The organism is Streptomyces sp. NPDC059788 (assembly GCF_042732265.1).
Taxonomy (GTDB): Bacteria; Actinomycetota; Actinomycetes; order Streptomycetales; family Streptomycetaceae; genus Streptomyces.
On record NZ_JBHWHY010000005.1, the window covers coordinates 57,672 to 115,342 of the forward strand.

Here is a 57,671-nt window from a genome sequence, read left to right on the forward strand (position 1 = left end):
CTTCGCGTAGACACTGTCCGGATCGCCCTCGTCGCCGAGCAGTTCCCGCTGCCACAGCGTGTAGTCGGCGTACTGCACCGGCAGCTCCGCCCACTGCGGGGCATCGCCCTGGACGCGGGCGCCGTACGACGCCATGACGTCGCGCGCCAGGGGGCCCATGGACCAGCCGTCGCCCGCGATGTGGTGCAGCAGGAGCAGCAGGACGCCGGTGCCGCCGTCGATGTCGTGCAGCCAGGCCCGCAGCGGAACCTCGGAGGCCAGGTCGAAGCCGTACCGCGCCTCTTCCTCCAGAACCGCGGGCAGGTCCGCTTCGGTGACCGTGCGGCGCTCCCAGCCGAAGCCCGCGTCGGCGGCGTCCAGCACCAGCTGGTACGGCTCGCCGTCGTGGTCCTCGCGGAAGACGGTGCGCAGCGGCTCGTGCCGCGCCACCACGTCGCCCAGCGCCGCCCGCAGGACATCCGCGTTGACGCCGCCCGTCAGGCGCAGCACCAGCGGCATGTTGTACGTGGCGGACGGGCCCTCCAGCTTGTGCAGGAACCACAGGCGGCGCTGCGCGAAGGACAGCGGCACCCGCTCGGGGCGCGGCATCCGCACCAGCGCCGTACGGGCCTGCCCCTCGGCCGCCGCCAGCCGTCCGGCCAGCGCGGCCACCGTCGGCGCGCCGAACACGTCCTTGATGGGAATCTCGATGTCGAGGGCGCTGCGGATGCGGCTGACGAGACGGGTGGCGAGCAGGGAGTGCCCGCCCAGGTCGAAGAAACTGTCGTCGATACCGACCCGGTCCACGCCCAGCACCTCGGCGAACAGACCGCAGAGGGCGGCTTCCCGGTCGTTGCGGGGCTTGCGGCCGCTCGTGGTGACGGCGTACTCCGGCACGGGCAGAGCCTTGCGGTCCACCTTGCCGTTCGGCGTCAGCGGAAGCCGGTCCAGAACCATGACGGCGGAGGGGACCATGTACTCCGGAAGCCGCTCGGCGAGCCGCGCACGGGCCGCCTTCACGACCGCGCCGATGCCACGGGCGGCAACCGGGTTGTTGGTCCAGGGGCCGCCGGTGGCGGCGGGCACGTACACGCCCGACAGGGCGGCGCCCTCGGCATCCGCCGGAAGGATCACCGCGTCGAACAGCGCCACCGACCGCGCCGACCAGGTCGGCACCACGTGCAGACCGCACTCCCGGCCCTGCGCGGTCAGGTCCTGCGGATCGACGGGAGCGGCCCCGCCGAAGTCCTCGGCGTCCAGCCCGTCCAGCCTCCGTTCGGCCGCCACCTCGGCGACCAGCCGCGCACTGGGAATCCCGGTGATACGCAGCGGCGCGCCCTCGAAGCGGGTCAGCACCGCGGTCAGATCCAGCTCGGGTGTCCATGCCAGCTGACGTACTGAAGCCACGTCCACGACCCGCGCGGGCGCCTTGTGCAGCACGACCTCATAGCGGTGCCGGGTCAGCTCGTTGTGGTACGCGCCGGGCTTGAGCCGGATGTCCAGGGCGCCCACCCGCTCGTCGCGCGCCGCCAGTTCGGCAAAGAACTCCGGAGCCGTCACCAGTTCCTTCTCCAGCAGCACCGCCCGGTCGGCCACCGCCCGTGCGGACGCGCCGCGACCGGCGTGGACGGCCGCGTGCAGCGTGCGCAGCGACCCGGCGTGCCGGACGTCGCCGATGACCAGACGGCCACCGGGGGCGACGAGGGTGAGGAGCTGGTCGACGACCTGCGCCAGGTAGGCGCCGTCGGGGAAGTACTGGATCACCGAGTTGATCAGGACCGTGTCGAAGTGACCCGCCGGAAGGCCGTCCACATCGTCGGCCGCCTGAGCGCGCAGCCGGACGCGGCCGTCCAACCCCGCCTGCGCCACCTGCGCCGACAAGCGCTCGATCACCGCGGCCGACAGGTCCGTACCCCAGTACTCGTCCACGTCCGGCGCCAGGTGCGCCATCAGCAGACCGGCACCCAAACCGACCTCCAGCACCCGCGAGCCGCCGAACTCCCGCACCCGGTCCACGACCGCATCCCGCCACGCGCGCATCTCGCTCAGCGGAATCGGCTCACCCGTGTACGAGCTGTCCCAGCCGGAGAAATCCTCACCGAAACCCACGCCCCTGGTGCCGGTCTCGGCATAGACCCCGTCGTAGATCTCCCGCCACTCCTCGACCTGCGCATCCGCGTCGGCCTCCGTACCGGCTCGCAGCGCCGTGTCGGGATCTGCCACCACGTACGCGGCCAGCCGCTGGTCACCCGGGGTGTCCTCGCGGGCCACCACCACGGCCTGGCGTACGCCCTCGGAAGCGGTCAGCGCGGATTCGATCTCACCGGGCTCGACACGGAAACCACGGACCTTGACCTGCTCGTCCGCCCGCCCCAGATACTCCAACTGCCCATCGGCACGCCACCGCGCCAGATCCCCGGTGCGATACATCCGCACACCCGGCTCGAACGGCGACGCCACAAACCGCTCCGCCGTCAGCCCGGCCCGGTTCGCATACCCCCGCGCCAACCCCGCACCCGACACATACAGCTCACCAGCCACACCCACCGGCACCGGCCGCAACACCGCATCCAGCACATACGCACGCGTATTGCTGACGGGGTGGCCGATCGGCGCCACCGTGACGTCCGTGGTCCCGCTCATCGAGACACAGACCGTCGACTCCGTCGGCCCGTACGCGTTGACGACCTCCCGGCCCCCGACCGCCCAGCGAGCTATCAGCTCCGGCGGCACCGCCTCCCCCGCCAACGCGATCGCCCGCAACTCCGGCAACCCCGCCTCCGCACCCGACGGCAACGCCCCCAACACCGACGGCGGCAACGTCACATGCGACACACGCTGCTCAGCCAACACCGCCAGCAACGCCTCACCCACCAGGCGACCTTCCTCCGGCACCACCAGCGTGGCACCAGACGAAAACGCCATCACCAACTCCCACCACGCCGCATCGAAACTCGGCGACGCGAACTGCAACACCCGGCTGCCCGCCGACACCCCGAACCGCCCGACCTGCGCGTGCGCCAGGCTCGCCACACCCCGAAGGGAGACCACCACACCCTTGGGCAGGCCGGTGGAGCCGGACGTGTAGATCACGTACGCGGGATGGTCCAGCTCCACGCGCACACCCGGGTCGGTGTCCGGGAACCCGTCCGTCGCGTCCCGGCGCAGCGCCGCCGCGTCCAGCACCAGCACCGGCGCCGCGTCGCCGAGGATGAACTCCCGGCGTTCGCGGGGGTACTCCGGGTCCACCGGCACATACGCGCCACCGGCCTTGAGGATGCCGAGGACGGCGACCACCATCTCCACCGAGCGCGGCAGCATCACCCCCACCAGCTGCTCCGGACCCACACCCTGACCGATCAGCCAGTGCGCCAGCCGGTTCGCCCGCGCGTCCAGCTCCCCGTATGTCAGGGTCGCGTCACCGCATACGACCGCAAGGGCGTCGGCGTCCCGGCGGGCGTGGTGCGAGACGGAGGCGGCCAGGGTCGTGCCGGGCACCTCGGCGGCCGTCCGGTTCCAGCCGGACACCACCTGGTCGCGCTCGGCGCCGGACAGCAGTTCCAGCTCGCCGATCCGCAGCGACGGGTCGGCCGTCACCTGCTCCAGTACGCGTACCCAGCGGGCCAGCAGGCCTTCGACCGTGGCGCGGTCGAACAGCTCGGTGGCGTACTCGACGACGGTCTCGATGCCGGCCGGGCCGTGGGTCGCGTCGTGGCCCTCGGTCAGGGAGATGAGCATGTCGAAGCGCGAGGTGCCGGCGCTCACCACCTCGGCCTGGACCTGGAGGCCCGGCAGCTGGAAGTCCTCGCTCGGGGCGTTCTGGAGGACCAGGGCGACCTGGAAGAGGGGGTGGTGGGCGGTGGAGCGCCGCGGGTTGAGGCGTTCCACCAGGTGCTCGAACGGTACGTCCTGGTGCTCGTACGCGGCGAGGCTCGTGCGCCGTACGCGGCCGAGCAGTTCCTCGAAGGCGGGGTCGCCCGAGGTGTCCGTACGCAGGACGAAGGTGTTGACGAAGAAGCCGATGAGGTCGTCCAGGCCCTCGTCGGTGCGGCCGGCGACGCCGCTGCCCAGGGGGATGTCGTGGCCGCCGCCGAGGCGGGTGAGCAGCGCGGCCATCGCGGCCTGCAGCACCATGAAGACGGTCGTGTTCGACTGCCGGGCCAGCTCCACCAGCCGCCGGTGCAGCGCGGGGTCCAGGTCGAAGGTGAGGTGCTCGCCCGCGTAGGAGGCCACGGCGGGGCGCGGGCGGTCGGTGGGGAAGCTCACCAGGTCGGGCAGGCCGTCCAGCTGGTCCCGCCAGTAGGCGACCTGCTGGGTGAAGACGCTGTCCGGGTCGTTCTCGTCGCCGAGCAGTTCGCGCTGCCACAGGGTGTAGTCGACGTACTGCACCGGGAGTTCGGGCCAGTCGGGGTCGCGTCGCTCGGCGCGCGCGGTGTACGCCTCGACGACGTCGCGGGCCAGCGGGCCCATGGACCAGCCGTCGCCCGCGATGTGATGGAGCAACAGCAGCAGCACGTGGTCCTCGGGGCCGGTCTCGTACAGCCACACGCGGACCGGGACCTCGGTGCCCAGATCGAAGTGGTGCCGGGCCGCCCTTTCCAGCGCGGCCTGCAGCTCCGCCTCCCGGACCGCGCGGTGTTCCCACCCGAAGTCGGCTTCGGCGGCGTCCAGCACGACTTGGCGCGGCTCGCCGTCCACCTCGGGGAAGACGGTGCGCAGCGTCTCGTGCCGGGTCATCACGTCCCGCAGGGCCGTCCGCAGTGCCCTCGCGTCCACCTTGCCCTTCAGACGCAGCGTCAGCGGCATGTTGTACGTCGCCGACGGGCCCTCCAGCTTGTGCAGGAACCACAGCCGGCGCTGCGCAAAGGACAACGGGATCATGAGCTGTTTCCTTCTTCCTGCCCCGCACAGGGCAATGCGGCACTGGTCGGTCGTCTGCGGGATCGGGTGGGCGGCGTCGGGGGACGGCGGCGGTCGGCGGCGTGCCGGGCACACCGCCGCGCACGGCGGCCCGACGGCAGGGCGGTGACGTCCTGCGGGAATGGCAGCGCCGGAGAGTGCGGCGGTAAGGGGCTTACGGCGTTCGGCGGTGACGCCGGGCCCGCTCCACGGGAGGGGTCCGGTGATTTCGTCCGGCGGTCGGTCCGGACGGGCAAACGGCAAGGGAAACAAGGGAAAAGGAACGGAGAACGGAGAATCCGGCGGGCCGGTCTCCGAAGCCGTGTTCTCACACACCCGGGACCAAGGTCAAGGGTGAACAGATTTTCCCCTGGGCACCCTGTCGGTGACCCGTTCGGCGAACTGCCGGGGCGGGCCTGGTCGTTACCGTAAACGCAGGGAAATACCGAGGTTCACACGCGGCGGCGCGTCAGGTGTCGGTGGACCGGCGCCGCGGTGGAGCCGTACGGGAAATCAGGGTGATCGCAGTGGGTGCGGCCGGACGGAAACCGCGCGACACGATGTCGCGACCCCGTGGGCGTGGCTGGGCCACGGCCTCGGTCGTACGCCTTGTGGCATGGATACACAACCCCCGAAAGTGCACACCATCCGGACCCGCTCCGGGCCCTTCGATCAAGCCATCGCGAGTTAATCAGCAGTCCTGTGAAGGCGTCAAGAAGACGGCCACGCCGCCGCCGTGGCCGTCGGGCGCCACCGCGCGAACACGGATACACGCTGGTCAGGAAGGGTTCCCCGGGATGGGACAGGCACCGGGGCGCACCGCCGCCGCGGGCGTCCGGCCGGCCGGGGCGGCGGCCGGGACGGCCGAATCCCGCCCAACCGGAATGGCCACTTCGCTTTTCGGGCGCCGGCGCCCGCGCGGCGGAATCCGCCCGCGCGCGGCGGGCGCGACCTCCGCCGATACGCGCCGAGTTGCTACTGTGAAAATGCGGAGCGGCCGCATGGGCGACTCCGGCCACCGGGCCACGGGGGACCATGGCCGGCCGCCGGCGGACAACGCCGGGGCCACAGACCGAAAGCGGCGACCACGGCGATCTCGCCGGCGCGTGCCAAGGAGCCTAAGGAGCAGGTGAATCCATGCCCAGCCGCATCATGCTGAGTCCGGGTGACATAGCCACACTCGACCTGACCGACCCGCGCACCCACGCCGAGTACGACCTGTACGAGGTCTGGCGCCGGCTGCGCAAAACACAGCCGTTCTACTGGCACCCCTCCGTCGGCGGTGCCCCGGGCTTCTGGGTCGTTTCCCGGCACGCGGATGTCTCCGAAATCTACCGGGACAACAAACGGTTCACGTCGGAGAAGGGAAATGTCCTCACCACGCTGCTGATGGGCGGGGATTCCGCCGCGGGCATGATGGCCGCGGTGACGGACGGGCCCCGGCACTCCGACATCCGCAAGATCCTGCTCAAGGCCTTCTCGCCGCGCGCGCTGGAAGGCGTGGTGGAGAACATCCGGCAGTCCACCCGCGCGCTGCTCGTCGAGGCCGTCGCCCGCGAGGAGTGCGACTTCGCCCGGGACGTGGCGGCGGACATCCCGCTCACCGCGATCTGCGACCTGATGGGCGTGCCCGAGGCGGACCGCGCGAAGGTGCTGGAGCTGACCGCGACCGCCCTCGGCAACGACGGCGCCGCCCAGTCGCCCGCCGCCGCGTGGCAGGCGCGCAACGACATCCTCGCGTACTTCGGCACGCTGGCCGAGGAGCGCCGGAAGAACCCGGGCACCGACGCGGTCAGCGTGCTGGCCACCGGCCTGATCGAGGGCCGGCCGCTGACCATGGACGAGATCGTGGTCAACTGCTACAGCCTGATCATCGGCGGTGACGAGACCAGCCGGATGTCGATGACCGGCGGGGTGCTCGCCCTGGTCGAACACCCGGAGCAGTGGCGGGCGCTGAAGAGCGGCGAGGCGGACATCCCCGCCGCCGTCGACGAGATCCTGCGGTGGACGACGCCCGCGCTGCACTTCGGCCGTACGGCGCTGGAGGACGTCCCGGTCGGCGGGCAGGGCCAGGTGATCAAGGCCGGGGACATCGTCACGCTGTGGAACGACTCGGCGAACATGGACGAGGACGTCTTCGAGGCCCCGGAGCGGTTCCTGCTCGGCCGCACCCCCAACAAGCACCTGTCCTTCGGCTACGGCCCGCACTTCTGCCTCGGCGCCTACCTGGGCCGGGCGGAGATCGCCGCCATGCTGACCGGGCTGCGCGAGGTCGTCGCCTCGGTGGAACTGCGCGGGGACACCCGCCGCAACTACTCCAACCTGCTCAGCGGCGTCACCAGCCTGCCGGTCGCGCTGCGCCCGGAGTAGCGGCGGTGCCGGGTCCGGCCGCGCCCGGCGTACGGCGGCGTGCGTCGCCGTACGCCGGTGTGCGTCAGTGGCGAGTCCGGCGGATCTCCTCGCGGCGCAGCGTCATCCCGCGCAGCGCCGCGTCCCACGCGTACACCGAACGGTTCTCGTAGCCGGGCAGTTCGGCGGGCTCGCGCACGATCAGTTCACGGCCCGCCACCTCGACGGACAGCGGGCGCACGTGCGTGGACAGGATGCGGACGAGAACGCCGTGGTCGAGGGTGTACACGCGCAGCCCCAGCGACCCGTCGTCCCCGGAGCCACCGGTGGTCCCGCCGCCGGAACCGCCGTCCCCGGGGGTGTCCTCGAAGCCGATGACCAGGTCGTCCCTGCCGTTGCCGGTCAGGTCGTGGAAGCAGGGCTCGCGCAGCGGGCAGCCCGGCGCGCCGATCCCGGTGCACGCCGCGATCCGGCGGGCGGTGGCCGCGTACATCCCGTCGCCTCCCGTGACCACACCCGGGTGCGCGGCGACCTCGGCCTGCACGACGGCGAGCGGGGAGAGCGCGCGGATGTCGCCGCCGGGCGCCCGGGGGATGCCGGGCACCCGGTCCGGGGCCGCCGGCTCCGGCCTGCCCGCGGGGTGTTCGGGCTTCGGCCGGTCCGGCCACAGCCGGACCGGGGCGGAGGCGGTGGCCGCCGGGCGCGCGACCAGGGCCTGGCCCGAGGCGCCGCAGCCGCAGAGCAGCAGCGCGAGGCCGGCCGCGGGCGCGGCGGCGGGCAGCAGGTGCCGCGGGCGGTACCGGCGCGGGGGTGCGGACGGGCGTGCTTCGCGGGTCACTTCACCAGGTCCGCGTAGAAGACGATGTTGTCCGAGCGGTGGCCGCCCACGATCGGGCCGCCGCAGGTGAGCAGGCGCAGCTCGGGGCGGTCGGTGTCGCCGTACACCTTGTCCGTCGGGAAGTCCTTCTTGTCGACCTGCTGGACCTCGCGGACTCTGAAGGTGGCGGTGGAGCCGTCGGCGCGGCCGACCTCGATGACGTCGCCGGTCTTCATCTTGCGGACGTTCTTCATCAGCGCGGGGCCCTTGGCCGTGTCGTAGTGGGCGACGAGGACGGCCGGGCCCTTCTCGCCGGGGGTGACCCCCTTGGTGAACCAGCCCGCCTTGTCCGCCTTGTCCACCGGCGGCACGTCCAGTTCGCCGTCGCCGGTGAGCCCGAGCGGGAGGACCGGGCGGCTGTCGACCCCGGCCGACGGGATCTGTACGCGGACGGGCTCGGACCGTTTCATCGGCGCGGCGGCCTGTCCGGCCGGGCGGGCGGCGTCGTCCATCCGCACGTCCGGGCCGGGGCCGCCGCCGCAGGCGGTCAGGACACCGCTGACGGCGAGCGCGAGGACACTCAGCGCGGCGGTGCGTCCGATGCGGCCGTGGCGGGGCGTGGTGGGCGGGGTCACGGTGGCTCCTGATGCGTACGGGAGGGAGAAGCGGTGGGGAGTCGACGGAGGCGGCGTCGGGGCGGCGGCGGGGCGGGCCGCTGCGGTGAGGGAGCGGCGGCCCGCCCCGGGCCGATCCGGCGGCTCAGGCGTCCTCGCCGGCCTTGCGGCGGTGCAGCAGCGCGAAGCCGAGGCCCGCGGCGGCAGCGGCGGCACCGCCGCCGGCCAGCAGTACGGCCGGGGTGTCCGGCGTCTCGCCGACGCCCTCGGCACCGGCCTTGACGCCGCCCTTCGGAGTGACCCGGGTCTGCCGGCCGTCGCCGTGCTGCGACTGCCGCCGGTCCTTCGTGGCGTCCTTCTGCTGCTCCTTGTGCCTGTCGTCCTTCTTCTTGTCGCCGCCCTCGGCCCACGAGGTCATGGAACCGTCGGGCCGCAGGACGAAGTGCGCGCCATTGTGCTGGCCGTAGGCGGGCTTGCCGCCCTTGGACTCCAGCGTGTCCATCTTGGTGAGCTTGCCGGTGGCCGGCTCCTTGGCGTACATGTCGGCCTGGAAATGGTCCGGGCCCAGCCGGTAAATCTTGGCGGTGAATCCGCCGGACAGGCTCTGCGTACGGATCAGCTTGCGCTCGCTCTTCTGCTGATCATTGTGCTGGTCCTTCTGCTGGTCCTTCTTCTGCTCCTCGCCCTTGTTCCCCGGCGTCCCGGAGTTCTCCGAGGGCTTCGCCGACGGTGCGCCGGCCGGCTGCGGGCTGTCGGCGAAGGCGGCAGCGGCGGGCAGCAGCAGCACGGAACCGGCGACGGCCGCTGCGGCGGTGGTACGGACAAGGGTGCGGCGACGGGTGCTGGCCATCAGGATTTCCTTTGCGGTTTTCCGGAGTGGGGGTCGCGGTCCGCTCGGTGCGTCGGCGACACCGATGAAGCTATTCACCCCGCATCACGGGAAATCTCCGGACACGTAACAGACCGCCCAAGATGAGGACACGGCCACGCAACTCCCGGCCTTTCCGGGACCTTGGTCCCGGCGGAATTATGCGCCGCTCGGCCGTAAGGACGAAACGGAACGACCGGGCGCTCGGCCTTTCGGCCGGGCACCCGGTCGTCGAGAAAGCGACCGCTTTCCGGATTCCGCGCGGCGGACCGCCGAATTTCACCCCGCCCGCGCCGGGGAAGGGGAAATCCGGCTCAGCCGTCCAGGCGGACCGGCAGCGACTCGATACCGTAGACGATCGACAGCTTGCGGAACGCCAGGTCCGCCGGCTCCACCGCGAGCCGCATGTTCGGAAAGCGCCGTACCAGCGCGGGGTAGGCGGCGCGCAGCTCCATCTTGGCCAGCTCGGCCCCGACGCAGCGGTGTATGCCGTAGCCGAAGGCGAGGTGCGAGGGGACGTTGCGGGACGGGTCGAAGCGCTCCATGTCGGGCCCCAGCTTGCCGTCCCGGTCGGCGCCGCTGAGCGAGCACAGCACCACGTCGCCCTTGGTGATCGGCACCCCCGCGATCTCCAGGTCCTCCCGCGCGAAGCGGGGGAAGGCCACCTGGACGACGGTGAGGTAGCGCAGCAGCTCCTCCACGTAGCGGTCGGCCGCCTCGTCGCCGTCCTTGAGGGCCGCGAAGTGCGAGGAGTCCTGGAGGAGGACCAGGGCGCCCAGCGCCAGCATGCTCGCGGTCGTCTCGAAGCCGCCGGTCAGCACGCCGTCCGCGAGGCCCGCCAGCTCCTCGTCGCTGACCGAGTCGCCGTGCTCCTTCACGATCATGCCGAGCAGACCGTCACCCGGGTTCTCGCGCTGCTTCTTGACCACCTCGCGGAAATAGGAGAGCGATTCCGATATGGCGCCGAAGGACGCGTTGGCGCCGCTGAAAAGGTCGAAACGCGCGGCGCTCAGCCGCTCGAAGTCCGCGCGGTCCTCGTACGGCACGCCGAGGAGTTCGCAAATGACCAGCGACGGAATCGGCAGCGCGAAGTGTTCCACGATGTCGACCGGCTCACCGGAGCGGCCGGCCTTCTCCATGGCGTCCAGCCGCTCCTCCACGATCTCGTGGATACGGGGCGTGAGCCGGCCGAGGCGGCGCATGGTGAATTCGGGCGTCAGCAGGCGGCGCAGCCGGGTGTGCACCGGCGGGTCGGCGAATCCGAGGCCGCCGGGGTTCTGGTCGGTACTGGCACCGGCCTGGCCGATGAGGTTGGTGAAGTCGGAGCTGAAGGCGTTGCCCTTGCCCAGGACGGCCTTGACCTCGTCGTAACCGGTGACCAGCCACACATTGGCGGCGATCGGCACCGGCAGCTTGCTGATGGGCTCCTTCTCACGCACCGTAGCCAGCTCGCCTACCGGGTCCAGCCCGTCCCGCCGCAGCGGCATCAACACAGACTCGGGCAAGAAAGACATCCGAGACAGGTCGAAGCCCTTCTTCCGCGTCCTTGCCATATACAGGCGGCCGGCCCAGGCGATGATCCGGGAACGGAGAGTCGTCATGACGCTAATACTGCCTTTCGTCGAGGGGGACGGTCACCCGCCCTCGGCGGTCCCCGGTAAGGGCTGCCGAACGCCGGGACATCCGCTCGGCGTTCGCGGATGTGACGTGCGCCATGGACCGGTCGGCCGCATCCAGCGTGACGAGCTCAGCCTTGTACATATGTGTGCGCGTGGTCTGAGGGCGAGTTTACAAACTGCCATTGCACGCAATCACGGAACAACCCCTGTCCTCCCCTTAGGGGCTCTCCCTGAGACGACCTCGAAGCCCCGGGGCCCGCGCGAACTGGCCCCGCCCACGGGCCAGTAGGCCGCCGCCGCTTCGCGAGGCGGCCGGGCTGTGCGGGTACCGGTCGTCATGGGCGAAAGCCAACCGTACGCGGGGGTATGCGGCCCGCCGTTTCCGTCATGGGCGAACGAGGCAACCCGTACGCCGTTTCCGACGTCCACCCCCGGCGCGCCACCCGGCCCCGCCCGCCCGGGACACCACCGGACCCTCGCCGGCCCCCGGCACGCCCCCGCCCCGCGCGCGAACCATGCCCACCCGACCCCGCAATCATGCCCACCCGGCCCCCGGGGCCGGAGCGACGCCACCCCGTCCGCCGGCCCATCGTGCCCGTACGCCCCTTTCGCGCCCCTCCCCCGCGCCCCCTGCCCCTCTCCTCTGCCGACCACCCCGCCCGACCGTCAACCGCCACCTCGCACCACGCGCCCCGCCCGTCCCGACATAAAGGACATATATCCCCACGCTTGCTACGTTGCCTGGCATGACCGCATCCACGGCGGACGCTCCCCCACCGGGCCTGAGAACACCCGGACGCCGGGGCACCGAACTCGCCCTCCTCGTCGGCGCCGTCCTCATCAGCGTCTGCGGGTACATCGACGTCGGGCTCGCCCGGCAGAACGCCGTCCCGGGCGACGCGGCGAGCTACGGAGCGGGCCTGGGCGCCCTGGCCCTCCTCGGTCACTTCGCCGTGCGCATGCGGGCGCCCTGCGCCGACCCCCTGCTGCTCCCGATCGCCATCCTCCTGAACGGGCTCGGACTGGTACTGATCTTCCGGCTCGACCTGGAGACGCCCGGGAACCGGGCGGCGCCCACGCAGCTGGTCTGGTCCGCCCTCGGCGTCGGCCTGTTCGCCGCCGTCGTCCTGCTGCTGCGCGACCACCGCACCCTCCAGCGCTACGCCTACCTGTCGGTCGCCGCCGGCCTCGCCGTGATGATCCTGCCGATCCTCTTCCCCGCCGTGAACGGGGCCAGGATCTGGATCAGAGTGGCGGGCTTCTCCTTCCAGCCCGGAGAGTTCGCGAAGATCCTCCTCACCGTCTTCTTCGCCGCCTATCTGGCGGCCAACCGCGACGCCCTCGCCCATACAGGGAAACGGATGTGGAAGTTCCAGTTCCCCACCGCCCGGGTGATCGGCCCGGTCGCCGCCGTCTGGCTGGTCAGCGTCGGCGTCCTGGTCCTCGAACGCGATCTGGGCACCTCGCTGCTCTTCTTCGGCGTCTTCGTCGTCCTGCTGTACGTGGCCACCGGCCGCACCGGCTGGATCGCGGTGGGCCTGCTGCTCGCCGCCGTCGGCGCGGTCGTCGTCGGCTCCCTCGAACCGCATGTGCACAGCCGGGTCGCGGACTGGCTGCACCCGTTCGCGAGCAGCGCGGCGGGCCGCGGCGCCAGCCAGCTCGCCCAGTCGCTGTTCGCCTTCGCCGCCGGCGGCCTGCTCGGCACCGGTCTGGGCGAGGGGCACTCCGTCCTCATCGGCTTCGCCATGAAGTCGGACTTCATCCTGGCCACCTACGGCGAGGAACTGGGCCTGGTCGGCCTGACCGCGCTCTTCCTCCTGTACGCGCTCCTGGTCGCCCGCGGCTACCGGGCGGGCCTGGCACTGCGCGACCCGTTCGGGCGGCTGCTGGCCGTGGGGCTCGCGTCGCTGCTCGCCGTGCAGGTCTTCGTCATCGCGGGCGGGGTGATGGGCCTGATCCCGCTGACCGGGATGGTGATGCCGTTCCTCGCCCAGGGCGGCTCGTCCGTCGTCACCAACTGGATCATCATCGCGCTGCTCATCCGGCTCAGCGACAGCGCCCGCAGGCCGCCCCCGGCCCCCGCCGAGACCGGCCTGATCGCGGTGGCGGGCCCCGGCACCGACCACGCCGACCAGGGCAGGGACCAGTGAACCGCTACATCCTCCGGGCCAGCGCCTTCGCCCTCGTCCTGCTCGTCGCGCTGCTCCTGAACGCCGCCCGCGTCCAGGTCTTCGAGGCCGACGACTACACCGGCAACCCCGCCAACCGGCGCCCCGTCATGGCCCGTTACAGCCAGCCCCGCGGCGACATCCTCGTCGGCGGCCGGCCCGTCACCGGCTCCCGCGACAGCGGCGAGCGGCTGCGGTACGAGCGGACGTACACCCAGGGGCCGCTGTACGCGCCCGTCACCGGCTACGCCTCCCAGACGTACGGCACCACCTTGCTGGAGAACGCCGGGGACGACGTGCTGTCCGGCACCGACCCCCGGCTCGCCCCGCTCCCGCTGTGGACCGACATCACCCGCGAGCAGCAGCCGGGCGGCGACGTGGTCACCACGATCGACGCGGCGGCGCAGCAGGCCGCGTTCGAGGGGCTGGGCGGCAAGAAGGGCGCGGTGGCCGCCGTCGAGCCGCGGACCGGAAAGATCCTCGCGCTGGCCAGCACACCGTCGTACGACCCGAACGAGCTGGCCGGCACCGGGCCGTCGGTCACCGGGGCCTGGAGCCGGCTCACCGGCGGCGGCGATCAGCCGATGGTCAACCGCGCCCTGCGGCAAACGTACCCGCCGGGCTCCACCTTCAAGGTCGTCACGGCCGCGGCCGCGCTGGACCACCGCAAGGTCACCGGCCTCGACGCGGCCACCGACACCCCCGACCCGTACCCCCTTCCGGGGACGTCCACCCAGCTCACCAACGAGGCGGACGGCTGCGAGAACGCGTCCCTGCGGCACGCCTTCGAGGGCTCCTGCAACACCGTCTTCGCGCACCTGGGCGTGGACGTCGGCCTGCGCGACCTGGCCGCGACCGCGGAGAACTTCGGCTTCAACGACGAGGACCTGAAGATCCCCTCACGCGCGGCCCGCAGCAACTTCGACACCGACATGGACCAGGCGCAGGTCGCGCTGTCGGCCATCGGCCAGTACAACACCTCGGCCACCCCGCTCCAGATGGCGATGGTCGCCGCCGCGGTGGCCGACGACGGCGAGGTACGTTCCCCCTATCTGGTGGACCGGATGACCGACGCGCACGGCGGAACCGTCTCCGCCACCCGCCAGAAGACCCTGCACCGGGCGATGAGCCGCGGCACCGCGCGGCACCTCCGGGAGCTGATGACCGGCGTGGTCACCCGGGGCACCGGCACCGGCGCCGCGATCGACGGCGCCACCGTCGGCGGCAAGACCGGCACCGCGCAGCACGGGGTGGACAACAAGGGCACGCCGTACGCCTGGTTCATCTCCTGGGCGCAGCAGGACGGGGCGGACGACCCGGCGGTGGCCGTGGCGGTGGTCGTCGAGGACGCGGCCGCCAACCGCGCGGACATCAGCGGCGGCGGCAGCGCCGCGCCCATCGCCCGCGCGGTGATGCGGGCCGCGCTACGGTGACGTACGGCGGACAGGGGCCGTGGACGGGCGGGGGACGCATGAGACAGCGGGGGCACGGGCGCCGGGCCGGTGAGCGGGCACTGCTGACCCTCGACGAGGTCGAGGCGCTGGCGCGCCGGGCCCACGAGGGGCAGACGGACAAGGCCGGCCGGCCCTACGCGGAGCACCTGGCCGCGGTCGCCGAGGGCGTACGGGCGCGCGGCGGCAGCGACGAGCAGATCGCCGCCGCCTGGCTGCACGACGCCGTCGAGGACGACGCGCTCACGCCCGCGTGGCTGGCGGACGCCGCGCTCACCGCGCGCACCAAGGCGATGGTCCGCGCGGTGACCAGGATTCCGGGCGAGCCGGTCGAGGCGTATGCGGCCCGCATCCTGGCGACGCCCGGCGCGCTGCTGATCAAGGAAGCGGATCTGGCGCACAACGCGGACCCGGCGCGGCTCGCGGTGCTGGACGCGGCGACGCGGGAGCGGCTGACCGTGAAGTACTCGCGGGTGCGGGGCCTGCTCGGGCTGGCATAGCGCCACCGGCGGGCCCCTTTCCGGTCCACACCGCGGACACCCGCCACACAAAGCTGCCCCATACAGCTAACCTGCCCGCCATGACGACCTCGGAGCCCTCGGACCCCACCGCCCCCTCGGCCCCTGGAAACCGTGTGATCGCGGCCCTCCACGACGCGAGCGTCCGCCGCTTCACCACCGGGCAGGTCATCCTCGACGGCATCGACTGGACCGTACGCACCGGTGAGCACTGGGCGCTGCTCGGCGCCAACGGCGCGGGCAAGACCACCGTGCTGCGGCTGATCGGCGCGCTGATGTTCCCCACGACCGGCACGGTCGAGGTGCTCGGCCACCGCCTCGGCACCGTGGACGTACGCGAACTGCGTGCCGCGATCGGCCTAGTCTCCAGTGCGCAGAAGGTGCCCCAGGACGCGACCGGCCACACGGTGGTGCTGACCGGTGCGACCGGCACCGTGCAGCCGCTGTGGGGGAAGTACGACGACGCCACCCGTGAGCGCGCGCACGAACTGCTCGCCGAGCTGGACTGCAAGGACCTGGCGGACCGGCCGATCGGTGTGTGCTCCGGCGGTCAGCGGGCCCGCCTCCTGATCGCCCGCGCGCTGATGGCCGACCCGTCGCTGCTCCTCCTGGACGAGCCGTTCAACGCGCTCGACCTGCCGTCCAGGGAGGACCTGATCGACACCATGCACCGCCTGGCCGAAGGCCGCCCCGGCCTGGCGACCATCACGGTCACCCACCACCTGGAAGAGCTGTCCCCCGCCATCGGCCACGCGCTGCTCCTGCGCGAGGGCCGTGTGCAGGCGCTGGGCCCGGTGGCGGACGTCCTCACCGGCGACCGCATGACGGCCTGCTTCGGCCGTCCCATCGAGGTGACGCGCCACGACGGCCGATGGCTCGCGCGCTCGGGGCGCCGCTGACGGCCGGCCGCGTGCGGGCCGGGGCACGGTGTCAGTCCGTGTCCCCGGCCCCCCGCGCGATCGTCTCGGCCACCTCAGCCGTCCGTTCGCGCTCCTCCTTCGCGAAGCGTTCCGCGTCGAGCTGTTCGGCCAGTTCCTCGTCCTGGGCCATCAGCCGGTCCAGGTTGGAGTCGCCGAGGTCGAAGACGCCCATGTCCACGTACGCGCGCTGGAGGCGTTCGCCCCACAGGCCGATGTCCTTCACGCACGGCACGATGCGGCTGAAGAGCAGTTTGCGGAAGAGGTGGAGGAACTCCGACTGCTCGGTGATCTCGGCGGCCTCCTGGTGGGGGACGCCGAAGTTCTCCAGGACCTCAAGACCGCGCAGGCGGTCGCGCATCAGGTAGCAGCCCTCGATGACGAAGTCCTCGCGTTCGCGCAGTTCGGCGTCGGTGAGCTGCTGGTAGTAGTCGCGCAGCGCCAGCCGCCCGAAGGCGACGTGCCGGGCCTCGTCCTGCATGACGTAGGCGAGGATCTGCTTGGGCAGCGGCATGGTGGTGGTGTCGCGGATCATGCCGAAGGCGGCCAGCGCCAGGCCTTCGATGAGTACCTGCATTCCCAGGTAGGGCATGTCCCAGCGGGAGTCCCTGAGGGTGTCCTCCAGGAGTGCCCGGAGGTTGTCGTTGACCGGGTAGAGCATCCCGATCTTGTCCTTGAGGAAGCGGCTGTAGATCTCGGCGTGCCGGGCCTCGTCCATGGTCTGGGTCGCGGAGTAGAACTTCGCGTCGAGGTCGGGGACGGTCTCCACGATCCGCGCCGCGCACACCATCGCGCCCTGTTCGCCGTGCAGGAACTGGCTGAACTGCCAGGACGCGTAGTGCTGCCGCAGTTCGCCGCGCTCCTTGTCCGACATCCGGTCCCAGTGCGGTGTGCCGTACAGGGAGACCGACTCGTCCGGGGTGCCGAGCGGGTTGTACGGGTCCACCTCCTGCGCCCAGTCGATGCGCAGATCGGCGTCCCACTGCTTGTCCTTGCCCTTTCGGTAGAGGGCGAGGAGCCGCTCCCGTCCGTCGTCGTACTCCCAGCTGAAACGGGCCGGACTGCCCGCCGGCACGGTCCACAGATAGCCGCCCGGGTCCTGTGCGTACAGCTCGCGGCTCGACACGTGTGCCTCCTCGCTCCCGCCCGACCCCCGTACCGGAGCCGGTCGTTGGCAGGCTCACACGGGACTTACCGGCGGGTCAATAAGTCGTGCGCAGGGGATTGACTGGCTTGCTGACACGCAGTCTCATAAGACGTGACCGCGGGTAACCCACGAGCGAGGTAACCACAGCCATGACGACCGTGACGACAGCGACCACCGTGACGGAGCCGGAAGTCCTCCGGGACGCCCTCGGGCTGCTCAAGGACCGCGAGCAGGTGGCGGAACGACTGCTCGACTCCTCCGCCAAGCACTCCTTCGACCCGGACACCGAACTCGACTGGGACGCGCCCCTGGAAGAGGGCAAGTGGTTCTGGCCGCCGGAGCTGGTGTCCCTCTACGACACCCCGATGTGGAAGAAGATGTCCGAGGAGCAACGGATGGAGCTGTCCCGCCACGAGGCCGCGTCGCTGGCCTCGCTGGGCATCTGGTTCGAGATCATCCTGATGCAGCTGCTGGTGCGGCACATCTACGACAAGTCCGTCACCAGCGCGCACGTCCGCTACGCACTCACCGAGATAGCCGACGAGTGCCGGCACTCCAAGATGTTCGCACGCATGATCCAGAAGGGCGGGGCGCCCACGTATCCCGTCTCGCGCCTCAACCACAACCTGGCGCGCGTCCTCAAGACGGTCTCCACGACACCCGGTTCGTTCGCCTGCACGCTGCTCGGCGAGGAGATCCTGGACTGGATGCAGCGACTGACCTTCCCGGACGAGCGGGTCCAGGCGATCGTGCGCGGCGTGACCCGCATCCACGTCGTCGAGGAGGCCCGGCACGTCCGCTACGCCCGCGAGGAGCTGCGCCGCCAGATGGTCACGGCGCCGCGCTGGGAGCAGGAGCTGACCCGGGTCAGCAGCGGGGAGGCGGCCCGCGTCTTCTCCGTCGCCTTCGTCAACCCGCAGGTCTACACCAACGTCGGGCTGGACCGGCGGGAGGCGGTCGCCCAGGTCAAGGCCAGCGGCCACCGCCGCGAGGTGATGCAGTCCGGCGCGGGCCGGCTGACGGAGTTCCTGGACGACATCGGCGTCCTGCGCGGTGTGGGCCGCAAGCTCTGGAAGAGCTCGGGCCTGCTGGCGTAACGGCGAACGCGGGTGCGATACGGGCCCGGGGCCACCGGCGCGGCGCCGGACCGCCCCGGGCCCCGGACGCACCGGCGCTGCGCGGCCCCGTGCGCGCGAACGCGCCCCGCGCTCCCGAACCCGCCCCGGCGCCCACGGGGCAGGCCGGTTACGCTGCTGGGATGAACGGCAGCGGCACCGCCCCAGCAGTACCCCGACCCGCCTACCGCAGGCTCAGTGTCGAGCAGCGCCGCTCCCAACTCCTGTCCGCCGCCCTGGGCCTGTTCGCCCAGCGCGCCCCCGAGGACGTCTCGCTGGACGACGTAGCGAACGCGGCCCAGGTGTCCCGGCCCCTGGTCTACCGCTACTTCCCCGGCGGCAAGCAGCAGTTGTACGAGGCCGCCCTGCGCAGCGCGGCCGACATACTGGAGGGCTGCTTCGACGAGCCGGAGGACGGCCCGCTGACGCAGCGCCTCGGCCGGGCCCTCGACCGCTATCTGGCGTTCGTCGACGAGCACGACGCGGGGTTCAGCGCCCTGCTCCAGGGCGGCAGCGTCGTCGAGACGACCCGTACGTCCGCGATAGTCGACGAGGTGCGCCGCACCGCCGCCGAGCAGATCCTGCACCACCTCGGCGCCGCGAACCCCTCCCCCCGGCTGCGGATGGCGGTCCGTACGTGGATCACGGCCGTCGAGGCCGCGTCGCTGATCTGGCTGGACGAGGACAAGCGGCCGCCGCTGGACGAACTGCGCGACTGGCTGGTCGACCACTTCGTCGCGCTGCTGACCGCGACGGCGGCGTCCGACGAGCAGGCCGCGCAGGCGGCGCGGGCGGCGCTGGCCATGGAGACCGCGCAGGGGCCGGTCGGCGAGCTGGCCCGGCGCATCCTGCCGATCGTGGCCGACGCGGCCCATCTCCTGTGACCGCGCACCCTCCGCACAGCGCACCGCCGCACGTGTCCTGACCTGCACTTTCACCGGCCCGTCAATCGATGTGAGACTGGTGGGGTGAGAAGCGAGAACACCCCGTTCATCGGCGGCCCGCTGGATGGGCGGATTCTGCCGGTCCTCGTCGGCGCGACCGGCCAGCCGCCGAGGACGTACGAGATCCCGGTGCCGAACGACGACGGCAGCCCGCCGACGGTGTACCTGTACCGGCGGGCGCCGGGCCGGGTGGGGCGGCTGGGGCTGCCCCGGGGGTGGAAGTACGAGTACGACCCGGCGGGCAGGCCGGCCGGCGGGCCGAAGTGGCCCTGGACGAAGCGGCGTTGACCGGCCGGGCCGCCCGGCCCGGCACCCGCCGAACACCCGTCCGGCACCCGGCGGCCGCCCGGCGGCAACTCCCCGGCCCCGCAACCGGTCTTGGTCCGGACCATTGACAGTACTGGTCTAGTCCTGTTTGCTGCCTGCCCAGGGGGGAGCCGCACTTGTGCCTCCCTGGCAAGGCCCCATCCCCGCAGGAGCGGCCCCCTCCCACCTTCGGCACCCACGTACGCCCCCTCCGTACCGCCGTCGACAAGGAGCACCCCCCATGCGCCGCAGCCACCGTCACAGCCGCAGACGCGGCCCCTCCAAGAGACCCCTGGCCTCCGCCCTGACCGCCGGCCTCCTCGGCGCCACGGCCCTGTTCGCCTCCCCAGCCCAGGCCGGCCCGCCGCCCACCGCGGCACCCTCCCCCGGGCCGGCCTCCCGCACCCAGGCACTCCCCGAACACGCCCTCGTCGGCTATCTGCACGCCAGCTTCGCCAACGGCTCCGGCTACACCCGCCTGGCCGACGTCCCGGACAGCTGGGACATCATCGACCTGGCCTTCGGCGAGCCGACCTCCGTCACCTCCGGCGACATCCGCTTCTCGCTCTGCCCCAAGGCGGAGTGTCCCGGCGTGGAGACGGAGGCCGAGTTCAAGGCCGCGGTCAAGGCCAAGCAGGCCGCGGGCAAGAAGGTGCTGATCTCCATCGGCGGGCAGAACGGGCAGGTGCAGCTGACCACCACCGCCGCCCGCGACCGGTTCGTGCAGTCGGTCGGCGCGATCATCGACCGGTACGGGCTGGACGGCCTGGACATCGACTTCGAGGGCCACTCCCTCTCGCTGGCCACCGGCGACACCGACTTCAAGAACCCGAAGACGCCCTCGATCGTCAATCTGATCTCCGCGGTGAAGACCCTCAAGGCCAAGTACGGCGCCGGGTTCACGCTGACGATGGCGCCCGAGACGTTCTTCGTCCAGCTCGGCTACCAGTTCTACGGCTCGGGGCCCTGGGGCGGCCAGGACCCGCGCGCCGGCGCCTACCTGCCCGTCATCCACGCGCTGCGCGACGACCTGACCCTGCTGCACGTCCAGGACTACAACTCCGGCCCGATCATGGGCCTGGACAACCAGTACCACTCCATGGGCGGCGCCGACTTCCACATCGCGATGACCGACATGCTGCTCACCGGCTTCCCGGTCGCCGGCAACCAGAACAACGTCTTCCCTGCGCTCAAGCCGTCCCAGGTCGCCATCGGCCTGCCCGCCTCCCCGTACGCGGGCAACGGGCACACGTCGACCGGCGAGGTCACCAAGGCGCTCAACTGCCTCACCCGGGGCACCGACTGCGGCAGCTACCGCACCCACGGCCGCTGGCCCGCCCTGCGCGGCCTGATGACCTGGTCCGTCAACTGGGACCGCTTCGGCAGCTGGGAGTTCCAGAAGAACTTCGACCGCTACTACGGAAGCTGACAGCGCCTCAGCAGCACGCCCGGGCCGCCTCCGGGCGCCGTGACACGCCACCGGCCGCCGATCGGGTGACCGTACCGCTCCGGTGGCCCCACCCCCACGGCGAAGATACGACCACCGTGGCACGATCCGAACGAATCGGGCGGCGGACGGCGGGTCCGCCGGGCCGCGGCTGTCCGTCGGAGGTGGGTTCGTGTCGCAGCGGTGCACGCCGGGTCGGTACCGGCCGGGGCGGATCGTACGGTCGGTCTGCGCGACGGCGCTGGTGGGCGCGGTCACCCTGACGCTGCCCGCCACGCCCGTACACGCCGTACCGGAGCCGGACCCGGCCGCGACCGGCGCGTTCCCGGTGCCGGACGCGCCGGACCTGCCGGAGGTACCTGGCGGGCCGGAGGTACCGGACGCGCCCGGTACGGACGGCACCGGCGAGGCCGGCGAAGGCCCGGCGGTCTCCGGTGACACCGACGTCCCCGAAGGCCCCGCGGTCTCCGGGGACGTCTCCCTCCGTCGGCTGCTCACCCGTCTCCAGGACCTCTACCGGCGGACCGAGCAGGCCACCGAGGCGTACAACGCCACCGAGGAGGGCCTGAAGGCGCAGCGCGAGAAGACGCGGGACCTCAACGTCCGGCTGGCCCGCGCCCGTACGCGGCTCGCCGACGGGCAGGCCGACGCGGGGCGGCTGGCCCGCCAGCAGTACCAGGGCGGCGGCGCCGCCGGACTGTCCACCTACGTGCGCATGCTGCTCTCGGCCCACCCGGAGGAGGTCCTCGAACAGGGCCACCTGCTCAAGGAGGCGGCCGGCAGCCAGGCCGCCGTCGTCGCCCGCCTCACCGGCAGCGAGAAGCGGGCGAACGAGCTGGCCAGGGCTTCCCGGGCCGCGCTGGACAAGCAGCAGGTGCTCACCGAGCGGCGCCGGAAGCAGCGGGACACGGTGCAGGGCCGGCTCAAGGAGGTCGAGGAGCTGCTGTCCACCCTGTCCGAGGACCAGCTCGCCGAACTGGGCCGGCTGGAGCGGCGGGGCACGGACGACGCGCAGCGCGGCCTGCTGTCGTCCGGCGAGCTGAGCGGGTCCCGGGCGCCTTCGGTGAGCGGTGACCGGGCCGTCCGGTACGGGCTGCGGCAGGTCGGCAAGCCGTACGTCTGGGGCGCGCAGGGGCCCGGCTCCTTCGACTGCTCCGGCCTCACCTCGCAGGCCTGGTCGCACGCGGGCCGGGCCATCCCGCGCACCAGCCAGGAACAGTGGCGGCGGCTGCCGCACGTACCGCTGCGGGAGCTGCGCCCCGGCGACCTGGTGATCTACTTCCCGGGCGCCACGCACGTCGCGATGTACCTCGGGGACGGCATGGTGGTCCAGGCGCCCCGCCCCGGCGCCCGGATCAAGGTCTCCCCCGTCGCCGCGAACCCGCTCCTGGGCGCCGTCCGCCCGGACCGGGACGCGGCGGCCCTGCGCACCTACGTACCGCCGCCGCTGCCGGACGACGCGGCCTCGGGCGCCGATACGGGCTACAGCCCGGCGACGGGCGGCGGGTGACTCCCGGCCGCCCGGACTTCGGCACCGGCCAGCCCCCGGCGCGGCCGGAGACTTCTCCCCGCCCGCTAAGCGAGCGAAGCCAGGTACGCCTGCGTCTTCTCCGGCTCGAAGAAGAAGTTCTCGTAGTCCGACGGATCGTTGAACCCGTTCGCGAACCGGTCGGCCGCCGGCTGGAGCTGTCCCGCCGCCCCGATCAGGCCGAGGACGTGCTCGGGCGGCGGCGCCAGCATCGCGTTCGTCCACTTCGTGACGTGCCGGGCGGTCTGCCAGTAGCGGTCGAACGCGGACTGCATCCACTCCGCGTCGAAGGGCCGGTCGCCGTGCTCGACGATCGAGGCGAGGTAGGCGGCGGCGCACTTGGCCGCCGAGTTGGAGCCCTGGCCGGTGACCGGGTCGTTGGCGACGACGACGTCCCCGACGCCGAGGACCAGCCCGCCGGAGGGCAGGCGGCCGATGGGGTGGCGCACGGTCGGCGCGTACCGCCCGGCCAGGGTGCCGTTGGCGTCGGTCAGCTCGACCTTCGTGGCGCGCGCGTACTCCCAGGGGGTGAAGCGCTCCATCAGCTCCAGGGTCGTCGCCAGGTGCTCGTTGGGGTCCCGGACGCCCGCGAAGACGTCCAGCGGACCGCCGGGGATGCCCTCCCAGAAGAGGATGTCGGCGCGGCCGGAGTTCGTCAGCGTCGGCATGATGAACAGTTCGCCGACGCCCGGTACGAGGTTGCAGCGCACCGCGTCGAAGTCGGGGTGCTCGGGGCGGGGGCCCAGACCGTGCACGTACGCGACGGACAGCGCGCGCTGCGGGGCGTCGTACGGGGAACGGGAGGCGTCCCGGCCGAACATCGACACCAGTTCGCCCTTGCCCGCACAGACCAGCGTCAGGTCGTAGCGGCTCGCGAAGAAGTCCAGGTCGGAGACGGCGGCGCCGTGGATGACGAGCTGCCCGCCACGCTGTGCGAAGGTCTCCATCCAGCCCGCCATCTTCAGGCGCTGGTCGACGGACTGGGCGTAGCCGTCCAGCTTGCCCACCCAGTCGATGGCGCGCTGCGTCCCGCCGGGCTCCGCGTGGCTGCCGGGGGCGGCCACGGAGACGCCCAGGCCCTCGATGCGCGGCGCCTGGCTCTCCCAGAAGTTCAGCGCCAGGTCGCGTTCGTGCTGGAGCGCGGTGTGGAACATGCACTGCGTGGACATGACCCGGCCGGAGCGGATCTCGTCGGCGGTGCGGTTGGACATGAGGGTGACCTCATAGCCCTGGTCCTGGAGCCCGAGGGCCAGTTGGAGCCCGGACTGCCCGGCTCCGACGATGAGTATCTTCCGCATGGCTGTGCTCTCTTCCCAGGTACGGGGGGGGGCGGCTCGGGGGCTATTCGGGAGTGGCTTCGAGGGCGTGGGCGACGAGCGCGAGCAGCGACTCGACGACCGTGATCCGCCGGCGCGCGTCCATGATGACGACGGGCACGTGCGGCGGCACGGTCAGCGCCTCGCGTACGTCCTCGACGGCGTACTCGGCCGTCCCCTCGAAGTGGTTGACCGCGACGATGTACGGCAGGCCGCAGCTCTCGAAGTAGTCCAGCGCGGGGAAGCAGTCGTCCAGGCGGCGGGTGTCGGCCATCACTATGGCGCCGATCGCGCCGCGCACCAGGTCGTCCCACATGAACCAGAAACGTTGCTGCCCCGGCGTACCGAACAGGTACAGCACCAGGTCGGAGTCGAGGGTGATCCGCCCGAAGTCCATCGCGACCGTGGTCGTGGTCTTGTGCGGGGTGGCGGACAGATCGTCCGTGCCCTCGCTGGCCTGCGTCATCACCGCCTCGGTCTGCAAGGGGGTGATCTCGGAGACCGAGCCGACGAAGGTCGTCTTGCCCACGCCGAAGCCGCCCGCCACCACGATCTTGGTCGCGATGGGGGCGCGGGAACGATCCGTCTGCCAGCCCTGGAGCCCCGCCTCCTCCTCGGCGGCCGGTACCCCGGCGTCGGCGCAACCGCGCGGCGCTCCGGCCACCCCGGCCGCGTCGGCCGTCATCGTGTCAGAGCCTGCGAAGTCCACCCAACACCCTTTCGAGCAACGCGCGGTCGGGCCGGCCGGTGCCGTGCCCGGTTCCGTAGACGCGGATCTTTCCCTGGTCGGCGAGGTCGCTGAGCAGCACGCGGACCACGCCCAGCGGCATCTTGAGCAGCGCGGAGATCTCCGCCACCGAACGCATCCGGCGGCACAGTTCGACGATCGCGCGCATCTCCGGCATCACCCGGTCGCCCCAGCCGCCGGAGGTCAGCTCCCGCCGCTCCTCGGGGGCGTCCAGCGCGGCCACGAACGTCTCCACGAGCAGGACGTGGCCGAAGCGGGTGCGCCCGCCGGTGAGCGAGTACGGGCGCACGCGCGACGGTTTCCTGTCCCCGCCGCGTACGGGGAGCTTGGGTGCGGTGCTCACTGGGCGCTCTCCATCGACTTGCGCAGCTCGCTGCGGAGTTCGGGGGTCAGGACGTGGCCGGCCCGGCCGACGAACAGCGCCATGTGGTAGGCGATGACGCTCATGTCGCAGTCCGGGGCGGCGTGCACCCCGAGCAGCGATCCGTCGCTGACGGCCATGACGAAGAGGCTGCCCTCGTCCATCGCGACCATCGTCTGCTTGACCGTGCCGCCGTCCATCAGCTTGGCGGCGCCCGTGGTGAGGCTGGCCAGCCCGGAGACGATGGTGGCGAGGTCCGCGCTGGACCCGCGGGGGCCCGCCGGCATGCCGGGCCGCCCGGACGGGGCGGCCGGGGCGGCCGCGGCGCCCGCTGCCGGGTCGGAGGAGAGCAGCAGCAGTCCGTCGGAGGAGACCACGGCGACCGAGCGGATGCCCGGTACCTCGTCGACCAGGTTGGTCAGCAACCAGTGCAGATTCCGTGCCTCACTGCTCAGTCCGTAAGCAGTCGGCGCTTGCGCCTTCAATCGCGTGCCTCCTCGACAACGTGGCTCTCTCCCGGGGCCCCCGCTCCGTCGGTGTCCGTCTGTGGGATGGTCTGCTCCGCTGTACGTTCCGCGATCTCGGCCTCGACGTCGCGACGGCCGTCCCGCGCCCCCTGCTGGAAGCCGCCGAGCCGGGCCCGCAGGGACTCGGCGGTGGCCGCCGCACTGCCCGTACGGGGTGTGGCGGGCGGCTTCTGCGCCACGATCCGGGGCGTGCGCTTGGGCAGGCCCTGGTCGGTCACCCGGGTCCAGCGGGGCCCCTCGCCGTCCGCGCCGCCGTCCTCGTCGGCGGCGGGCGCGGCGTCGTCCTGCGACCGGGTGTGCTCGGCGGTCCCCGCGGCGTACGGGCCGGCCGTGCCGGGCCCGCTGGTCGTGTCCGCGTCCGGGGCGCCGGATGCCGTCGTTCCCTTGGCGTACGGGCCGGGCGACTCGGGTCCGTACGGGCTCGCTCCGGCCACCGCGTCCGTACCGGCGGGCTCCTCCGGCGCGCCGGGGCCGGCCGCCTCCGCGGCGCGCTCCGCCGCCTCCGCCAAGGGGTCCGCGACGGGGTCCGGCGTCTGCGGGGCCCGGTCCGGCACCGCGGCGTCGGCCGCCCCGCCCTGCTCCAGGCGCGGCAGCCGCGTCTGGAGCGTGTTGGAGTTGGCCTCGGCGACCGAGCCGGGCAGATTCTGGACACCGCCCTCGCCGGGCACGGCGGGCGCGACGGAGCCCGGTGCCGGGCGGGTGGGCAGGATGGCGGCGGGCAGGACGACGACGGCCGTGATCCCGCCCTGCTTCTCGTCGCGCAGCTGTACGCGCACCCCGTGGCGGGCGGCGAGCCGTACGACGACGTACAGGCCCAGTCCCAGGGTCTCGTCCGCCGTGTCCGGACTGTCGTCGTCCCCGGCCCCGCCCGCGAGGCGGGTGTTCAGCTCCGCCAGCCGGTCCCCGGTCATCCCTATGCCCTCGTCCTGCACCGAGAGCATGACCTCGCCGGACTCCAGCAGCCAGCCGGACAGTTCGACATGGGCGTCCGGCGGCGAGAACGCGGTGGCGTTCTCCAGCAGCTCCGCGACGAGGTGGCTGATGTCGTCGGCGGCGAACCCGGCGACCTGGGAGTGCGGCGGCAGCGACTGGACGCGGACCCGCTCGTACCGCTCGATCTCGCTGATCGAGGCGCGCAGCACGTCCAGCAGCGGCACCGGCCCCGGGTGCCCGGCACCGTGCTCGTTCCCGGCCAGTACGAGCAGGTTCTCGCTGTTGCGCCGCATCCGGGCGGCGAAGTGGTCCAGCTTGAAGAGGGTCTCCAGCCGGTCCGGGTCCTGCTCCTTCTGCTCCAGCGACTCGATGACGGTCAGCTGGCGCTCCACCAGGTTCAGGGTGCGCAGGCCGAGGTTGACGAAGCGGTCGTGCACGCCGGTGCGCAGCGCCGCCATCCGCCCCGTGAGGTCCGCCAGCTCCTGGCGCAGCGACTCCCGCTCCCCCTGGAGCACCTCGCGCTCGGCGACCAGCCGCCGGCGCCCGCCGACCAGCCGGGCGCGTTCGCCCTCCAGTTCGGCGACGCGGCGCGCGACCTCGCCCACCTGGGCGTGCAGCGCGTTGACGGACCGCACGGCGTCGGCGAACTCGTCGTTGCGGCCCTTGAACCCGACCGGCGGCTCGCCCGCCGGGTCGGCCGCGACCCGCTTGGCGCCCAGCCGCAGCGCCGCGAGCGGCCGGGTCACCGAGCGCCACGCGGAGACGCTGGCACCGAGCGCCAGCAGCAGGCAGACGCCGACCAGGGCGATACGGATCTCCAGCGCCGTCACGTCGTCGTCGCGCAGCGCGCCCAGCCGGTCGATGTCGGCGGTGGCCATGGACGCCTCGACGCTGCGCATCAGCCCGATGCGGGCGGTGAGCGCGCTCTTCACGCGCGCGCTGCTCAGCTTCTGGGCGTCGAGGCCCAGGCGCGGCTGGTCCGTGAGGGTGGCGAGGTAGCGCTCGGCGGTGTTCACGTCGCCGCCGTTGACGGTGCGGTCGTAGGCGTCCCGCCCCTTGGCGCTCGCCGACTGCTTGAAGGCGGCCAGCGCGGCCTGTTCCCGTACGTTGGCCTGCTGGGCGGCGGCGGTCAGCCGGGACTGCGGGCCGCCGGCGGCGAGGGCCGGGACGAGCAGGGCGCGGGCCGCGGCCGCCTGGTCGGTGGCGCGGCCGAGCTGCGGCAGGGCCCGTACGTCCGGGGCGACGTCGCCCGCGCGGGCGGGCAGGTCGCGGGCGATGGCGTCGGAGAGCGCGCCGAGCGCCTGTACGGCGGCCGTGTAGGCGTCGAAGGTCTCGGTGACCTGGCCCGGCCCGGACAGCGCCTTCTGGCGGGTCTGCGGCAGCGCGGCGAGGAGCTTGTCGGCAGCCCGGTACGCCTCGGTGGCGCCCGCGGCGCCGTGCGACTCGGCGCGCAGCTCGCCGATCTGCCGGTCCACGCGCGCCCGCTGCGCCTCCGAGAGCCCGGCGCCGCCGGACTTGGCGGAGCGCCCGCCCGCGACGTGCTCCGTCATCGCGTCGCGTTCGTCGGCGAGGGAGTGCGCGAGGGTGACCGCGTGGGCGTTCAGGCCGGCGAGGTCGACCAGCCGCTGGGAGTCGTGGACGTCGTCCACGGCGGACAGGATGGCGGGCGTGCCGGCGCCGAGCACGGCGAGCGCGGCGACGGCCACCGCGCCGACGAGCCGGTTGCGCACGCGCGCGGGGCGGCCGGTCGGCGAGGGGACGGGGGCGGCGGGAGCGACCGGGGCGTTCTTGGCGGCTTTCTCGGGGGTGCTCGCGGGGCCGTTGCCGGAAGCGCCGCTGCCGCCGGGCGGGGCGCTCGCGGGCATGGCGCTGCCGCCGGGCGGGGCGCCGGCGGGTATCGCGTTGCCGCCGGTCGGGGGCATGCCGGACATGGGGGCGCCCAGCGGCCCGCCCGGCCCGGCGCCCGGCGCCGTACCCGAAGCCGAACCGGCCGGCGATCCCGGCTCGACCGCGCCGTTCCGAAGCCGCTTCTTCCGCACCGCTGCTCGCATTCCTGTCTCGCCTGCCCACACCGAGTGGTCCCGCGGACCCGGCTCGCTCTCCGCTCGCGGGGCGGACCTGTGCGAAGACCGCAGCAATTCACACGTCCGCAGGGGAGGCAGCCCGGCTCTGCGCGTCGCGACGAGCGTTCAGGCGCCTCCCATGATCCGGGCCACGACCATTCCACCGGCATCGCGCAGCGGCCCGGCAACGCACACCCGGCCACTCGAATGAGTGAACATCAATCGGAAGTTGACCATCAACTTCCGATCAAGACCGCTTCGGCATGCAACCTCGCGCAACCCCCGAGCGGGTTTGGAGAACCGTGCGGCGCCTGGAAAGATGCCCGCCCGCACCTCGGCCGACCGCGATTTTCGGCCCCATGCCACGCCTCTGACCTGCTGTTACGTCCCAGAGCCCGGTGAAGTCCGCACACCGCGGGAAACCGGGCGCGTTGCGGCAGACTGGCTCCCATGCGCATCGAACTGGCCACCGATCCGGGAGCCCCCCAACACCCGAACGAGGACTACGCGTCCGTCGCCCTCCCCGCCTCCGGCCAGGGCGGAGTGCTGGTCCTGCTGGACGGTGTGACCCCACCGCCGTTCGACGTCGGCTGCGCCCACGGAGTGCCGTGGTACACCGCGCGCCTCGGCGGCGCCCTGCTCGAACTGTCCGCTTCATACCGCGATATGACGCTCACTGAGGCACTTTCGGCCGCCATCTCCCGGACGGCCGAAGTTCACCGCTCCACCTGTGACCTTTCTCACGCCCACACTCCCCAGGCAACCGTGGTGGCCGTCCGGTGGTCGCCGGAGACGGTCGAGTATCTCGTCCTGTCCGATTCCGTACTGCTCGTCGAGCACCCCGACGGCGTCGTACGGGCGGTTCTGGACACCCGCCTCGACGAACTGCCGCCCGCCGTGCGGGACCTGCGCGAAGCCGTACGGGCGCTGCCGCGCGGCTCCGCCGAACGCGCGGCGGCGGGCCGCGAGTACGCGGCCGCGGTCGAGGCGCTGCGCAATGCCGAGGGCGGCTTCTTCACCGCGGCGGCCGACCCAGCGGTGGCCGCCCGTGCGGTCACCGGCTCCCTCCCGCGCGCCGAAGTGCGCGCCCTGACCGCGCTCAGTGACGGCGCGTCACGGTGGGTCGAGGTATTCCGTGAGGGCTCCTGGGCGGACTGCCTCGCGGTGGTGCGCAAGGAGGGGCCGCAGGCCCTGGTCGACCGGGTACGGGCGCTGGAGGCCGCCGACCCGGAGGGGGCACGGTTCCCGCGCGGCAAGTCCCGGGACGACGCGACGGCGGTGCTGGTCGAGCCGTGATCGGCCCGGACGGGCCCAGGCCCTGACCGCCTCCGGCCGACAGCACAGGGCGGGGCCGGGGGGCAAGCAGCGGAGGGTGAAGCGGCGGACGGCGCGTCGGGCTCCCCTCGGCGACACCCCCGTACGGCTGAAAACCGTCTTATCCGACGGATGCATCCTGCCTAGCTTTGACTGCGTGACCAGATTCGAAATCTGGTCACGGAGCCGGGGAGGGCCGTGGAAGCCGACGAGCGTACGGAACGGGGCGAGCGGATTCTGGACGCCGCGTGCGAGCTGCTGCTCGCCTGGGGCTACCGCCGCGTGACCACCGACGAGATCGCCCGCCGGGCGGACGTCGGCAAGGGCACGGTCTATCTGCACTGGAAGACCAAGGACGCGCTGCTGCTGGCCGTGGTGCTGCGCGCCAAGGCGGCGGACCACGGCAGGCAGTTGGCACGGATGCGGGCCGACGACCGGAACATCCTGCCCAGCCGGCTGCTGCGGGCGTCCCTCCTCGACTTCATGGACGACCCGGTGCTGCGCGCGCTGTACCTCGACGACTCCGACATCCTCGGGCGCCTGAACGACATCGCAAAGAAGGAACTCGCGGAGCTGGTCGAGGCGGGCACCCAGACCCTGCGCTCACAGCTGACCGCCCTGCGCACCCACGGCCTGGTGCGCGAGGACCTCAGCGTCGACCAGCAGATGTACGTCTGCATGGCCACCGCCGGCGGCTACTTCCAGGCCGAGGTGCTCTTCCCCGAACGCGCTCCGGCCCGCCCGGAGGAGCGGGCCGATCTCCTGTGCCACGCGATCCACACCGCGCTGGAACGGCACGGCGAACCCGACACCCGGGCCCTCGCCGCGGCGGCCCCCGGCATCATCGCGCGCTACGCGCGTCTGGAAGAGCTGAGCCGGCAGGAAGTGCGGCGACAGCTCCGCCAGTGACCCCCGGTCACACCCCTGATCAGGAGGAGAACGCACGATGACCACATCGCACACCGAGTCCACGGCGGTCACCCCGCCCGGCTCCCCCTCCACCACCGGCACCACCACTGCCGCCGCCACCACCCCGACCAGCTCCCTGCCCTCCTACGTCGGCCTCCACCCGGGCGAGCCGAACCTGATGGAACCGGAGCTGCTCGACGACCCGTACACCGGCTACGGCAAGCTGCGCGAGCAGGCCCCCCTCGTCCGCGCCCGGTTCATCGACGACTCGCCGATCTGGGTCGTGACCCGCTTCGACGTGCTACGCGAGGTGATGCGCGACCAGCGGTTCGTCAACGACCCCTCGGGCGTGCCCGGCTACGCCGGCGACGACCCGCGCACCCGGCTGTTCCAGCTGTTCGGCGTCCCCGAGCACCTGCAGCGCTACCTCACCGAGACGATCATCACCATGGACCCGCCGGACCACACCCGGCTGCGCCGCCTGGTCTCGCGCGCCTTCACCGCCCGCCGCATCCAGGACCTGCGCCCGCGGGTCGAGCGGATCACCGACGAGCTGCTGGACCGGCTCCCCGGCCACGCCGAGGACGGCGTCGTCGACCTCATCGAGCACTACGCGTACCCGCTGCCGATCACCGTCATCTGCGAACTGGTCGGCATCGACGAGACGGACCGGCCCCTGTGGCGGCGGTTCGGTTCCGACCTCTCCTCCCTGGAGCCGGCCCGCATCGGCGCCACCGTGCCGGTCATGATCGAGCACATTCTCGCGGTGATCCGCGAACGGCGCGCGGACCTGCGGGACGACCTGCTCAGCGCGCTCATCCGGGTACAGGACGACGACGGTGGCCGGCTGAGCGACACCGAGATGGTCACCCTGGTCCTGACGCTGGTGCTGGCCGGCCACGAGACCACCGCCCACCTCATCGGCAACGGCACGCTCGCCCTGCTCGGCCACCCCGACCAGCGCCGGCTGATCGACGAGGACCCGGCCCTGCTGCCGCGCGCGGTCCATGAGCTGATGCGCTGGTGCGGGCCGATCCAGGGCACCCAGCTGCGGTACGCCACGGAGGACGTCGAAGTGGCCGGTGTCCAGGTCCGCCAGGGCGACGCCGTGTTCCTGAGCCTCGTCGCCGCCAACCGCGACCCGCGGCACTACACCGATCCGGAACGGCTCGACCTGACGCGGCAGCCGGCCGGCCGCGCGGAGGACCACGTCGGCTTCGGGCACGGCATGCACTACTGTCTGGGCGCCTCGCTCGCCCGCCAGGAAGGCGAGGTCGCCTTCGGCAAGCTGCTCACGCGCTACCCGGACGTGGCGCTCGCCGCCCCCCACGAGCAGCTGGAGCGGGAGGAACGCGTGCGGCAGCCGGGCGCGTGGCGGCTGCGCCGTCTCCCGCTGAGGCTGCATCCGCAGGCGTAGCCCGTACCGAGCGGGGCCGGCCGCCCGCGGGGGAGGCGGCCGGCGCCCCACCGGGAACCGGCGGGGCCGGCCGCACCCGGGTAACCGGGCACTCGCCCTCCGGGCCCCGCCCCTCCACATCCCGGCCCGTCAGCCCTCAGCCCTTCTCGCATCCCCTGCCGCAGCACTCCTCCGCGTCCTGCTCCCCGTTCAACCGGTGCAGCAGGCGGGCCAGTTCGGCGACCTCGCGGCGGTCCCAGGAGGCGAGCTGCCGGGCGTACTGGGCGCGCCGGCTGTTGCGTACGCGGCCGAACCGGTCCCGTCCCTCGTCGGTGAGGCGGACCAGCACGGCCCGCCCGTCGGCCGGGTCCGGCTCGCGGGCGATCAGCCCGAGCTCCTCCAGCGCGCGCAGCTGCCGGCTCATCGTGGCCTTGCCCACGCCGAAGTAGCCGGCGAGCTCGGTGGCGCGCTGCTGTCCCGCGTCCGCGAGGCGTACGAGCAGGCCGTACGCCGCCGATTCCAGCTCCGGGTGGACCTCCCGGGCCAGCTCGCCGGACGTGGCGCGGGCGCGGCGCAGAAAGACCGCCAACTCCCGCTCCAGGGACAGGAACACCTGGTCCACACCACTGGGTTCGCCGGTCCCGGCCATGTCGTCGGGTCTGGTGTTGTGCACGTCAGCGCCCTCTCCCGCTTTCCGGACCGTGAAAGTTTCTTCCAGCGGCGGCCGAAGCCGCAGCTTGTCCAGTATTTCGCAGGATTAGACCAACGGAAGCCCGGCTCCCCTCTTTGCCTTCCGTATCTACGCGCATACCGTCATGGACGCGTCGTGGGCACGCCCACCCGTCCCACTACTTGACGCGCTCACGACAATACCGCTCGCCTCTCCCGCCCCCTCCCCTCAGGTCAGTTCACCGAGATCCTCGGAGGCACGTATGCCCGTGCACAGATCCGGCCCCGCCCGTCGCCCGCGCGCGTTCGCGGCCCTCGCCGGGGTGTTCCTCACCGTCGTGGCCCTCCTCCTCGGACTGCCCGGCGCCGCCGGCGCCACCCCGTACGGCCCGGCCCCCGAACCCACCCACCCCGGCCAGGACTGGGCCGGCTCCCAGATCGCCCGGCACGAGGGCGACGCGCCGGGCGAGGCGCCGCCGCCCTCCCTCGCCTCCGTCGAAGGCGTCGACGTCAGCAGCCACAACGGCAACGTCGCCTGGCAGACGCTGTGGAACGCCGGGGTCCGCTTCGCCTACGTCAAGGCCACCGAATCCACCGGCTACACCAACCCGTACTTCGCGCAGCAGTACAACGGCTCCTACGACGTCGGCATGATCCGCGGGGCGTACCACTTCGCCACGCCGGACACCTCCGGCGGCGCGGCCCAGGCCAACTACTTCGTGGACAACGGCGGCGGCTGGTCCAGGGACGGCCGGACGCTGCCCGGCGCCCTCGACATGGAGTACAACCCGTACGGCTCCACCTGCTACGGCAAAAGCGCGTCCGGCCTGGTCGGCTGGATGAAGGACTTCTTCGCCACGTACAAGGCGCGCACCGGCAGGGACGCCGTCATCTACACCTCCACCAGCTGGTGGAAGCAGTGCACCGGCAACTACTCCGGCTTCGGCTCCGCCAACCCGCTGTGGATTCCCCGCTACGGCACCACGGCCGGCGAACTCCCCGCGGGCTGGGACTTCCACACCATCTGGCAGTACACGTCCTCGGGCACCACGGTCGGCGACCGGAACCGGTTCAACGGGGCGTATGAGCGGTTGCAGGCGCTGGCGAACGGGTGAGACGCGGCCGGGCCCCGGCAGCGCGGGGTGCGCCGGGGCCCGGGTCGGCGTGCGTCGTCACCCGCGGTCGAACTCCGCCGTGTCCAGGGTCAGGCCGACGACTGTCCTGGTCAGGTCCACCGGGCCGCCGAACGCGATGGCCGGGTGGAGACGATAGGTGCCGTCCTTGGGGTCCGTGAAGAGGTAACACCGACCGATGTACGGATCGACGATGAGGTAGACGGGCACGCCCGCCAGCGCGTAGGCGTCCTTCTTGGGACCATGGTCATTCCGCGATGTTTCCCGGGAAGTCACTTCGGCGACGAAGTCGATGTCCTGGCAGCTCCAGCGTCCCTCGTCGTCTGTGGTCGCGCCCTCCGCCATAGCCACCACATCGCTCGCGAAACCGTTCAGGTGGCCGGGGAAATCGATACGGACATCGGACTTCAGGCGGTTCCGCGGGTAGGCGGACCGCAACTGCTCGACCATTCCGATGGTGTTGTGCCAGTGCGCGTCCCGCTGCGGCCAGAAGCAGACCGCGCCCCCGACGACCTCCGCCTTGTACCCCTCGGGGACGGGCATCCGCTCCAGCCAGTCGAAGAGCATGTCCAGACTGAGTGCGCAGCCGCCGACCGGCTCGATGGTCACCGTGCGCTCCTCCCCACCGCCGCGAAGTGCGGGCAGTCGCGCAGTACAACGATACGCACGGTGACCGGGACACGCGCGGCCCGGAGCCCCCGCGTCAGGTGACTCCGGGCCGCTGTGGCCGGTCGCGTCCGTCACGCCGCGACCGGGACCTCCGGGGCGGCCGGGGCCTCCGGGGCCGAGGCCGGGGTCAGGGCCAGATCGAGGACCTGGCGGACGTCGGAGACCGGGTGGACGTCCAGCTTCTCCAGGATCTCGGCGGGCACGTCGTCCAGGTCCGGCTCGTTGCGCTTGGGGATGACCACCGTCGTGATCCCCGCCCGGTGCGCCGCGAGCAGCTTCTGCTTGACGCCGCCGATCGGCAGCACCCGCCCGGTCAGCGAGACCTCGCCGGTCATCGCCACGTCCGGGCGCACCTGCCGCCCGGAGAGCAGCGACGCCAGCGCCGTCGTCATCGTCACGCCCGCGCTCGGGCCGTCCTTCGGGACCGCGCCCGCCGGTACGTGCAGGTGGACACCGCGCTCCTTCAAGTCACCGACCGGCAGCTCCAGTTCGGCGCCGTGCGAGCGCAGGAAGGACAGCGCGATGTGCGCGGACTCCTTCATCACGTCGCCCAGCTGGCCGGTGAGCTGGAGACCGGACGCGCCGGTCTCCGGGTCGGCGAGCGAGGCCTCCACGTAGAGCACGTCGCCGCCCGCTCCGGTCACCGCGAGACCGGTGACCACGCCCGGTACGGACGTCCGCCGCTCGGCCGGGTCCTGCGCCGACTCCGGGGTGTGGTGCGGACGCCCGATCAGCGGGCGCAGTTCGTCCACGCCCACCGCGAAGGGCAGGTCCTGCCCGCCCAGTTCGCTCTGGGCCGCGACCTTGCGCAGCAGCCGTCCGACGGCCCGCTCCAGGTTCCGTACGCCCGCCTCGCGGGTGTACTCGCCGGCGAGCTTGTGCAGCGCCTCGTCCGTGAGCGTGACCTCGCCGGGCTCCAGGCCGGCCCGCTCCAGCTGGCGCGGCAGCAGGTGGTCCCGGGCGATGACGACCTTCTCGTCCTGGGTGTACCCGTCCAGCCGGACCAGCTCCATACGGTCGAGCAGCGGCTCCGGGATGGATTCCAGGACGTTGGCGGTGGCCAGGAAGACGACGTCGCTCAGGTCCAGCTCGACCTCCAGGTAATGGTCCCGGAAGGTGTGGTTCTGCGCCGGGTCGAGGACTTCGAGCAGGGCGGCCGCCGGGTCGCCCCGGAAGTCCGAGCCGACCTTGTCGATCTCGTCCAGGAGGACGACCGGGTTCATCGACCCGGCCTCCTTGATGGCGCGCACGATACGGCCGGGCAGCGCGCCGACGTAGGTACGCCGGTGGCCGCGGATCTCCGCCTCGTCCCGTACGCCGCCGAGCGCGACCCGGACGAACTTGCGGCCCATGGAGCGGGCCACGGACTCGCCCAGCGAGGTCTTGCCGACGCCGGGCGGGCCGACCAGCGCCAGTACGGCGCCGCCGCGGCGGCCCCCGACCAGGCCCAGGCCGCGGTCCGCGCGCCGCTTGCGCACGGCCAGGTACTCGGTGATGCGCTCCTTGACGTCCTCCAGGCCGGCGTGGTCGGCGTCCAGGATCTCCTTGGCGCCGGGGATGTCGTACGCGTCCTGCGTGCGCTCGTTCCACGGCAGCTCCAGCACCGTGTCGAGCCAGGTCCTGATCCAGCTGCCCTCGGGGCTCTGGTCGCTGGACCGCTCCAGCTTGTCGACCTCCTTGAGGGCCGCCTTGCGGACGTCCTCGGGCAGCTGGGCGGCCTCGACACGGGCGCGGTAGTCCTCGCCCTCGTCCTCCGGGTCACCGTTCAGCTCGGCGAGTTCCTTGCGGACGGCCTCCATCTGGCGGCGCAGCAGGAACTCGCGCTGCTGCTTGTCGACGCCTTCCTGGACGTCCTTGGCGATGGACTCCGCCACGTCCTGCTCGGCGAGGTGCTCGCGCAGGGCTTCGGTGGCCTGCTTCAGGCGCGCGACCGGGTCGGTGTTCTCCAGCAGGAGCACCTTCTGCTCGGTGCTCAGGAACGGCGAGTACCCGGAGTTGTCCGCGAGCTGCGAGACGTCCTCGATCTGCTGGACGCGGTCCACGACCTGCCAGGCGCCGCGCTTCTTGAGCCAGTCGGTGGCGAGTGCCTTGTACTCCTTGACCAGCTCGGTGACGGCACCGGGCAGGGGCTCGGGCACCGTCTCCTCGACGGTGGTGCCCTCCACCCAGAGCGCGGCGCCGGGGCCGGTGGTGCCCGCGCCGATCCGCACCCGGCCGAGGCCGCGGATCAGTGCGCCGGGGTCGCCGTCGGACAGCCGCCCGACCTGCTCGACGCGGCCGAGCACGCCGATCGCCGCGTAAGCGCCGTCGACCCGGGGCACAAGCAGCACCCGCGGCTTGTTACCGGGTGAGGCGGCGGCCTGCGCGGCCTCCACCGCGGCCCGTACGTCCGCTTCGGAAAGGTCCAGGGGCACCACCATGCCGGGCAGCACGACCTCGTCGTCGAGGGGCAGCACGGGCAGGGTGAGCGAGGTGGGCGTCGATGCCATGATCTCCCCTTCGGCAGGCAAGTTGAGCAATACCCACTCAATGCAGATGAGTCCCGGGATGTTCCCCGAGTCTTGTTCGCTGTGAGCGATCACGCCGCTCCGCCCCGGCGTACGCCGACCACGGAGGGCGGCCCCCTCCGGCGCACCACGCATGTTGATCTTGGTTGCCGGTTGATCTCGACCGCGTACGCGGACGTACGATTCCCGCATGAGCGACCACCGTGCGGAGATCCAGGACCTCAACAGCCGTTACGCGATCGCTTTCGACTCCGGGCGGCTCGACGAGTCCGTCGACTGCTGGGCCGAGGACGGCGTCCTGGACGAGACCGAGACCGGCTTCGGCCGGTTCGAAGGCCGCGAGGCGATCCGCGCCTTCTTCCGCGACACCCTCATGGCCAACGCCACGAACGTCGTCCACATGATGTTCAACCACCTGATCACCGGCATCGAGGGCGACCGCGGTGAGGGCCGGGTGAACTGTCTCGTCGAGATCGTGAAGACCGACGGCGGTTACGCCCGCGCCCACGTCACGTACACCGACCGCTACGTCCGGGTCGCGGGCCGGTGGAAGTTCGCCAGCCGCGTCGTCACCTCGTCCTTCCCGCACGAGGCACTCACGAGCTGAGGCCCGGGCAGCCGACGCGGAAGTTCGTGCTGGAAACGGAACCGGGAGACCGCCGCGTCGTCCGAGGCGGCGGCGAGTCCGCAGAGCACGGGCAGCCGCTGTTTTCCGGTCCCCCGACTCGCCGCCTTCCAGCAACAGTTCGGCCTCACCCAGAGACTCCGTGACCGCGTCGGGAGGGACCGGAGCAGTTCGCGGACAAACCTTCGCAGGTGTCCGGCACTCCCACCCGGATTGGGACGCCTCCGCGGGTGCTCAGCCCTGCGCCATGTGCATGAATTCCCATACGTGGCCGTCGGGGTCCTGGAAGCTGATGCCGTACATGGGGCCGGCTTCCATGGCCGGCTTCCACGGGGTGGCGCCGGCGGCGAGGGCCTTGGCGAGGAGGGTGTCCGCCTCCTCGCGGCTGTCGCAGGACAGACAGGTGAGGACTTCCTTCGTCTTCGCGGCGTCGCTGATGTCGCCGTTGATGAAGTCGCGGAAGCGGGATTCCTGGAGGAGCATCACGCAGATGTTCTCCTCGACGACCATGCAGAGCGTCTGCTCGTCGGAGAACTGCGGATTGAAGGAGAAGCCGAGGCGGGTGAAGAACTCGCGGGACACGGCGATGTCCTTGACCGGAAGGTTGACGAAGATCATTCGCATGATGTGTGCCTCTTCGTGACGGAGCGGGGCCCCGGCCGCCCCGGCCGGGTGCGACCCTCGCTCCACCTCCCCGTGGAGCCGTGGAGAGGTGTGTTCAGGAAGCTAGCAACGGGCACTGACAATCGCCGGTTCGCGCGGCCCCCGGCGCCGCAGGAGGGGCCAGGCGAGTACCCCGAGGACCAGGGCGAGGAGGTGGCCCGAGTCGCTGACGGGGTCGCCGGAGACCAGCAGGCTGTCGACGGCGAACCAGGTGACGGCCGCCAGCAGCGGCCACCGGGCCCAGGGGGGCAGCAGGCCCGTCAGCGCGCCCATGCAGGCCATCACGCCGAAGCTGACGCCGTAGTCGAGGCGCTGGAGCGAATCGGCGGGGAGGTGGCCGAGGGCGACCGCGGCGCCGACGGGGAGTTCGGTGGCGAGGGTGGCGATCGCGTGGCCGCCGAAGAAGACCGCGGCCGTGCGCAGGGCGCCGACGCGGCGTTCCAGTGCCGTCAGGACGAAGAGGAACGCGAGGGCGTACGCGGAGGTCATGCCGCCGGCGAGCCACAGCGCGCTGGCGACGAGCACCAGCAGGGGCGCTTGCGCCAAGTGCTCGACGTCCGTGCTGGAGGCCTGGAGCAGGGCGTAGACCAGGCCGGGGTCGGCGTACTCGGCGAAGAGGGAGGTCGCGACGAGGAGGAGGGTGTAGCCGAAGGTGAAGGGGGTGCCCGTGGGGGTCGGCAGGAGGCGCCAGGGGCGCGGCAGGGACCGGAGCGGGGAGCCGAGGAGGGACCGTGTCCGTACGGGGCTCCGCCCAGGGGCGGGCGCGGGCGTGGTGCCGGAGGGCGGCGCCGGGGCGGCGGGCGGGGGCTGTCTGGGGATTCCGGAGAGGGGTGCCTCCTCCTCCCCCGTGCCAGGAGTGCCGGGAGCGCCGGGCGTGACGTGCGCGTCGGCCGACGTGCCGGTCCCCGCGCGGGTTCCCGCGAAAGAGGCCGTTTCCTCGGTGGGGGCTCCCTCGAAGGGAGCCGACTTCTCGGAGGCGTCCGCCGTGCCAACCCGGCTCACTGTTTCCAGGCCCCTTCCGTCCTCGGCGCCGCAGGCGCCGTCGGCACGTCCGCCCCCTCGGCCGTGCGCCTTGCGTGTGTGGAACATCCGCGTCCACTGAAGATCTACGTCAGGAACAGCCTGCACGCTCAACCCATGAGCGAGCTGTGTCCGTGACGTGTGTCACCCGTGACGGGCGGGTGCGGGGCGCGCGGAAACCGGCTGGACCCGTGCTCCTCCGGTTGGCCAGGATGGCCGCCATGTCTCATCCCGCGCACGCCGTGCCCCACTCCGTGCACGTACCCGGTTCGCCCGCCCCCGACGACACGCCGCGGGTCCTCGACCGCCGCGAGGGGCCGTACGGCGAGGTCGCCCTGCGGGCGCGGGGCGAGCACTTCGAGATCATCGCCAACGGGTGTTTCCTGATGGACACCTCGGACGGGCGGTCCGAGCGGCTGCTGATCGACGCGGCGCTCGCGGAGCTGGCGGAGGCCGGCGGCACCGCCGGCGCGCCCGTCGCGGAGGCCGCCGGGCGGCCGTCCCCGAGTGTGCTGATCGGCGGGCTCGGGGTGGGGTTCTCCCTGGTCAGGGCGGTGGAAGAGGCCCGGTGGGGGCGGATCACGGTGGTGGAGCGGGAGGCCGCGGTCATCGACTGGCACCGGCACGGACCGCTGGCCGCCCTGACAGCGGCGGCGCTCGCCGACGCGCGTACCGAGATCGTCGCCGCCGACCTGGTCGCGTACGTGCGCGAGGGCGCCGGGCCGCGCGCCTTCGACGCGCTGTGCCTGGACATCGACAACGGGCCGGGGTGGACGGTCACCGAGGACAACGGCGGCCTCTACTCCCCCGCCGGTCTCGCCGCCTGCCGGGAGCGGCTGACGCCGGGCGGCGTGCTCGCCGTGTGGTCGGCGCAGCCGTCGTCCGCGTTCGAGAACGCGCTGCGAAATGCCGGGTTCACCGGTGTACGTACCGAAGAGATCCCCGTTGTCCGAGGCGTCCCCGACGTGGTGCACCTCGCGCGCAAGGGCGCGTAGCCGACGGTCACACCCTGCCCTTACGCTGCTCCCCAGCAGTACGCGACCATGCAGCACGGGGACACGCAGGGGCGGGCGATGGATCAGACGCAGACCACCCAGGGCGGCACCGCCGCGGCCACGCCCGGCGCCCAGCGCCGGATCCTCGTCGTGGAGGACGACCCGACGATCGTGGACGCCATCGCGGCCCGGCTGCGCGCCGAGGGCTTCCAGGTGCAGACGGCCACCGACGGCCCGGCCGCGGTGGACACGGCCGAGGCCTGGCAGCCGGACCTGCTGGTCCTGGACGTGATGCTGCCGGGCTTCGACGGGCTGGAGGTGTGCCGCCGGGTGCAGGCGCGGCGGCCGGTGCCGGTGATGATGCTCACCGCGCGGGACGACGAGACGGACATGCTGGTCGGTCTGGGCGTCGGCGCTGACGACTACATGACCAAGCCGTTTTCCATGCGGGAGCTGGCGGCGCGGGTGCATGTGCTGCTGCGGCGCGTGGAGCGCGCCGCGCTGGCCGCCCACACCCCGCGCAGCGGCATCCTGCGCCTGGGCGAGCTGGAGATCGACCACGCGCAGCGCCGGGTGCGGGTGCGCGGCACCGACGTGCACCTGACGCCGACCGAGTTCGACCTGCTGGTGTGCCTGGCCAACACCCCGCGCGCGGTGCTCTCCCGCGAGCAGCTGCTGGCCGAGGTGTGGGACTGGGCGGACGCGTCCGGCACCCGTACGGTCGACAGCCACATCAAGGCGCTGCGCCGCAAGATCGGCGCGGAGCGCATCCGTACGGTCCACGGCGTCGGATACGCGCTGGAGACCCCGCCGGTATGACGACCCCCACCCGCCGCCGCCCGGCCGACCGCAGGGAGCGGGCCGGGCGCCCGGCCCGCGACCGGGCCCGGGAGAGCCCGTGGGAGGGGCTGGGCGGCCTGCGGGAGCGGGTCTGGGCGCCGCTGTGGCGGCGGGTCTGGGAGGGGCTGCGCCCGCTGGACCCGTACCGCTCGGTCAAGGCGGCGCTCGGCGCACTGGTCATCGTCTCGGTGATCATCACGACGCTGCTGGTGTTCGTCGCCATCCACTCCGACACCGAGCTGCGGGTCATCACGGTCTTCTCGATCATCGCCTCGCTGCTGGTCACCCAGTTCGTCGCGCAGGGTCTGACGGCGCCGCTGGACGACATGACGGACGTGACGCGGGCGATGGCGGACGGCGACTACACCCGCCGGGTGCGCGGCGGGCGGCGCGACGAGTTCGGCAATCTGGCGGACGCCTTCAACCGGATGGCCGCCGACCTGGAGGCGGTGGACACCCACCGCAAGGAGCTGGTCGCCAATGTCTCGCACGAGCTGCGCACCCCGATAGCGGCCCTGCGCGCCGTGCTGGAGAACGTGGTCGACGGCGTCTGCGAGCCCGATCCGGAGACGATGCGTACGGCCCTGAAGCAGACCGAGCGGCTGGGGCGGCTGGTCGAGCACCTGCTCGACCTGTCCCGGCTGGACAACGGCGTGGTGCCGCTGCACGCCCGCCGCTTCGAGGTGTGGCCGTACCTGTCCGGGGTGCTCAAGGAGGCCAACATGAGCCGCGGCGCCTCCACGCTCTCGGGGCTCGCCGGCTCGGGCACCCACACCCGTACGGACGTCCATCTGCACCTGGACGTCTCGCCGCCGGAGCTGACCGCGCACGCGGACGCCGAGCGGCTCCACCAGGTCGTGGCGAACCTGATCGACAACGCCATCAAGCACAGCCCGCGGCACGGCCGGGTCACGGTGCGGGCGCGGCGCGGAGAGACGCCCGGGGGCCTGGAGCTGGAGGTCCAGGACGAGGGTCCGGGCATCCCGGAGGCCGAGCGGCACCATGTCTTCGAGCGCTTCAACCGGGGCGATCCGGTGACGCCGGGGCCGGGCAGCGACGGCGGTACGGGGCTGGGCCTGGCGATCGCGCGCTGGGCGGTGGATCTGCACGGGGGCCGGATACGCGTGGCCGAATCGCCTCGCGGATGCCGTATCCGCGTCACTCTTCCGGGAAGCGGATCAACCCGAGGTTGACGCTGGGTGACGTAGGGTCGGTGGTGGAAGCACCCAGTACGGGGCGCGGCGGCGATGCCGCGTACCCGGACGCAGGGGAACCTGGTGTGTTTCCCGCCAAGTCATGCCCCGAAACCCGCTGCCGAATGTGACGTGCACGACGACTGACGGCCCCGGACTGCACCAAAGGTCCGGAGAGGCGTAGCCTTTATTCCCGCTGTCCACCACCTTAGGAAGCGGAAGAGGGCGGTTGCCGCCGTGTCGCCACAGTCCCCCAACAGTTCGAGCACTTCGACTGACCAAGAGGGGCAGGGTAAGAACCCTGCTGCCGCGTTCGGTCCGAATGAGTGGCTCGTCGACGAGATCTACCAGCAGTACCTCCAGGACCCGAACTCGGTAGACCGAGCCTGGTGGGACTTCTTCGCCGACTACAAGCCGGGTACGAGCGCCGCCGCGCCGACCTCGGCGAGTGACGGCGCCCCCGCCACGTCGGCCTCCGGAACAAGCCAGGCCGCCGCGCCGAGCACGCCCGCGGCCCCGGCCCAGCCGGCGCAGCGGCAGCCCGCGGCCCCGGCCGCCCCGGCACCGGCCGCCGCGCCCGCCGCTCCGGCGAAGCCGGCCGCGAGCGCCCCGGCACCCGCCAAGGCCGCTCCGGCGAAGACCGCCCCCGCAAAGCCCGCTGCCAAGAAGGACGACGTGAAGGCCGACGAGGCGCCCGCAGGCCCGGAACTGGTCACCCTCCGTGGCCCCTCCGCCGCCGTGGCGAAGAACATGAACGCCTCTCTGGAGCTGCCCACGGCCACGTCCGTGCGCGCCGTCCCGGTGAAGCTGCTCTTCGACAACCGCATCGTCATCAACAACCACCTCAAGCGCGCCCGTGGCGGGAAGGTCTCCTTCACCCACCTCATCGGGTACGCGATGGTGCAGGCCCTCAAGGCCATGCCGTCGATGAACTACTCCTTCCAGGAGAAGGACGGCAAGCCGACGCTGGTCAAGCCCGAGCACATCAACCTGGGCCTGGCCATCGACCTGGTCAAGCCCAACGGTGACCGCCAGCTCGTCGTCGCGGCCATCAAGAAGGCGGAGACGCTCAGCTTCTTCGAGTTCTGGCAGGCGTACGAGGACATCGTCCGCCGCGCCCGCAACAACAAGCTGACGATGGAGGACTTCACCGGAGTCACCGCGTCGCTGACCAACCCGGGCGGCATCGGCACCGTCCACTCCGTGCCCCGCCTGATGCCCGGCCAGGGCCTCATCGTCGGCGTCGGCGCGATGGACTACCCGGCGGAGTTCCAGGGCACCTCGCAGGACACCCTGAACAAGCTGGGCATCGCCAAGGTCATGACGCTGACCAGCACGTACGACCACCGCGTGATCCAGGGCGCCGCCTCCGGCGAGTTCCTGCGCATCATGAACCAGCTGCTGCTCGGCGAGAACGACTTCTTCGACGACATCTTCAAGTCGCTGCGCATCCCCTACGAGCCGGTGCGCTGGCTGCGCGACATCGACGTCAGCCACGACGACGACGTCACCAAGGCGGCCCGGGTCTTCGACCTGATCCACGCCTACCGGGTGCGCGGCCACGTCATGGCCGACACCGACCCGCTGGAGTACGAGCAGCGCAAGCACCCCGACCTCGACATCATCGAGCACGGGCTGACGCTGTGGGACCTGGAGCGGGAGTTCGCCGTCGGCGGCTTCGCCGGCAAGACCATGATGAAGCTGCGCGACATCCTGGGCGTGCTGCGCGACTCGTACTGCCGCACCACCGGCATCGAGTTCATGCACATCCAGGACCCCAAGCAGCGCAAGTGGATCCAGGACCGGGTCGAGCGCGGGCACTCCAAGCCGGAGCGCGAGGAGCAGCTGCGCATCCTGCGCCGGCTGAACTCCGCCGAGGCGTTCGAGACGTTCCTGCAGACCAAGTACGTCGGCCAGAAGCGGTTCTCCCTGGAGGGCGGCGAGTCCGTCATCCCGCTGCTGGACGCGGTCATCGACTCGGCCGCCGAGTCGCGCCTGGACGAGGTCGTCATCGGCATGGCCCACCGCGGCCGGCTGAACGTCCTCGCCAACATCGTCGGCAAGTCGTACGCGCAGATCTTCCGCGAGTTCGAGGGCAACCTCGACCCGAAGTCGATGCACGGCTCCGGCGACGTGAAGTACCACCTGGGCGCCGAGGGCACCTTCACCGGCCTGGACGGCGAGCAGATCACGGTCTCGCTGGCCGCCAACCCCTCGCACCTCGAAGCGGTCGACCCGATCGTCGAGGGCATCTCCCGCGCCAAGCAGGACATCATCGGCAAGGGCGGCACGGACTTCACCGTCCTGCCGGTCCAGCTGCACGGTGACGCGGCGTTCGCGGGCCAGGGCGTGGTCGCCGAGACGCTGAACATGTCGCAGCTGCGCGGCTACCGCACCGGCGGCACCGTGCACATCGTGATCAACAACCAGGTCGGCTTCACCGCCGCGCCGGAGTCGGCCCGCTCCTCCATGTACGCCACGGACGTGGCCCGCATGATCGAGGCGCCGATCTTCCACGTGAACGGTGACGACCCGGAGGCCGTGGTGCGCGTCGCGCGCCTCGCCTTCGAGTTCCGCCAGGCGTTCAACAAGGACGTCGTCATCGACCTGATCTGCTACCGGCGCCGCGGTCACAACGAGACCGACAACCCGGGCTTCACGCAGCCGCTGATGTACGACCTGATCGACAAGAAGCGCTCGGTGCGCAAGCTCTACACCGAGTCGCTGATCGGCCGCGGCGACATCACGCTGGAGGAGGCCGAGCAGGCCCTCCAGGACTTCCAGGGCCAGCTGGAGAAGGTCTTCACCGAGGTCCGCGAGGCCACCACCGCCCCGGCCGCCCCCGAGGTGCCGGAGCCGCAGGCCGAGTTCCCGGTCACGGTGGAGACCGCGATCTCCCAGGAGGTCGTCAAGCGGATCGCCGAGTCCCAGGTCAACATCCCCGAGCGGGTCACCGTCCACCCGCGCCTGCTGCCGCAGCTGCAGCGCCGCGCGGCCCAGGTGGAGGACGACACGATCGACTGGGGTACGGGCGAGACCCTCGCCTTCGGCTCCCTGCTGATGGAGGGCACCCCGGTCCGCCTGTCGGGCCAGGACTCCCGCCGCGGCACCTTCGGCCAGCGCCACGCGGTGCTGGTGGACCGGGAGACCGGCGAGGACTACACCCCGCTGCTCTACCTGTCCGAGGACCAGGCGCGCTTCAACGTCTACGACTCGCTGCTGAGCGAGTACGCGGCGATGGGCTTCGAGTACGGCTACTCGCTCGCCCGCCCCGAGGCGCTGGTCATGTGGGAGGCGCAGTTCGGTGACTTCGTCAACGGCGCGCAGACCGTCGTCGACGAGTTCATCTCCTCGGCCGAGCAGAAGTGGGGCCAGACCTCCGGCGTCACCCTGCTGCTGCCGCACGGCTACGAGGGCCAGGGCCCGGACCACTCCTCGGCCCGCATCGAGCGCTTCCTGCAGCTGTGCGCGCAGAACAACATGACCGTCGCCATGCCGACGCTCCCGTCGAACTACTTCCACCTGCTGCGCTGGCAGGTGCACAACCCGCACCACAAGCCGCTGGTCGTCTTCACCCCGAAGTCGATGCTGCGTCTGAAGGCCGCGGCGTCGAAGACGGCGGAGTTCACCACGGGCGGCTTCCGGCCGGTGATCTCGGACGACGCGGCGAAGGCCGAGGACGTCACCAAGGTCGTCTTCTGCTCCGGCAAGGTCTACTACGACCTGGAGGCGGAGCGGGTCAAGCGCGGCGCGTTCGACACGGCGCTGGTCCGTATCGAGCGGCTGTACCCGCTGCCCGGCAAGGAGCTCCAGGCGGAGATCGCCAAGTACCCGAACGCGGGCAAGTACCTGTGGGTGCAGGAGGAGCCGGCGAACCAGGGTGCGTGGCCGTTCCTGGGTCTGAACCTGATCGACCACCTGGACCTGTCCGTCGGCGCCGACGTGCCGCACGGCGAGCGTCTGCGCCGCATCTCGCGGCCGCACTCCTCGTCGCCGGCCGTGGGCTCCGCCAAGCGCCACCAGGCCGAGCAGGCCGCGCTGATCGCCGAGGCGTTCGACGCGTAACCCGCGACCAATGGTGTGACAGCCCGGGGCCCCGCCGCGAACGCTCGACGTTCGTGGCGGGGCCCCGGGCTTTTCCGCAGGTGCGGTGGGCTCAGACCGGCTGCGGTTCGAAGTCCCAGTACGGGCGGCGCCTGCGGCGGGCGGAGAGGGTGTGCGGGTGTTCGGCGCCCAGTGTCTCGGTGAGCTGCTGTACGGCCTGCTGTTCCAGCTTGGACGCGTCCTGGCCGCGCCGTAGCGCCCGCAGGTCGTCGGCGAGTGCCGTCTTGGCGGAGAGCGTCAGCGGGTGGGTGTCGCCGAGCACCTGCTTGGCGCGCTCCAGCGTCTCCCGGCTCAGCTGCGCGGCGCTCTCCTCGTCGTCGACGCGGTTGCGGGCGCCGGCGGCGTTCAGGGCGCAGCCCAGCGTCCAGGGGTGGTCGGGGCCGACCGCCCGGGTCATGCCCTTGAGGGCCTGTTCGGCGATGGCCAGCGCGTTGTCGCGCTCGCCGAACTCCCAGCAGACCAGGCCGGTGTTGCCGAGCGCGCCGACGGTGAACGGGTGGGCCTCGCCGACCAGGGTGCGGTAGCGGTCGGCGGCCTCTTCGCCCAGCGCCCTGGCTGTGCCGAGGTCGCCGTGCTCGCGCAGGAACGTGGCGTAGTTGGCCTGCATCATGAGCGTCTCGGGGTGCCGGGGGCCGTGCACCCGGCGGGAGCGCTCCACCACGTCGCCCATGAGCGTGTCGGCCTGGGTCACGGCGCCGGAGCGGCGCAGGCACAGTGCGAGGTTGTGCTCGGCGCGCAGGGTCAGCGGGGTGTGTTTGCCCATGACCTGGTGGTAGAGCCGTACGTTCAGCTCCTGGCGGGACAGGGCGTCGGTGTAGCGGCCGAGCAGGCGCAGCATCCGGGCGTAGGAGTAGGCGGCGCCGAGGGTGAGGTGGTGCCGGGCGCGCAGTTCGCGCTCCCAGACGAGCAGCACCTCGCCGAAGAGTTCGAGGGCGTCCTGGTAGCGGCCCATGGCGCTGAGCGCGGAGGCGAGGTTGCTGCGGGAGGAGAGCGTGAGCGGCGCCTCGGGGCCGAGCAGTTCCGTACGGCCCCGGACGACGGACTCGAAGATGTCCATCGCCTGCCCGTACGAGCCGAGCGCCATCAGGGTGCCGGCGAGGCCGTCCTGGGCGCGCAGCAGCGCGCCGTCGCCCGGCTCCCGCTCGGCGGCCAGTTCCTCGACGACGGCGCTGCCGACCGCCTCGGCCTCCCGGTAGCGGCCCAGCCTGCGCAGCATGTTGGCGTGCTGGTGGGTGACCACGAGCATGGTGCGCTGGGTGGGGTGGATGCGCGTACGCCAGCGGGAGAGGAACTGCTCGCACAGACGCAGGCCGATGCGGTACTCACCGCGGACCCGCAGGTACTCGACACAGTTCAGCAGCAGCTCCTGGACGGAGGTCTCCGGGCTGTCCAGCACACCGGCCGGCTCCAAGTGCGGGATGAGGGCGGCGTACTGCTCCCAGGTCCGGGTGTCGGAGGGGCTCTGCGGGTCGGCGGTGGCCAGCACCCGGCAGGCCGTGGCGGACATCGCGTCCCGCTCGTCCTCCGCCATGTCGCTGCGCAGGAAACGGTGGTAGAGCCGGTGCATCTGCGCGGTCTCCACGGCGGGGTCCGAGGTGGTCTGCGCGATCTGGTAGTCCAGGCGTACGGCGGTGGACTCGGTGAGCCGGCGCAGGGCCGTGTTCCAGGCGATGGGTTCGGCGGCCAGGTCGGCCAGGTATTCGGGCAGGTCACCGCGCCGGGCGCGGGCGAGCATGGGCACCGGGATGGCGTCGGGCGCGAAGAACGCGAAGAGCTTGAGCAGTTCGACGGCGGCGGGGCTGCGCTCGCGCAGCGTGTTCAGCGTTATGGCCCAGCTGGTCTGGAAGGCCATCGGGTAGTCGGTGGAGATGCGGATGCCGACCAGGCTCGGCTCGCCGCGGCGGATCAGCTCGATGTACTCCTTGGGCGCCATCGGGTTGGCGTCCAGCCAGGCGGCGGTCTGGGCGAGCAGCAGCGGCAGGTCCTGCACGGCGTCGGCGAGCAGGTCGGCTTCCATGGTGGTCAGCCGCGGGGCGCGGCGCCGCGCGTAGGCGCAGGACTCGATGCGGGTGAAGGGCAGCACCTCGATCTCCTGGGCGCTGCCGGAGCCGGACCAGTCACGGGTGAGGGTGGTGATCAGGACGTGTCCGCGGCCGTCCGGCACCAGGTCCTCGATCTGCTCCATGTCGTCGGCGCTGTCGAAGATCAGCAGCCAGCGGCGGTACGGGCGGCCGACGCGCAGCGCCTCGTGGACGGCGCGGATGCGGTCGCCCAGTTCCTGGCCGACGGGCAGGCCGAGGCGGGTGGCCAGCTCGGCGAGCTGTTCGCGGGCCGCGCCGCGGTTGGTGGCGCTGATCCACCAGACCACGTCGTAGTCGTTGCCGAAGCGGTGGGCGTACTCGGCGGCGATCTGGCTCTTGCCGACGCCGGAGATGCCGTACAGGGCGATGCGGGTCTCCAGCGGCTGGCCGGCGCCGGGCACCGGGCCCGCCAGCCTGCCGTGCAGCTCCTCCAGCGCGGTGTCGCGGCCGGTGAAGCGGTTGTTGCGGCGGGGGATGTTCCAGATCTCGGGCGGGTCGTTGGGGAAGCGGGGCGCGTTGGCGGCGGGCTCGGCGGTGCGCCGGCCGGCGGTGGGGACGCCGAGGCGGTTCAGGACGCGGCGGTTGGCCTCGACGGCGTCCAGGTCGCGCAGGTCGGCGGGGCGCAGCATGGAGGCGGTGGCGGGCAGCCGCTGGGTGGCGACGCTGACGGCGGCGAACCGGTCGGAGTGCTCCGGTACGACGTCCTGGAGGGCGGCCGTCCACTCTTCGTGCGTCTTGGGGCCGAGCTTGAAGTACCAGTCGTCCAGCACCATGAGCAGGCGGCCCTCGGCCGCGAGCAGGCCGGCCAGCTCCTCGGTGAGGGGGCTGTCGGCCGGGGGGTCCCAGCGCAGCATGGTGGTGCCGTGCCCGAGCTGTTCCAGCTGGTGTGAAATCCAGGCCGCCCACGGCCGGTTGAACCCCGCATAGCTGATGGTGATGTGTTCTGCGGAGCCGGTGTTACCGGACTGATCGACCATGCGACCGTCTCCTCGGTATGCGGTGGTTCGCGCGTGCGCGAGCTGGCTGTTCGGCACGATAGCCCAAGTATCGCCCACCGCGGCGACGCCACGTCAGGTCTTGTACTCCGTACGCCAGTTGACGTTCGCGGGGGCCGCGCCGGGGGGCCGGTCCACGCGGAGCTCGGCGTGGAGCCGGGCGGCGATGTGCCGGATCACCCGTTCCAGGTCGGCGCAGTACACGGACGGGTTACGGAAGCCGCTGCCGCCGGCCCGGTAGCGGTGGGCGTAGTTGCCGCCGCCGCACACCGTCATCAGCGCGCAGGCGCGGCACCGGGCGCACAGGCCGTCCGCGCCGAGGCGGCGGGCGGCCATCCCGGGGTGGCCCAGCGCCTCGTCGAAGCTGTTGCGGAAGACGTCCAGGCCGGTGGTGGCGGCCCCTTCGTAGGCCGATTTCAGGGAGTCGACCTGTTCGATGGCGCCGTCGGTGTCGACGATGAGCGCGACGACGGGCGACAGGCCGACCGCCTCGCTGGTGCTGGGGCGGCCCAGCAGCAGGCCGATGATCTCGGTGAAGAGACGGACCCGGGGAGCCGGCTGCCGCTCGGCCCACCACAGGTCGAAGACGGTGCACAGCCAGTCGCCGTACGGGGTGCGGCCGGCCGGGCCCGGTGGCAGCGGCGGGCGGCTGGTCCAGTTGGCGTGCGGGAGGAGGAAGTCGAGCATCGGGGGGCCGAGCGCGCGCAGCGAGCCGTAGACCCGGGCGGGGTCGGAGGTGAGGTCGATGGTGCACAGGATGCCCGCGAAGACGTCGGGGCGGCGGGCCAGCAGGCGGGCGGCGCGGGACGCCGCGGGCCAGGAGGCGCGGCCCGCGTGGTCGACGCGGCGGCGGTTGAGGCCCGGGGTGCCGCCGTCCAGGCTGAGGCCGATGCGGAAGCCCGCGCCGGCCAGGGTGTCGAGCGTCGGCGGGGTGAGCAGGGTGCCGTTGGTCTGTACGCCCAGGTGCGCGCGGCAGCCGGCGGGGAGCGCGGCGCGCAGTGCGGCGGCCTGGTCGAGGAGCGGTCCGGGGCCGGTGAGCAGGGGTTCGCCGCCGTGCAGGTCGATGCGGATCTCGTCGAGGTGGTGGGCGCGTACGTGCTCGGCGATGCGCAGCGCGGTCTGGCGTACGGTGCCGGGCGGGGCGTGCAGGGGGCGGTCGCGCCAGCTGTGGTCCTGGCCCGCGTAGATGTAGCAGTAGGTGCAGGCGAGGTTGCAGCGGCTGTGCGTCTTCAGGACGAACTGCCGGAAGGGGACCACGGTCCGAAGGCTCTGGCACACCACGACGCCGCCCCCTGCCCGCGTCCGACGTCCGGGCACCCCGGAGTCGGCCCGCTGTCGCCATACATGGCTCGGCCGCCGGGAGACATGCGCGGGGCATCGACAACTGGCCGGATACGCGGCCTGGTTGTCCGGATACCGCCGCCCGGCCGGGGCGCGGCTCTCTCAGCGGTCGCCGGGGTCCCCCGGGCCGTCGTCGTAGTAGGCCACCGCTTCCGCGGCGGATGCCCAGGTGCGCAGCAGGAGGGCCGCCACCTCGCCCAGCACCGGGTGGCCCGTCCGCTCGGCCACCGCGGCCACATCGACACCGCCGAAGTCCGGCAGCGGCTCGGCCGACGGGCCGGACGGCTCGGCCGGCGCGGCGGGGGCCGTACCGGTGACGGGGACTGTCGCCACGCTGTTCTCCTCTGGGCCGGGTGGACGGGTGTGTTCCCGCGCGCCCGAGCGCGGAAACACCCGGGCCGGCCGGGTCAGCCGATCATTCGGACGGTTCCAGGGCGCGCATCCGCGCCCACGTAAGCCGGGCCTCGGGGCCGTTCTCCTCGGACGCGCGCTGCCACTGCTCCCAGCTCTCCCGGTAGGCGTCGAGCGCCGCCTGCGGGCCCGCGGTGTGCTCCAGGACCCCGGCCCGCCGGTGGTGGGCGCGGGCGGCCGGCAGGGGGCTGGCCGCGCGCTCGGCGTCGGCCGCGGCCCGGCGGTAGCAGGCGGCGGCGCGGTCGTGCCGCTCGCGGGAGCCGAAGCGCCGGTCGAGCGCGAGCTGGACGTCCCCGACCTCCAGCCAGGCTTCCGCGCCGACGGCCGGGTCGGACGAGCTGCGCGCGGCCAGCTCCAGGACCCAGTCGGCCTCGTGCAGGTCGGCCAGCGAGGGCTGGCGGTCGTGGCGCAGCCGCAGGGCGCGTCCGAACAGCAGTCGGTGCGCGGCCAGTTCGGGGTCGTGCGGGGCGACCCGGCCGAGGGCCTCGCGCAGCACGTGCACCGCCTCGTTCGCCAGCCGCTTGCCCTGCTCGCCGGGCGGCTCCAGCCGGGCGCGCAGCAGCAGCGCCGCGCCGCGCTCGGCGAGCAGGGAGCTGTGCTCGGGCGAGTCGGGGGTGGTCAGGCGCAGCGCGGCGGCCAGTGCCTCGATGGCCGCGTCGAGGGCGGTGAGGTCGCCGGTGCGGGTGTGCACGGCGCGGTGCGCGGTGGCCGTACGGCTCAGGCTCTCCGCCTCCAGGGCCGGATCGCGCAGGGCGCGGGCGAGCGCGCGGGCGCGCTGGAGGACGGGCAGGACGGTGTCGGGGCCGGTGCCGCCGAGCAGCGCGCGGGCCTGGGCCAGCTCCAGCAGCGTCTCGCAGACGTTGCGGTCGGCGGCGCTGCCCTTGCGGCGCAGCAGGACCGTGGCGGTGTCCAGGTCGGCGGTGGCGCGCAGGGCGAGTGCTCCGGTGTGCGCCTCGCCGGTGTCCTCGCCGCAGGCGCGGCGTGCCTGGTCGAGCAGGACGCCGCCGCGCGCGGCGTAGATCTCGCCGGGCACCTGCTCGCCGCTGGGCCACTGTTCGAGGAGGATGGTCAGGGCGTGCTCGGCCTCGTGGAGCGGGTCGCCGGGCCGGCCGGTTGCGGCCGTGGGCAGCGCGGCCAGCCGCCGCAGGACTTCGGTACGCAGCACCATGCTCTCCAATACGCGGGGGTCCAGCAGGCTCATCAGCCCGCATGCGGTGTCCAGGTGGCGCGCGGCGTCCTCCAGCGCACCCCGTTCACCGTCCGGGTACCCCGCGGCGCCGCGCTCCTGCGCGCCGGCGTAGCGCACCCGGGCGAGCACGATCAGGGCTCTGATGCGTGCTTCGCCGTCCCCGTCCGGCGACCGCTCCGGATCGCCGCCGACGGCTTCCGCCGCCGCCCGTACCGCCCGTTCCGCCTCTTGCAGGGCGTCCGGCTGCCGCCACTCGGCCCAGCCGTGCAGCAGTGCGCGGGCGAGGTCGGTGCCCGCGGCGGGCTGCCGCTGCGCCGCCGCGCGCAGCAGACGCACCGCTTCGATCAAGTCCCGTACCGTGCCGTCCTGTTCGTAGCGCTCCAGCAGCGCGGCACCCTCGGCGGCGGGGCCGTCGGGTGCGTACGGCAGCCGGGCGGGCGCCCGGAGGGCCGGTTCGAACCGGCGCAGGACCCGCTCGGAGATCCGTGCGAACGGCTCGGGCACGGCGCGCTGCCCGGTCGTCGGCTCCCGGCCGCTGCCGGAGAGCATGGCGACGGCCACCGCGGGGAAGTTGCGGGCACTGCGGCCGAACGTGCGCTCGATGTAGAGGGAGCAGTGCTTGAGGACGAGGGCGGCCTCGCCCGCGCTCAGGCGGCTCAGCAGCTCGTCCCGTACGCCGGGCGCGAACTCGTACCAGGGGCCGCCTGCCGCGCCGTCGCGGCCGGTCGGCCGGCCCTCGTCGGGAAGCTGCTCGACCAGGCCGCTGAGCAGCACCTCCGCCAGCTCGGTGGGGCCGGTCTGGGGCAGCATGGCGCGCTGGACGAGCTGGATGACGGGCAGCGCGAGCGGTACGGCCGACAGGTGGACGGCCAGGTGGCGGGCGTCCGGCGAGGCGGCCTGCTCGAACTCGGCCACCAGCTGGGCCGGTTCGGGGCGCTCCGCGGGGCGCGTGAGGTCCGTACCGAGGCCGTGGTCGCCGCGTACGACGGCGGCGGCGCCGCGCAGCGAGAGGCCCGGCTCGGCCGCGACCAGCCGGGCCCAGGAGCCGAGGGCGGCGGGCGCGGCCGACAGGACCGGTACGGCGCGCTCGCGGGCGTCGCCCGGCCGGCGCCCGGCCTCGGACGGGGTGCGACGGCGGCGCCGGGCGGGCCGGAAGTCCAGGGCCCGGTACGGGCCCTGGCGCCGCACGAGCGTGCCCGCGACGGCCGGGAGCAGGGTGCGCGCCCACATCCGCTGCGGCAGCGGCTGCACCACGGCGAGCGGCGCGTCGGCCGCCCAGCGGTACAGCAGCCGCTGGATGCGCCCGTCCCGCCACAGCGGGCCCGCGCAGTCGCTGACGACGAGGGTGAGGTGGTGGCCCGTGGGGTCGTGCAGCTGGTCGGCGGGGCGCAGCGGCGCGTCCCGGCCGGGGCCGGCGGCGACGCCGACCTCACCGCCGTGCGGGTGGAGGTAGTGCACCGTGACGTCGCGGAAGGCGCCGACCCGTTCGCAGACCTGCCGCAGGTCGTGCAGCATCTGCTCCCATACGGCCATGGAGGACGAGCCGTCCATCAGCAGGCGCAGGCTCGCCGCGCGGCGGCGGACGCCGCGCAGCACCGGGATGATCAGTTCGGCGTGTGCGGAGAGGTCGGCGGTGGCGTCCTCGTCCAGCTCCCGGCGGGCCGGGGCGACCGGCGGGTGGTAGCGCTGGACCGGGCGCAGGGCGCGCTGGAGCGGCAGCAGTCCCGGGAAGGCGGAGGCGACGGGGATGCCGACCTCGCCGAGCCGCCCACGGCCGGGGGCGAGGGTGCGGTCGTCCTGCGCGGGCAGCAGTTCCACCTCCGGGCGGCGGGGGCGGTCGCGCGCGGCGGGCTCCGTACGGGACGGCATGTCCCGGGACGGTTCGCGGCCGCGCGGGTCCACGGAGAAAGTGGCCGGTTTTGGCCTGTGTCCGGCGGGCGGAGTGCCCCCGTCGGCGGTTTCCCCGTCGTCGCCGGAGGGGGCGGGGGTGATCCACCGGGACAGCCACAGGGCGTCCGCCATGGCGCGGGCGTCGGCGGGCAGACCGGCCGCGCGCAGCCGCGCGACGATCTCACCGAGAGGGCCGAAGCCCGGTCCGCCGGCCGGCACCCCGGATCACCTGGTCCGATCCAGAGGCCGCAGCAGTTCGGCCGTCAGGCGCCGCCGCGTCTCCTCCTCGTCCTCGTCGGCCCAGCCGGCCTTCTGTGTCAGGTGGATGGCGTTGAGCAGCTGGTCCACGGCGCGCACGTCGCCCGGCTCGCGGTCCAGGAAGCGGTCGATCAGCGACTCGTAGTCGGCGGCCGCGCTCTCGCCGAAGTGCGCCCGGACCATGTCCGCGAGGCGCTCCTTGTCCGGCGTGGGGATGTTCAGGTGGATGCAGCGGCGCAGCAGGGGCGCGGGGAAGTCCCGCTCGCCGTTGCTGGTCAGCACGATGAAGGGGAAGGCGCGGCAGCGCACCCGGCCGTCGCGCACGGTCACATGGCCGCCGTCGTCGCCGAGCACCTGCACCTCGGGGGCGGATCCGGCCAGCCGCTCCAGCTCCGGAATCCGGAACTCCCCTTCCTCCAGCACGTTGAGCAGGTCGTTCGGGAGGTCGATGTCGCTCTTGTCCAGCTCGTCGACGAGCAGCACCCGGGGCTTCGCGGCGGGCAGCAGGGCCGTGCCGAGCGGGCCGAGGCGGATATAGCGGCCGATGCCGCCGCCGGGCTCGTCCGGCGGCTCGGGACGGTCCGCCGCGGGGCTGTCGGCGGTCGGCCCGCCGGCCGCCTGCGGCCGGGCCGCGCGGGCGATCTGGATGTCCTGGAGGCGGCCGATCGCGTCGTACTCGTACAGCCCGTCGCGCAGCGAACTGCGGCTGACGATGGACCAGTTCAGCACCCGGCCCAGGCCCAGTTCGTACGCGACCGAGTGCGCCAGGGTGGACTTGCCGCTGCCCGGGGCGCCGGTGACGAGCAGCGGGCGGCGCAGATAGAGCGCGGCGTTGACCAGCTCGCGCTCGGTCTCGCCCGGCCGGTGGTAGCTGGCCTCGCGGCGCTGCACGCCGAGCCTGCGCTCGGACGCGTGGTCGAGGGCGGCGGGCGGCGCCACGAGCGGGCCGCCGTCGAAATCCCGCCAGGGAGGGGGCGGTGGTAACTGCTCGATGCCGTCGTGCGGAGCCCCCGCGCCACGGTAGATGAGCCAGTCGCTCACGTCGGAACTCCTCGTCGCCGGCCGGCCATCGGGCAGGGGCGAAAGGGCCGTGGAAGAACATCCCCGGCAAGCGTCGGCATCCGCTTCCCGCCCTCCCCCGGACCCGTCCCCCTAGCAATCTCTCACGACGCTAGGACAGTAGCCAGCCGGACGGAAGGATGCGGGGCGTTTTCCGGTCTCGGGGGCGTCATGGGGGCGACAATTGCGTGGCCCGGGAGAAGAGTTGAGGGATCGGGTTGCCCGGGTCGTCGTAGAGGAGTACGAGGTCGCGGGCCCAGGAGGCCCCGCCCTCCACGGCCTTGGCGCGCAGCTCCCGCACCAGTTCCGGTATCTCCGCGACCGACGCCGGCGCGCCCAGCAGCTGCCCCACCTCGCGGTGGAACTCGTCGCACGCCCGGTCGCAGTCACGCCCGCCGTGCCCCTCACCGACCCACAGCGCGACCGGATGGCCGGTGTCCAGCGTCCAGCCGACGGCCTCCTGCCCGACCCCGTCCACCACCGAACGGCACAGTGTGGGCACCGCGCCCTCGTCCGCCTCCTCCAGCAGCCGCGACAGGCCCGACGCCGACGCGCGGACCCCGGCCGGCACCCGCAGCCCGGTCAGCCGTCCCGCCGCGGCCAGGCCCTGCCAGCGCCGCAGCCAGGCCGGGTCCACCTCCTGGCGGCGCCCCTGGTCGCGCAGCACCACCGCGCGCGCCGGGCCCAGCGGGCGCAGCCGCGCACTACGGCGCGTCGAGGCGGGCACCCGCCAGCGGTCCGCCGGAGTGTGCCAGTGGTCCTCGGGCACCGCGACCTCCAGGCGCACCCGGACGCCGCCCGCCGCGTCGTCGGCGCGCAGCAGGCGCGGGCCCAGCCGCTGGAGGACCTGGTCACAGGCCTGCTCGAACGTCACCCCGGCCGTCGTCTCCTGGAGCTCGACGCGCTGCCACCGGCCCTGCCCGTACCCTTCGCTGACCGACCAGTTGAACAGCTGCCGGCCGCCCGCGTCGTCGTAGAACAGCGGCTCGAACTCCACCAGCAGCGAGTCGGGGCGGCGCCGCACCGGGCCGATCCGCTCCCGGTCCCTGGGCAGCAGCACGACCGCCTTCGCCGTCACGAACAGGGCCAGCCGCTCGGCGGCCAGGCGGACGCCGTCGCTCTCCTCGCCGGGGGCCCCGCGCGCCTCGTCGGCCGTGCGCTGCGCGACGATGCGCAGGTAGTGCACGAAGGCGCACAGCTCCGTGTACGGGTCGCTGCCCTGGTACAGCGCGCCGTGCCCGTCCCGCCAGGTCCGCAGCGCCCACGGACCCGTACGGCCGGCACGGCCCGCCGGGTCCGCGCAGCCCAGCGCCTCGGCGACCGCGGCGGCCACCACCAGCGGGTCGCGCGGCGCGGGCAGCGACGCCAGCAGGTCGAGCGCCTGCAGCCGCTCCTGCACGCCCCACAGGCGGCCGCGCCCCGACATGATCGCGTGCTGCGCGTCGAACCAGGTGGGCTCGCCCCGGCCGCCGAGGTCCTGGCCGGCCCAGTGCCAGCGGTCGTGCAGGCTCATCAGCGCGTGGTACGGGTCGTCGCCGAGGCCGGTGGCGCCCGGTACCAGATGGTGCGGCGCCAGCTCGCGCAACTCGGTGACCGGCACCGCGAGGCCGACCCGGTCCTCCCGGTGACTGCCCTTGACGATGCCGACGACCTCGCCGCGGTCGCAGTCCAGCAGCGGCCCGCCGGACGCGCCCGGGGTCACGCGGACGTCGCTGCCGAACTGGAGGCCGCGGGCGTCGCGGGCGCCGAAGCGGACGGCGATGAAGGGGTCTACGG

At 72.7% G+C, this 57,671-nt stretch carries 40 protein-coding genes and 1 pseudogene (2 of these 41 cut by a window edge); 19 read left to right on the plus strand and 22 right to left on the minus strand.

The window, feature by feature from the left end:
* Positions 1–4,860 carry the start of a non-ribosomal peptide synthase/polyketide synthase gene (locus ACFV57_RS05980; RefSeq protein ID WP_385226169.1) on the minus strand. It extends 17,271 nt beyond the left edge of the window, so only the first 4,860 of its 22,131 coding nucleotides appear in the window; it begins with the start codon at positions 4,858–4,860; its stop codon lies off the left edge, out of view.
* A gap of 1,155 nt (positions 4,861–6,015) precedes the next feature.
* Here ACFV57_RS05980 and ACFV57_RS05985 point away from each other — a divergent pair.
* Entirely contained in the window at positions 6,016–7,248 is a 1,233-nt protein-coding gene (locus tag ACFV57_RS05985; RefSeq protein WP_385226171.1) for a cytochrome P450, read from the plus strand.
* A 64-nt stretch (positions 7,249–7,312) separates the two neighbouring features.
* On the opposite strand, the gene ACFV57_RS05990 is transcribed toward ACFV57_RS05985, so the two are convergent.
* From ACFV57_RS05990 to ACFV57_RS06005, 4 genes are all read right to left on the minus strand, one after another.
* Positions 7,313–8,065, minus strand: coding sequence for a hypothetical protein (locus tag ACFV57_RS05990; RefSeq protein WP_385226173.1), 753 nt, complete (start codon positions 8,063–8,065; stop codon positions 7,313–7,315).
* Positions 8,062–8,679: a class F sortase gene (locus tag ACFV57_RS05995; RefSeq protein ID WP_385226175.1), complete on the minus strand. Its 618-nt coding sequence runs from the start codon at positions 8,677–8,679 to the stop codon at positions 8,062–8,064. Before ACFV57_RS05995 ends, ACFV57_RS05990 begins: the two co-directional genes overlap by 4 nt.
* A gap of 124 nt (positions 8,680–8,803) precedes the next feature.
* Positions 8,804–9,508, minus strand: a complete 705-nt coding sequence (locus tag ACFV57_RS06000) for a hypothetical protein (protein ID WP_385226177.1) — start codon at positions 9,506–9,508, stop codon at positions 8,804–8,806.
* 332 nt (positions 9,509–9,840) lie between these two features.
* Positions 9,841–11,079: a cytochrome P450 gene (locus ACFV57_RS06005; protein ID WP_385226493.1), complete on the minus strand. Its 1,239-nt coding sequence runs from the start codon at positions 11,077–11,079 to the stop codon at positions 9,841–9,843.
* An 812-nt stretch (positions 11,080–11,891) separates the two neighbouring features.
* Between ACFV57_RS06005 and ACFV57_RS06010 the strand changes: the two genes are divergently transcribed.
* From ACFV57_RS06010 to ACFV57_RS06025, 4 genes are all read left to right on the plus strand, one after another.
* Positions 11,892–13,295 carry an FtsW/RodA/SpoVE family cell cycle protein gene (locus ACFV57_RS06010; protein ID WP_385226179.1) on the plus strand — a complete coding sequence of 468 codons (1,404 nt, stop codon included), beginning with the start codon at positions 11,892–11,894 and terminating at the stop codon, positions 13,293–13,295.
* Complete coding sequence (locus ACFV57_RS06015) at positions 13,292–14,746, plus strand: penicillin-binding transpeptidase domain-containing protein (RefSeq protein WP_385226181.1); 1,455 nt, start codon at positions 13,292–13,294, stop codon at positions 14,744–14,746. The genes ACFV57_RS06010 and ACFV57_RS06015 overlap by 4 nt, the downstream gene beginning before the upstream one ends.
* A gap of 38 nt (positions 14,747–14,784) precedes the next feature.
* Positions 14,785–15,264 (plus strand): HD domain-containing protein, encoded by a 480-nt coding sequence (locus tag ACFV57_RS06020; protein ID WP_385226183.1) that lies wholly within the window; start codon positions 14,785–14,787, stop codon positions 15,262–15,264.
* Positions 15,265–15,344: 80 nt separating this feature from the next.
* Complete coding sequence (locus ACFV57_RS06025; protein WP_385226185.1) at positions 15,345–16,181, plus strand: ABC transporter ATP-binding protein; 837 nt, start codon at positions 15,345–15,347, stop codon at positions 16,179–16,181.
* 31 nt (positions 16,182–16,212) lie between these two features.
* Here the strand turns inward: ACFV57_RS06025 and ACFV57_RS06030 are convergent, their stop codons facing one another.
* A complete protein-coding gene (locus ACFV57_RS06030; protein ID WP_385226187.1) occupies positions 16,213–17,325 on the minus strand; it encodes a ferritin-like domain-containing protein in 1,113 nt (370 codons plus the stop codon).
* Between the two features lie 170 nt (positions 17,326–17,495).
* Here ACFV57_RS06030 and ACFV57_RS06035 point away from each other — a divergent pair, with 170 nt between their 5' ends.
* From ACFV57_RS06035 to ACFV57_RS06055, 5 genes and pseudogenes are all read left to right on the plus strand, one after another.
* Positions 17,496–18,443, plus strand: coding sequence for a diiron oxygenase (locus ACFV57_RS06035; RefSeq protein WP_385226189.1), 948 nt, complete (start codon positions 17,496–17,498; stop codon positions 18,441–18,443).
* 161 nt (positions 18,444–18,604) lie between these two features.
* Positions 18,605–19,345 (plus strand): TetR/AcrR family transcriptional regulator, encoded by a 741-nt coding sequence (locus ACFV57_RS06040; RefSeq protein ID WP_385226191.1) that lies wholly within the window; start codon positions 18,605–18,607, stop codon positions 19,343–19,345.
* A gap of 84 nt (positions 19,346–19,429) precedes the next feature.
* A complete protein-coding gene (locus ACFV57_RS06045; protein WP_385226193.1) occupies positions 19,430–19,693 on the plus strand; it encodes a hypothetical protein in 264 nt (87 codons plus the stop codon).
* A gap of 430 nt (positions 19,694–20,123) precedes the next feature.
* A pseudogene (locus tag ACFV57_RS06050) lies at positions 20,124–21,140 on the plus strand (chitinase); the annotation flags it as partial.
* A 190-nt stretch (positions 21,141–21,330) separates the two neighbouring features.
* Entirely contained in the window at positions 21,331–22,668 is a 1,338-nt protein-coding gene (locus ACFV57_RS06055) for an NlpC/P60 family protein (protein WP_385226194.1), read from the plus strand.
* A 65-nt stretch (positions 22,669–22,733) separates the two neighbouring features.
* Here the strand turns inward: ACFV57_RS06055 and ACFV57_RS06060 are convergent, their stop codons facing one another.
* From ACFV57_RS06060 to ACFV57_RS06080, 5 genes are read right to left on the minus strand one after another with little or no spacing between them, the layout of a single operon-like run.
* Positions 22,734–23,984 carry a styrene monooxygenase/indole monooxygenase family protein gene (locus ACFV57_RS06060; RefSeq protein ID WP_385226196.1) on the minus strand — a complete coding sequence of 417 codons (1,251 nt, stop codon included), beginning with the start codon at positions 23,982–23,984 and terminating at the stop codon, positions 22,734–22,736.
* A gap of 43 nt (positions 23,985–24,027) precedes the next feature.
* Entirely contained in the window at positions 24,028–24,687 is a 660-nt protein-coding gene (locus tag ACFV57_RS06065; protein WP_385226198.1) for an ATP/GTP-binding protein, read from the minus strand.
* Positions 24,688–24,691: 4 nt separating this feature from the next.
* Entirely contained in the window at positions 24,692–25,093 is a 402-nt protein-coding gene (locus tag ACFV57_RS06070; protein WP_385226200.1) for a DUF742 domain-containing protein, read from the minus strand.
* Complete coding sequence (locus ACFV57_RS06075; RefSeq protein ID WP_385226202.1) at positions 25,090–25,596, minus strand: roadblock/LC7 domain-containing protein; 507 nt, start codon at positions 25,594–25,596, stop codon at positions 25,090–25,092. Before ACFV57_RS06075 ends, ACFV57_RS06070 begins: the two co-directional genes overlap by 4 nt.
* A complete protein-coding gene (locus tag ACFV57_RS06080) occupies positions 25,593–28,493 on the minus strand; it encodes a nitrate- and nitrite sensing domain-containing protein (protein WP_385226204.1) in 2,901 nt (966 codons plus the stop codon). Before ACFV57_RS06080 ends, ACFV57_RS06075 begins: the two co-directional genes overlap by 4 nt.
* Positions 28,494–29,084: 591 nt before the next feature.
* Here ACFV57_RS06080 and ACFV57_RS06085 point away from each other — a divergent pair.
* From ACFV57_RS06085 to ACFV57_RS06095, 3 genes are all read left to right on the plus strand, one after another.
* Positions 29,085–29,930 (plus strand): protein phosphatase 2C domain-containing protein, encoded by an 846-nt coding sequence (locus tag ACFV57_RS06085; protein ID WP_385226206.1) that lies wholly within the window; start codon positions 29,085–29,087, stop codon positions 29,928–29,930.
* Between the two features lie 216 nt (positions 29,931–30,146).
* Positions 30,147–30,857, plus strand: a complete 711-nt coding sequence (locus ACFV57_RS06090) for a TetR/AcrR family transcriptional regulator (RefSeq protein WP_385226208.1) — start codon at positions 30,147–30,149, stop codon at positions 30,855–30,857.
* A 37-nt stretch (positions 30,858–30,894) separates the two neighbouring features.
* The gene (locus tag ACFV57_RS06095; protein WP_385226210.1) at positions 30,895–32,274 is read left to right on the plus strand and encodes a cytochrome P450; all 1,380 of its coding nucleotides are present in this window, start codon (positions 30,895–30,897) and stop codon (positions 32,272–32,274) included.
* A gap of 136 nt (positions 32,275–32,410) precedes the next feature.
* Here ACFV57_RS06095 and ACFV57_RS06100 read toward each other — a convergent pair whose 3' ends face one another.
* Positions 32,411–32,902 carry a MarR family winged helix-turn-helix transcriptional regulator gene (locus tag ACFV57_RS06100; protein WP_385226495.1) on the minus strand — a complete coding sequence of 164 codons (492 nt, stop codon included), beginning with the start codon at positions 32,900–32,902 and terminating at the stop codon, positions 32,411–32,413.
* Positions 32,903–33,185: 283 nt separating this feature from the next.
* On the opposite strand from ACFV57_RS06100, the gene ACFV57_RS06105 reads away from it, so the two are divergent.
* The gene (locus tag ACFV57_RS06105; RefSeq protein WP_385226212.1) at positions 33,186–34,037 is read left to right on the plus strand and encodes a lysozyme; all 852 of its coding nucleotides are present in this window, start codon (positions 33,186–33,188) and stop codon (positions 34,035–34,037) included.
* Positions 34,038–34,094: 57 nt separating this feature from the next.
* On the opposite strand, the gene ACFV57_RS06110 is transcribed toward ACFV57_RS06105, so the two are convergent.
* Together ACFV57_RS06110 and lon are read right to left on the minus strand one after the other, a co-directional pair.
* Complete coding sequence (locus tag ACFV57_RS06110) at positions 34,095–34,622, minus strand: Uma2 family endonuclease (protein ID WP_385226497.1); 528 nt, start codon at positions 34,620–34,622, stop codon at positions 34,095–34,097.
* Positions 34,623–34,795: 173 nt separating this feature from the next.
* A complete protein-coding gene (lon, locus tag ACFV57_RS06115) occupies positions 34,796–37,213 on the minus strand; it encodes an endopeptidase La (RefSeq protein WP_385226213.1) in 2,418 nt (805 codons plus the stop codon).
* A 208-nt stretch (positions 37,214–37,421) separates the two neighbouring features.
* Here lon and ACFV57_RS06120 point away from each other — a divergent pair, with 208 nt between their 5' ends.
* Positions 37,422–37,838 (plus strand): nuclear transport factor 2 family protein, encoded by a 417-nt coding sequence (locus ACFV57_RS06120; RefSeq protein ID WP_385226215.1) that lies wholly within the window; start codon positions 37,422–37,424, stop codon positions 37,836–37,838.
* Positions 37,839–38,090: 252 nt separating this feature from the next.
* Here the strand turns inward: ACFV57_RS06120 and ACFV57_RS06125 are convergent, their stop codons facing one another.
* Both ACFV57_RS06125 and ACFV57_RS06130 read right to left on the minus strand, forming a co-directional pair.
* Positions 38,091–38,483: a VOC family protein gene (locus ACFV57_RS06125; protein WP_385226499.1), complete on the minus strand. Its 393-nt coding sequence runs from the start codon at positions 38,481–38,483 to the stop codon at positions 38,091–38,093.
* A 99-nt stretch (positions 38,484–38,582) separates the two neighbouring features.
* Positions 38,583–39,521, minus strand: coding sequence for a rhomboid-like protein (locus tag ACFV57_RS06130; RefSeq protein WP_385226217.1), 939 nt, complete (start codon positions 39,519–39,521; stop codon positions 38,583–38,585).
* 239 nt (positions 39,522–39,760) lie between these two features.
* On the opposite strand from ACFV57_RS06130, the gene ACFV57_RS06135 reads away from it, so the two are divergent.
* The 4 genes from ACFV57_RS06135 (at position 39,761) to ACFV57_RS06150 (ending at position 46,632) form a co-directional block, all read left to right on the plus strand.
* Positions 39,761–40,534, plus strand: a complete 774-nt coding sequence (locus ACFV57_RS06135) for a spermidine synthase (protein ID WP_385226219.1) — start codon at positions 39,761–39,763, stop codon at positions 40,532–40,534.
* A gap of 78 nt (positions 40,535–40,612) precedes the next feature.
* Entirely contained in the window at positions 40,613–41,353 is a 741-nt protein-coding gene (locus ACFV57_RS06140) for a response regulator transcription factor (protein ID WP_031001263.1), read from the plus strand.
* Positions 41,350–42,567, plus strand: coding sequence for an ATP-binding protein (locus tag ACFV57_RS06145; protein WP_385226222.1), 1,218 nt, complete (start codon positions 41,350–41,352; stop codon positions 42,565–42,567). The genes ACFV57_RS06140 and ACFV57_RS06145 overlap by 4 nt, the downstream gene beginning before the upstream one ends.
* Before the next feature lie 237 nt (positions 42,568–42,804).
* Complete coding sequence (locus ACFV57_RS06150) at positions 42,805–46,632, plus strand: multifunctional oxoglutarate decarboxylase/oxoglutarate dehydrogenase thiamine pyrophosphate-binding subunit/dihydrolipoyllysine-residue succinyltransferase subunit (protein WP_385226224.1); 3,828 nt, start codon at positions 42,805–42,807, stop codon at positions 46,630–46,632.
* 91 nt (positions 46,633–46,723) lie between these two features.
* On the opposite strand, the gene fxsT is transcribed toward ACFV57_RS06150, so the two are convergent.
* The 6 genes from fxsT to ACFV57_RS06180 all read right to left on the minus strand — a co-directional run.
* A complete protein-coding gene (fxsT, locus tag ACFV57_RS06155) occupies positions 46,724–49,729 on the minus strand; it encodes an FxSxx-COOH system tetratricopeptide repeat protein (protein ID WP_385226226.1) in 3,006 nt (1,001 codons plus the stop codon).
* Between the two features lie 93 nt (positions 49,730–49,822).
* Positions 49,823–51,004, minus strand: a complete 1,182-nt coding sequence (locus tag ACFV57_RS06160) for an FxsB family cyclophane-forming radical SAM/SPASM peptide maturase (protein ID WP_385226227.1) — start codon at positions 51,002–51,004, stop codon at positions 49,823–49,825.
* Between the two features lie 186 nt (positions 51,005–51,190).
* On the minus strand, positions 51,191–51,421 hold the full coding sequence (locus ACFV57_RS06165; RefSeq protein ID WP_385226229.1) for a YxD-tail cyclophane-containing RiPP peptide: 231 nt from the start codon (positions 51,419–51,421) through the stop codon (positions 51,191–51,193).
* An 82-nt stretch (positions 51,422–51,503) separates the two neighbouring features.
* Positions 51,504–54,797, minus strand: a complete 3,294-nt coding sequence (locus ACFV57_RS06170; RefSeq protein WP_385226231.1) for an SAV_2336 N-terminal domain-related protein — start codon at positions 54,795–54,797, stop codon at positions 51,504–51,506.
* A gap of 6 nt (positions 54,798–54,803) precedes the next feature.
* Positions 54,804–55,877 (minus strand): AAA family ATPase, encoded by a 1,074-nt coding sequence (locus tag ACFV57_RS06175; protein WP_385226233.1) that lies wholly within the window; start codon positions 55,875–55,877, stop codon positions 54,804–54,806.
* Between the two features lie 187 nt (positions 55,878–56,064).
* Positions 56,065–57,671: the 3' portion of a trypsin-like peptidase domain-containing protein gene (locus ACFV57_RS06180; protein WP_385226235.1), read on the minus strand. The gene runs 649 nt beyond the window's last position; 1,607 of the gene's 2,256 nt are visible here — the last part of the coding sequence; its start codon lies off the right edge, out of view — the gene reads right to left on this strand; its stop codon occupies positions 56,065–56,067.

What these genes read in the sequence shown, in the direction of transcription:
- ACFV57_RS06100 (WP_385226495.1), bottom strand. Translation starts at nt 32,902, where the DNA reads ATGGCCGGGACCGGCGAACCCAGTGGTGTGGACCAGGTGTTCCTGTCC.
- ACFV57_RS06010 (WP_385226179.1), top strand. Translation starts at nt 11,892, where the DNA reads ATGACCGCATCCACGGCGGACGCTCCCCCACCGGGCCTGAGAACACCC.
- ACFV57_RS06020 (WP_385226183.1), top strand. Translation starts at nt 14,785, where the DNA reads ATGAGACAGCGGGGGCACGGGCGCCGGGCCGGTGAGCGGGCACTGCTG.
- ACFV57_RS06140 (WP_031001263.1), top strand. Translation starts at nt 40,613, where the DNA reads ATGGATCAGACGCAGACCACCCAGGGCGGCACCGCCGCGGCCACGCCC.
- ACFV57_RS06065 (WP_385226198.1), bottom strand. Translation starts at nt 24,687, where the DNA reads ATGACGGCCGACGCGGCCGGGGTGGCCGGAGCGCCGCGCGGTTGCGCC.
- ACFV57_RS06025 (WP_385226185.1), top strand. Translation starts at nt 15,345, where the DNA reads ATGACGACCTCGGAGCCCTCGGACCCCACCGCCCCCTCGGCCCCTGGA.
- lon (WP_385226213.1), bottom strand. Translation starts at nt 37,213, where the DNA reads ATGGCATCGACGCCCACCTCGCTCACCCTGCCCGTGCTGCCCCTCGAC.
- ACFV57_RS06060 (WP_385226196.1), bottom strand. Translation starts at nt 23,984, where the DNA reads ATGCGGAAGATACTCATCGTCGGAGCCGGGCAGTCCGGGCTCCAACTG.
- ACFV57_RS06110 (WP_385226497.1), bottom strand. Translation starts at nt 34,622, where the DNA reads ATGCTCTTCGACTGGCTGGAGCGGATGCCCGTCCCCGAGGGGTACAAG.
- ACFV57_RS06040 (WP_385226191.1), top strand. Translation starts at nt 18,605, where the DNA reads ATGAACGGCAGCGGCACCGCCCCAGCAGTACCCCGACCCGCCTACCGC.
- ACFV57_RS06080 (WP_385226204.1), bottom strand. Translation starts at nt 28,493, where the DNA reads ATGCCCCCGACCGGCGGCAACGCGATACCCGCCGGCGCCCCGCCCGGC.
- ACFV57_RS06085 (WP_385226206.1), top strand. Translation starts at nt 29,085, where the DNA reads ATGCGCATCGAACTGGCCACCGATCCGGGAGCCCCCCAACACCCGAAC.
- fxsT (WP_385226226.1), bottom strand. Translation starts at nt 49,729, where the DNA reads ATGGTCGATCAGTCCGGTAACACCGGCTCCGCAGAACACATCACCATC.
- ACFV57_RS05985 (WP_385226171.1), top strand. Translation starts at nt 6,016, where the DNA reads ATGCCCAGCCGCATCATGCTGAGTCCGGGTGACATAGCCACACTCGAC.
- ACFV57_RS06135 (WP_385226219.1), top strand. Translation starts at nt 39,761, where the DNA reads ATGTCTCATCCCGCGCACGCCGTGCCCCACTCCGTGCACGTACCCGGT.
- ACFV57_RS06120 (WP_385226215.1), top strand. Translation starts at nt 37,422, where the DNA reads ATGAGCGACCACCGTGCGGAGATCCAGGACCTCAACAGCCGTTACGCG.
- ACFV57_RS06145 (WP_385226222.1), top strand. Translation starts at nt 41,350, where the DNA reads ATGACGACCCCCACCCGCCGCCGCCCGGCCGACCGCAGGGAGCGGGCC.
- ACFV57_RS06105 (WP_385226212.1), top strand. Translation starts at nt 33,186, where the DNA reads ATGCCCGTGCACAGATCCGGCCCCGCCCGTCGCCCGCGCGCGTTCGCG.
- ACFV57_RS06095 (WP_385226210.1), top strand. Translation starts at nt 30,895, where the DNA reads ATGACCACATCGCACACCGAGTCCACGGCGGTCACCCCGCCCGGCTCC.
- ACFV57_RS06005 (WP_385226493.1), bottom strand. Translation starts at nt 11,079, where the DNA reads ATGGCAAGGACGCGGAAGAAGGGCTTCGACCTGTCTCGGATGTCTTTC.
- ACFV57_RS06035 (WP_385226189.1), top strand. Translation starts at nt 17,496, where the DNA reads ATGACGACCGTGACGACAGCGACCACCGTGACGGAGCCGGAAGTCCTC.
- ACFV57_RS06000 (WP_385226177.1), bottom strand. Translation starts at nt 9,508, where the DNA reads ATGGCCAGCACCCGTCGCCGCACCCTTGTCCGTACCACCGCCGCAGCG.